The 54,045-nt window shown below is 64.1% G+C and carries 62 protein-coding genes (2 of these 62 running past the window's edge); 34 read left to right on the top strand and 28 right to left on the bottom strand.

All coding sequences use genetic code 11. The features are described 5' to 3' along the window. The 6 genes from ACOZ4H_RS08520 to ACOZ4H_RS08495 form a co-directional block, all read right to left on the bottom strand. A protein-coding gene (locus ACOZ4H_RS08520; RefSeq protein WP_424328868.1) for an HTTM domain-containing protein crosses the window boundary here: on the bottom strand, positions 1–229 show its beginning. It extends 1,178 nt beyond the left edge of the window; the window shows 229 of its 1,407 coding nt (coding positions 1–229); it begins with the start codon at positions 227–229; its stop codon lies off the left edge, out of view. Between the two features lie 149 nt (positions 230–378). Further along, positions 379–648 carry a DUF7520 family protein gene (locus ACOZ4H_RS08515; RefSeq protein WP_424328867.1) on the bottom strand — a complete coding sequence of 90 codons (270 nt, stop codon included), beginning with the start codon at positions 646–648 and terminating at the stop codon, positions 379–381. Positions 649–864: 216 nt separating this feature from the next. After that, a complete protein-coding gene (locus ACOZ4H_RS08510) occupies positions 865–2,649 on the bottom strand; it encodes a cytochrome c oxidase subunit I (protein ID WP_424328866.1) in 1,785 nt (594 codons plus the stop codon). Positions 2,650–2,818: 169 nt separating this feature from the next. Next, positions 2,819–3,070 (bottom strand): DUF6684 family protein, encoded by a 252-nt coding sequence (locus tag ACOZ4H_RS08505; protein WP_424328865.1) that lies wholly within the window; start codon positions 3,068–3,070, stop codon positions 2,819–2,821. Positions 3,071–3,133: 63 nt separating this feature from the next. Further along, the gene (locus ACOZ4H_RS08500; RefSeq protein ID WP_424328864.1) at positions 3,134–3,529 is read right to left on the bottom strand and encodes a DUF7541 family protein; all 396 of its coding nucleotides are present in this window, start codon (positions 3,527–3,529) and stop codon (positions 3,134–3,136) included. Between the two features lie 47 nt (positions 3,530–3,576). Next, positions 3,577–4,017 (bottom strand): hypothetical protein, encoded by a 441-nt coding sequence (locus ACOZ4H_RS08495; RefSeq protein WP_424328863.1) that lies wholly within the window; start codon positions 4,015–4,017, stop codon positions 3,577–3,579. A 126-nt stretch (positions 4,018–4,143) separates the two neighbouring features. Between ACOZ4H_RS08495 and ACOZ4H_RS08490 the strand changes: the two genes are divergently transcribed. After that, complete coding sequence (locus ACOZ4H_RS08490) at positions 4,144–6,660, top strand: DUF7527 domain-containing protein (RefSeq protein WP_424328862.1); 2,517 nt, start codon at positions 4,144–4,146, stop codon at positions 6,658–6,660. A gap of 9 nt (positions 6,661–6,669) precedes the next feature. On the opposite strand, the gene ACOZ4H_RS08485 is transcribed toward ACOZ4H_RS08490, so the two are convergent. Continuing rightward, on the bottom strand, positions 6,670–6,975 hold the full coding sequence (locus ACOZ4H_RS08485) for a hypothetical protein (protein ID WP_004516266.1): 306 nt from the start codon (positions 6,973–6,975) through the stop codon (positions 6,670–6,672). Between the two features lie 178 nt (positions 6,976–7,153). Between ACOZ4H_RS08485 and ACOZ4H_RS08480 the strand changes: the two genes are divergently transcribed. From ACOZ4H_RS08480 to ACOZ4H_RS08470, 3 genes are all read left to right on the top strand, one after another. Then, positions 7,154–8,530: an adenylosuccinate synthase gene (locus ACOZ4H_RS08480; protein ID WP_424328861.1), complete on the top strand. Its 1,377-nt coding sequence runs from the start codon at positions 7,154–7,156 to the stop codon at positions 8,528–8,530. 111 nt (positions 8,531–8,641) lie between these two features. Then, positions 8,642–8,836: a methytransferase partner Trm112 gene (locus ACOZ4H_RS08475; protein WP_424328860.1), complete on the top strand. Its 195-nt coding sequence runs from the start codon at positions 8,642–8,644 to the stop codon at positions 8,834–8,836. 33 nt (positions 8,837–8,869) lie between these two features. Continuing rightward, complete coding sequence (locus ACOZ4H_RS08470; protein ID WP_424328859.1) at positions 8,870–9,433, top strand: DUF7524 family protein; 564 nt, start codon at positions 8,870–8,872, stop codon at positions 9,431–9,433. 11 nt (positions 9,434–9,444) lie between these two features. Here the strand turns inward: ACOZ4H_RS08470 and ACOZ4H_RS08465 are convergent, their stop codons facing one another. The 3 genes from ACOZ4H_RS08465 to ACOZ4H_RS08455 all read right to left on the bottom strand — a co-directional run bounded on the left by ACOZ4H_RS08465 (position 9,445) and on the right by ACOZ4H_RS08455 (position 11,774). Further along, the gene (locus ACOZ4H_RS08465) at positions 9,445–10,521 is read right to left on the bottom strand and encodes a DR2241 family protein (protein ID WP_424328858.1); all 1,077 of its coding nucleotides are present in this window, start codon (positions 10,519–10,521) and stop codon (positions 9,445–9,447) included. A 98-nt stretch (positions 10,522–10,619) separates the two neighbouring features. Next, entirely contained in the window at positions 10,620–11,501 is an 882-nt protein-coding gene (locus ACOZ4H_RS08460) for a CbiX/SirB N-terminal domain-containing protein (RefSeq protein WP_424328857.1), read from the bottom strand. Between the two features lie 114 nt (positions 11,502–11,615). Continuing rightward, positions 11,616–11,774: a hypothetical protein gene (locus ACOZ4H_RS08455; RefSeq protein WP_424328856.1), complete on the bottom strand. Its 159-nt coding sequence runs from the start codon at positions 11,772–11,774 to the stop codon at positions 11,616–11,618. 200 nt (positions 11,775–11,974) lie between these two features. Here ACOZ4H_RS08455 and ACOZ4H_RS08450 point away from each other — a divergent pair, with 200 nt between their 5' ends. From ACOZ4H_RS08450 to corA, 5 genes are all read left to right on the top strand, one after another. After that, entirely contained in the window at positions 11,975–12,448 is a 474-nt protein-coding gene (locus ACOZ4H_RS08450; RefSeq protein WP_424328855.1) for a DUF7523 family protein, read from the top strand. 47 nt (positions 12,449–12,495) lie between these two features. After that, positions 12,496–13,974: a cysteine--tRNA ligase gene (gene cysS, locus ACOZ4H_RS08445; RefSeq protein WP_424328854.1), complete on the top strand. Its 1,479-nt coding sequence runs from the start codon at positions 12,496–12,498 to the stop codon at positions 13,972–13,974. Positions 13,975–14,083: 109 nt separating this feature from the next. Beyond that, positions 14,084–14,725 (top strand): DUF6517 family protein, encoded by a 642-nt coding sequence (locus ACOZ4H_RS08440; protein WP_424328853.1) that lies wholly within the window; start codon positions 14,084–14,086, stop codon positions 14,723–14,725. A gap of 43 nt (positions 14,726–14,768) precedes the next feature. Then, positions 14,769–14,939 carry a hypothetical protein gene (locus ACOZ4H_RS08435; protein ID WP_424328852.1) on the top strand — a complete coding sequence of 57 codons (171 nt, stop codon included), beginning with the start codon at positions 14,769–14,771 and terminating at the stop codon, positions 14,937–14,939. Continuing rightward, positions 14,936–15,913 (top strand): magnesium/cobalt transporter CorA, encoded by a 978-nt coding sequence (gene corA / locus ACOZ4H_RS08430; protein WP_424328851.1) that lies wholly within the window; start codon positions 14,936–14,938, stop codon positions 15,911–15,913. The genes ACOZ4H_RS08435 and corA overlap by 4 nt, the downstream gene beginning before the upstream one ends. On the opposite strand, the gene ACOZ4H_RS08425 is transcribed toward corA, so the two are convergent. Beyond that, the gene (locus tag ACOZ4H_RS08425; RefSeq protein WP_424328850.1) at positions 15,908–17,134 is read right to left on the bottom strand and encodes a tripartite tricarboxylate transporter permease; all 1,227 of its coding nucleotides are present in this window, start codon (positions 17,132–17,134) and stop codon (positions 15,908–15,910) included. The two genes, corA and ACOZ4H_RS08425, sit on opposite strands and share 6 nt — an antisense overlap. Before the next feature lie 122 nt (positions 17,135–17,256). Continuing rightward, positions 17,257–17,427, bottom strand: coding sequence for a hypothetical protein (locus tag ACOZ4H_RS08420; RefSeq protein WP_424328849.1), 171 nt, complete (start codon positions 17,425–17,427; stop codon positions 17,257–17,259). Between the two features lie 68 nt (positions 17,428–17,495). Between ACOZ4H_RS08420 and glp the strand changes: the two genes are divergently transcribed. Further along, on the top strand, positions 17,496–18,716 hold the full coding sequence (glp, locus tag ACOZ4H_RS08415; protein ID WP_424328848.1) for a gephyrin-like molybdotransferase Glp: 1,221 nt from the start codon (positions 17,496–17,498) through the stop codon (positions 18,714–18,716). Then, complete coding sequence (locus tag ACOZ4H_RS08410) at positions 18,713–20,605, top strand: molybdopterin biosynthesis protein (RefSeq protein ID WP_424328847.1); 1,893 nt, start codon at positions 18,713–18,715, stop codon at positions 20,603–20,605. The genes glp and ACOZ4H_RS08410 overlap by 4 nt, the downstream gene beginning before the upstream one ends. A gap of 372 nt (positions 20,606–20,977) precedes the next feature. On the opposite strand, the gene ACOZ4H_RS08405 is transcribed toward ACOZ4H_RS08410, so the two are convergent. Both ACOZ4H_RS08405 and ACOZ4H_RS08400 read right to left on the bottom strand, forming a co-directional pair. Beyond that, the gene (locus ACOZ4H_RS08405; RefSeq protein WP_424330354.1) at positions 20,978–21,829 is read right to left on the bottom strand and encodes a 3-keto-5-aminohexanoate cleavage protein; all 852 of its coding nucleotides are present in this window, start codon (positions 21,827–21,829) and stop codon (positions 20,978–20,980) included. A 2-nt stretch (positions 21,830–21,831) separates the two neighbouring features. Continuing rightward, positions 21,832–22,017, bottom strand: a complete 186-nt coding sequence (locus ACOZ4H_RS08400; RefSeq protein ID WP_424328846.1) for a hypothetical protein — start codon at positions 22,015–22,017, stop codon at positions 21,832–21,834. Positions 22,018–22,247: 230 nt separating this feature from the next. Here ACOZ4H_RS08400 and ACOZ4H_RS08395 point away from each other — a divergent pair, with 230 nt between their 5' ends. Then, positions 22,248–23,471 (top strand): iron-containing alcohol dehydrogenase family protein, encoded by a 1,224-nt coding sequence (locus tag ACOZ4H_RS08395; protein WP_424328845.1) that lies wholly within the window; start codon positions 22,248–22,250, stop codon positions 23,469–23,471. A gap of 187 nt (positions 23,472–23,658) precedes the next feature. Here the strand turns inward: ACOZ4H_RS08395 and ACOZ4H_RS08390 are convergent, their stop codons facing one another. Beyond that, a complete protein-coding gene (locus ACOZ4H_RS08390; protein WP_424328844.1) occupies positions 23,659–24,828 on the bottom strand; it encodes an NAD(P)/FAD-dependent oxidoreductase in 1,170 nt (389 codons plus the stop codon). Positions 24,829–25,101: 273 nt separating this feature from the next. Next, a complete protein-coding gene (locus ACOZ4H_RS08385) occupies positions 25,102–25,797 on the bottom strand; it encodes a ThuA domain-containing protein (RefSeq protein WP_424328843.1) in 696 nt (231 codons plus the stop codon). Positions 25,798–26,022: 225 nt separating this feature from the next. On the opposite strand from ACOZ4H_RS08385, the gene ACOZ4H_RS08380 reads away from it, so the two are divergent. After that, a complete protein-coding gene (locus ACOZ4H_RS08380) occupies positions 26,023–26,397 on the top strand; it encodes a winged helix-turn-helix transcriptional regulator (protein ID WP_424328842.1) in 375 nt (124 codons plus the stop codon). A gap of 46 nt (positions 26,398–26,443) precedes the next feature. Next, on the top strand, positions 26,444–26,854 hold the full coding sequence (locus ACOZ4H_RS08375; protein ID WP_424328841.1) for a CoA-binding protein: 411 nt from the start codon (positions 26,444–26,446) through the stop codon (positions 26,852–26,854). Positions 26,855–27,110: 256 nt separating this feature from the next. Here the strand turns inward: ACOZ4H_RS08375 and ACOZ4H_RS08370 are convergent, their stop codons facing one another. After that, positions 27,111–27,494 carry a thiol-disulfide oxidoreductase DCC family protein gene (locus tag ACOZ4H_RS08370; RefSeq protein WP_424328840.1) on the bottom strand — a complete coding sequence of 128 codons (384 nt, stop codon included), beginning with the start codon at positions 27,492–27,494 and terminating at the stop codon, positions 27,111–27,113. Between the two features lie 311 nt (positions 27,495–27,805). Here ACOZ4H_RS08370 and ACOZ4H_RS08365 point away from each other — a divergent pair, with 311 nt between their 5' ends. Next, a complete protein-coding gene (locus tag ACOZ4H_RS08365) occupies positions 27,806–28,048 on the top strand; it encodes a BolA/IbaG family iron-sulfur metabolism protein (RefSeq protein ID WP_424328839.1) in 243 nt (80 codons plus the stop codon). 72 nt (positions 28,049–28,120) lie between these two features. Then, a complete protein-coding gene (locus ACOZ4H_RS08360; RefSeq protein WP_424328838.1) occupies positions 28,121–28,471 on the top strand; it encodes a glutaredoxin family protein in 351 nt (116 codons plus the stop codon). 17 nt (positions 28,472–28,488) lie between these two features. On the opposite strand, the gene ACOZ4H_RS08355 is transcribed toward ACOZ4H_RS08360, so the two are convergent. After that, entirely contained in the window at positions 28,489–28,671 is a 183-nt protein-coding gene (locus tag ACOZ4H_RS08355) for a DUF5786 family protein (protein ID WP_137684282.1), read from the bottom strand. A 173-nt stretch (positions 28,672–28,844) separates the two neighbouring features. Between ACOZ4H_RS08355 and ACOZ4H_RS08350 the strand changes: the two genes are divergently transcribed. After that, positions 28,845–30,767, top strand: a complete 1,923-nt coding sequence (locus ACOZ4H_RS08350; protein ID WP_424328837.1) for a beta-CASP ribonuclease aCPSF1 — start codon at positions 28,845–28,847, stop codon at positions 30,765–30,767. An 88-nt stretch (positions 30,768–30,855) separates the two neighbouring features. Here the strand turns inward: ACOZ4H_RS08350 and ACOZ4H_RS08345 are convergent, their stop codons facing one another. From ACOZ4H_RS08345 to moaA, 3 genes are read right to left on the bottom strand one after another with little or no spacing between them, the layout of a single operon-like run. Then, positions 30,856–31,869: a DHH family phosphoesterase gene (locus ACOZ4H_RS08345; RefSeq protein WP_424328836.1), complete on the bottom strand. Its 1,014-nt coding sequence runs from the start codon at positions 31,867–31,869 to the stop codon at positions 30,856–30,858. Between the two features lie 55 nt (positions 31,870–31,924). Continuing rightward, positions 31,925–33,010 carry a putative sulfate/molybdate transporter gene (locus tag ACOZ4H_RS08340; RefSeq protein ID WP_424328835.1) on the bottom strand — a complete coding sequence of 362 codons (1,086 nt, stop codon included), beginning with the start codon at positions 33,008–33,010 and terminating at the stop codon, positions 31,925–31,927. Positions 33,011–33,061: 51 nt separating this feature from the next. Then, positions 33,062–34,144 carry a GTP 3',8-cyclase MoaA gene (gene moaA / locus ACOZ4H_RS08335; protein ID WP_424328834.1) on the bottom strand — a complete coding sequence of 361 codons (1,083 nt, stop codon included), beginning with the start codon at positions 34,142–34,144 and terminating at the stop codon, positions 33,062–33,064. Between the two features lie 109 nt (positions 34,145–34,253). Here moaA and yqeC point away from each other — a divergent pair, with 109 nt between their 5' ends. Continuing rightward, positions 34,254–34,973 (top strand): selenium cofactor biosynthesis protein YqeC, encoded by a 720-nt coding sequence (gene yqeC, locus ACOZ4H_RS08330; protein WP_424328833.1) that lies wholly within the window; start codon positions 34,254–34,256, stop codon positions 34,971–34,973. Between the two features lie 25 nt (positions 34,974–34,998). Here the strand turns inward: yqeC and ACOZ4H_RS08325 are convergent, their stop codons facing one another. Continuing rightward, complete coding sequence (locus tag ACOZ4H_RS08325; RefSeq protein WP_424328832.1) at positions 34,999–35,604, bottom strand: molybdenum cofactor guanylyltransferase; 606 nt, start codon at positions 35,602–35,604, stop codon at positions 34,999–35,001. Positions 35,605–35,690: 86 nt separating this feature from the next. Between ACOZ4H_RS08325 and ACOZ4H_RS08320 the strand changes: the two genes are divergently transcribed. From ACOZ4H_RS08320 to ACOZ4H_RS08290, 7 genes are all read left to right on the top strand, one after another. After that, positions 35,691–37,463 (top strand): aldehyde ferredoxin oxidoreductase family protein, encoded by a 1,773-nt coding sequence (locus ACOZ4H_RS08320; RefSeq protein WP_424328831.1) that lies wholly within the window; start codon positions 35,691–35,693, stop codon positions 37,461–37,463. Further along, positions 37,460–38,239, top strand: coding sequence for a DUF7124 domain-containing protein (locus tag ACOZ4H_RS08315; protein WP_424328830.1), 780 nt, complete (start codon positions 37,460–37,462; stop codon positions 38,237–38,239). Before ACOZ4H_RS08320 ends, ACOZ4H_RS08315 begins: the two co-directional genes overlap by 4 nt. A gap of 65 nt (positions 38,240–38,304) precedes the next feature. Next, positions 38,305–38,478 carry a hypothetical protein gene (locus ACOZ4H_RS08310; protein ID WP_424328829.1) on the top strand — a complete coding sequence of 58 codons (174 nt, stop codon included), beginning with the start codon at positions 38,305–38,307 and terminating at the stop codon, positions 38,476–38,478. Between the two features lie 59 nt (positions 38,479–38,537). Beyond that, on the top strand, positions 38,538–38,804 hold the full coding sequence (locus ACOZ4H_RS08305) for a hypothetical protein (protein ID WP_424328828.1): 267 nt from the start codon (positions 38,538–38,540) through the stop codon (positions 38,802–38,804). Further along, positions 38,801–38,944 carry a hypothetical protein gene (locus ACOZ4H_RS08300; RefSeq protein WP_424328827.1) on the top strand — a complete coding sequence of 48 codons (144 nt, stop codon included), beginning with the start codon at positions 38,801–38,803 and terminating at the stop codon, positions 38,942–38,944. The genes ACOZ4H_RS08305 and ACOZ4H_RS08300 overlap by 4 nt, the downstream gene beginning before the upstream one ends. Next, entirely contained in the window at positions 38,941–39,285 is a 345-nt protein-coding gene (locus tag ACOZ4H_RS08295; RefSeq protein ID WP_424328826.1) for a hypothetical protein, read from the top strand. The genes ACOZ4H_RS08300 and ACOZ4H_RS08295 overlap by 4 nt, the downstream gene beginning before the upstream one ends. Before the next feature lie 44 nt (positions 39,286–39,329). Next, positions 39,330–39,461 (top strand): hypothetical protein, encoded by a 132-nt coding sequence (locus ACOZ4H_RS08290; RefSeq protein WP_424328825.1) that lies wholly within the window; start codon positions 39,330–39,332, stop codon positions 39,459–39,461. A 61-nt stretch (positions 39,462–39,522) separates the two neighbouring features. On the opposite strand, the gene ACOZ4H_RS08285 is transcribed toward ACOZ4H_RS08290, so the two are convergent. Beyond that, the gene (locus ACOZ4H_RS08285) at positions 39,523–40,740 is read right to left on the bottom strand and encodes a DUF7405 family protein (RefSeq protein WP_424328824.1); all 1,218 of its coding nucleotides are present in this window, start codon (positions 40,738–40,740) and stop codon (positions 39,523–39,525) included. A gap of 97 nt (positions 40,741–40,837) precedes the next feature. Here ACOZ4H_RS08285 and ACOZ4H_RS08280 point away from each other — a divergent pair, with 97 nt between their 5' ends. Genes ACOZ4H_RS08280 through ACOZ4H_RS08270 form a run of 3 tightly spaced genes read left to right on the top strand, consistent with a single transcriptional unit; the run spans position 40,838 to position 41,488 of the window. Next, positions 40,838–40,987, top strand: a complete 150-nt coding sequence (locus tag ACOZ4H_RS08280) for a hypothetical protein (RefSeq protein ID WP_424328823.1) — start codon at positions 40,838–40,840, stop codon at positions 40,985–40,987. After that, entirely contained in the window at positions 40,987–41,262 is a 276-nt protein-coding gene (locus ACOZ4H_RS08275) for a hypothetical protein (RefSeq protein WP_424328822.1), read from the top strand. Before ACOZ4H_RS08280 ends, ACOZ4H_RS08275 begins: the two co-directional genes overlap by 1 nt. Further along, a complete protein-coding gene (locus ACOZ4H_RS08270; RefSeq protein WP_424328821.1) occupies positions 41,255–41,488 on the top strand; it encodes a hypothetical protein in 234 nt (77 codons plus the stop codon). Before ACOZ4H_RS08275 ends, ACOZ4H_RS08270 begins: the two co-directional genes overlap by 8 nt. Positions 41,489–41,496: 8 nt before the next feature. Here the strand turns inward: ACOZ4H_RS08270 and ACOZ4H_RS08265 are convergent, their stop codons facing one another. Further along, on the bottom strand, positions 41,497–42,123 hold the full coding sequence (locus ACOZ4H_RS08265; protein ID WP_424328820.1) for a TorD/DmsD family molecular chaperone: 627 nt from the start codon (positions 42,121–42,123) through the stop codon (positions 41,497–41,499). Further along, positions 42,120–44,255, bottom strand: coding sequence for a 4Fe-4S dicluster domain-containing protein (locus tag ACOZ4H_RS08260; RefSeq protein WP_424328819.1), 2,136 nt, complete (start codon positions 44,253–44,255; stop codon positions 42,120–42,122). Before ACOZ4H_RS08260 ends, ACOZ4H_RS08265 begins: the two co-directional genes overlap by 4 nt. A gap of 233 nt (positions 44,256–44,488) precedes the next feature. Between ACOZ4H_RS08260 and ACOZ4H_RS08255 the strand changes: the two genes are divergently transcribed. The 4 genes from ACOZ4H_RS08255 to ACOZ4H_RS08240 are packed head-to-tail and all read left to right on the top strand — an operon-like array spanning position 44,489 to position 50,089. Next, a complete protein-coding gene (locus tag ACOZ4H_RS08255; RefSeq protein ID WP_424328818.1) occupies positions 44,489–47,962 on the top strand; it encodes a formate dehydrogenase subunit alpha in 3,474 nt (1,157 codons plus the stop codon). A gap of 11 nt (positions 47,963–47,973) precedes the next feature. Then, positions 47,974–48,636 carry a 4Fe-4S dicluster domain-containing protein gene (locus ACOZ4H_RS08250; protein WP_424328817.1) on the top strand — a complete coding sequence of 221 codons (663 nt, stop codon included), beginning with the start codon at positions 47,974–47,976 and terminating at the stop codon, positions 48,634–48,636. After that, on the top strand, positions 48,633–49,043 hold the full coding sequence (locus ACOZ4H_RS08245; protein ID WP_424328816.1) for a hypothetical protein: 411 nt from the start codon (positions 48,633–48,635) through the stop codon (positions 49,041–49,043). The genes ACOZ4H_RS08250 and ACOZ4H_RS08245 overlap by 4 nt, the downstream gene beginning before the upstream one ends. Continuing rightward, positions 49,040–50,089, top strand: a complete 1,050-nt coding sequence (locus tag ACOZ4H_RS08240; RefSeq protein ID WP_424328815.1) for a cytochrome b/b6 domain-containing protein — start codon at positions 49,040–49,042, stop codon at positions 50,087–50,089. Before ACOZ4H_RS08245 ends, ACOZ4H_RS08240 begins: the two co-directional genes overlap by 4 nt. A gap of 30 nt (positions 50,090–50,119) precedes the next feature. Here ACOZ4H_RS08240 and ACOZ4H_RS08235 read toward each other — a convergent pair whose 3' ends face one another. Next, entirely contained in the window at positions 50,120–50,518 is a 399-nt protein-coding gene (locus ACOZ4H_RS08235; protein WP_424328814.1) for a hypothetical protein, read from the bottom strand. Between the two features lie 92 nt (positions 50,519–50,610). On the opposite strand from ACOZ4H_RS08235, the gene ACOZ4H_RS08230 reads away from it, so the two are divergent. Then, positions 50,611–50,787 (top strand): hypothetical protein, encoded by a 177-nt coding sequence (locus ACOZ4H_RS08230; protein ID WP_424328813.1) that lies wholly within the window; start codon positions 50,611–50,613, stop codon positions 50,785–50,787. Positions 50,788–51,458: 671 nt separating this feature from the next. On the opposite strand, the gene ACOZ4H_RS08225 is transcribed toward ACOZ4H_RS08230, so the two are convergent. Together ACOZ4H_RS08225 and ACOZ4H_RS08220 are read right to left on the bottom strand one after the other, a co-directional pair. Further along, on the bottom strand, positions 51,459–52,223 hold the full coding sequence (locus tag ACOZ4H_RS08225) for an IclR family transcriptional regulator (RefSeq protein ID WP_424328812.1): 765 nt from the start codon (positions 52,221–52,223) through the stop codon (positions 51,459–51,461). Between the two features lie 435 nt (positions 52,224–52,658). Further along, a complete protein-coding gene (locus tag ACOZ4H_RS08220; protein WP_424328811.1) occupies positions 52,659–53,702 on the bottom strand; it encodes a zinc-dependent alcohol dehydrogenase in 1,044 nt (347 codons plus the stop codon). Between the two features lie 92 nt (positions 53,703–53,794). Between ACOZ4H_RS08220 and ACOZ4H_RS08215 the strand changes: the two genes are divergently transcribed. Beyond that, positions 53,795–54,045, top strand: partial view of an SDR family NAD(P)-dependent oxidoreductase gene (locus ACOZ4H_RS08215; RefSeq protein ID WP_424328810.1) — the start only. The gene runs 523 nt beyond the window's last position; 251 of the gene's 774 nt are visible here — the first part of the coding sequence; it begins with the start codon at positions 53,795–53,797; the stop codon falls past the right edge of the window.

Below are 54,045 nucleotides of genomic sequence, written 5' to 3'. Positions count from 1 at the left end.
CCCCCGAGACAGCGAGCGGCGACATGTCTCCCAGGACCGGATACAGTTCAGTCAGTGTCGAGCGCGGGAGCGCGCCACTGTCGGTGTAAAACGCGGTGATGTCCGAACACCGCAGAGCGATGTCGACGAGGAGACACAGCCCGAGCGACACTCGGAACGCTGCGAGCGCACGTCGGTCGATAGCGATTCGGGGGACCAGCCACTGACGGAGGGCAAACTCGGGGCGCATCTGTGGGGAGGGCGACGAGACACCGACTTGGTGTCACGTAGGTGACTGTCAGCCGGGTTAAATTAAACTAACGGAATGCAGGAAACAGGGGGCAAAAGACGGTACGGGTGAGTGGGTCATACGGCAGGGATGATCCGGAACCAAACCCCTCAGGAACTTGCCGCGTCGTCGATCCGCTCGGAGACGTACACGACGAGACCGAGCAACACGCCAAGTACGATACCGATGGTGACGAATCCGTAGATGGCGACGCCGAACGGCGTCGGCGGCAGTGCAATCACACCGAACAGTTCCGGTTCGAGGTCCTCCGGTCGGATGCTGCCAAGCACGAACCCCATCACGCCAGCGAGAATGACAATAGAGACATACAGGCGAAGGACGATTTTCTGTCCGGACCTGGCCTCGGCTTGGTCGCTCATGCGGAAACAACGGCTCGGAGACGATTAGCCTTTTTCACTTCCGCGCCGTAGCTATCCTATGTCACAGAAGGAGCTACTGTTTCTCGTCCTGACCGGAATCGCGCTCATGATGTTCGTGACGGCTATGGTGCTTGTCTCCGGCGCAAGCTAACAGCCACTACCAGTTCGGCCGTGGCTACGAACGAAAAGACGTAGACTAAAGAGAATTCGGGACGGTTACGAGTCGTCTTGTTCTTCCTGTCCGCCGTCAGCCAGCAGGGACGGGTCCTTCTCCGGCTCCTCGGCTTCGAGCTGCTCGTCGAACCACTGGAACTCACGGTCCAGCATGCCGTCGCGTTCGAGGTTCCACGGGTCGCCGTCCTCGACTTTCGGGCCTTCGAGCCAGGACTGGACGATGTTCCAGACGAAGAACAGCTGCCCGATGAACAGGATGAACGCGCCGACCGTCGCTAGCTGGTGGAACGTCGCCACCTGCGTCAGCGGCGCGATAGCGCCGTCGAATTCATAGGTGGCGTAGCGGCGCGGCATCCCCAGGTAGCCAAGCGCGAGCATCGCGAAGAACGTGAGGTTGGTTCCGACCATCGAGAACCAGAAGTGCGCCTTCCCGAGGGTGCGCTGGTACATCCGGCCGGTGAATATCGGGAACCAGTAGTAGATGCCGGCGAAGGCCGCGAAGCCGATGGCACCCATCACGATGTAGTGGAAGTGCCCGACGACGTAGTAGGTGTCGTGCAGGATCAGGTCGACGGGGATGGAAGCGAGGAACACGCCGGTGACGCCGCCGATGATGAAGTTCGAGACGAAGCCGATACAGAACAGCATCGGCGTCGTCAGGCGCAGGCGGCCGTTCCACATCGTCGTGATCCAGTTGAACGTCTTGACTGCGCTCGGTATCGCGATAGCTAGCGAGACAGCCATGAACGAGGCCCGGAGCCGCGGGTCCATGCCCGTCGAGAACATGTGGTGGGCCCAGACGCCGAAGGAGAGGACGCCGATGGCAAGCGTCGAGTAGACGACGAACTTGAAGCCGAACAGCTTCCGCCCGGAGAACTTCGGCAGGATCAGACTCACGAGACCCATCGGCGGCAGAACGAGGATGTACACCTCGGGGTGGCCGAAGAACCAGAACAGGTGCTGCCACAGTAGCGGGCCACCGCCCTCGACGGCGAAGAACGTCGTCTGGAGGTTCCGATCCAGCAGCAGCATCACGATGGCGCTCCCCAGCAGCGGGAAGGCGAACAGGATCAGCGCGGACTGGGTGAGGATCGTCCACGAGAAGATGTCGAGGTTCGCCCAGTTGACCTCCCCGTCACGCTCGGTGAAGATGGTCGCGATGAAGTTGATCGCACCCATCGTCGCCCCGATACCGGAGAGGTGCAGCCCCAGCAGCATCAGGTCGACGCCGGGGTTTGCCTGCTCGACCGACAGCGGCGTGTACATCGTCCAGGCCGTGCGAGCCGGTTCGATCATGTTCTCGGTGACCGGTGCGAGGAAGAACCCGGCCCAGATGAGCAGCGCCGCGGGCGGGAGTATCCAGAACGCGATGGCGTTGATACGCGGGAACGCCATGTCGTCAGCCCCGATGAGCAGGGGAATGAAGTAGTTCGCGAACGCCGCGATGATCGGCGTCCCGAACAGGAATAGCATCGTGATGCCGTGACTCGTCAGAATGGAGTTGTAGGCGTTGTTGCCGAGGATTGCACCGCCCGGAACGACGAGCTGGACGCGGATGAGCATCGCCATGATCCCACCGACTGCCAGGGCGATGACCGCGTACACCCCGTACAACAGACCGATGTCCTTGTGGTCGACAGTTGTTAGCCAGCGAATGATACCTGCGGGTTTCTCACGGTTGATGACCGCTGTCTCGTCACCCGTGACGGCCCCGCCACCCGCGAGCGGCGTATACGAACGCCAGTTCTCGACACGGGTGAGAAGCGCGGCGACGCCGACGAGGAGGACGGCCATCAGCCCCGTCAGCACAATATCTCCTGCTACCATAGTCGTCCTTCAGGACTGGGACATTATCAAAGGGTCGATTCCTACAGCAACGACGATAAAATACGGCTCCCATCCGGCATTGAAACCGCAGAATGAAGGGGCCACCTCACACTGTCACCCGGTGGCGAGCGCGGTCGGTCTTCGAAACGGTTTACCTGAAACTGTCCGCTCAGTCTTCGTGGCCCAGTTCGCCGCTCTCTTTCTCGGCGTTCTCGACGGCCTTCCCCGCGTAGTAGGTCAGGACGGCGAGCAGCAGGAACATCGAGATAATCAGTGCGAACTGCAACCCTGAGAAGACGGGATCCGTCCCGAACGCCGGGAACGCGGCGAACGCGACGATGAAGAAGAGGAGAATCCCGAGTGGGATGACGTTCACGGTGAGGTCGAGCAGGGTGTCTTTTTCGAACCCGAACAGTGCCATGCCTGCCCGTTAGCACAGGCCAGTAAATAGAGTGTTGGTTTCCGTATCGGGCGGGTGTCCGTCTTACGCCGCGGTCTGTTCCATTATCGAGGCGACGCCGCCCATCGCGATCATCACAGCGCCCGCCACGCCGACGGCCACCAGTCGAGTGAGCAGCGGCCCGGTGCCGACGTTCGAGATCGCGATATCGGCGAACGGGACCTGCCAGAGCGCAAACGCGGCAGCGATGACGATGAGGGCCACGCCGACGCCAAGCAGGGTCGGCCACGGCCGCTCGACGTAGCCGGACTCGGTCAGGATGCCGGCGATACTGCCGCCGAACAGTATCAGTCCGAAGACAGCCACTGGAAAGAGCCCGACGAACACGCCGATCTCTGACAGTGCCAATCCCAGTGCGACGAACAGCGGCCACGGACTCGCGGTCGGATACTGGTCGCTTAGTCCCGGCTCCTCTACCATACCCGTATTTGCGGCCGCGGGGTGATATGTCCATCGGACCGGTGGTGTTACGGCCAGACGACGACGCCGAACACGAGGTGGAACACCCCGATGGCGGTAAAGCCGACCGCGACGAGCCAATCGCCGGGCCGGGAACCCATGTGTCGCTGGGTCGCTGCCCTGAGAAACCACCATATTGCGAGCCACACGAGCAGATACGGGGCGAACCACTCTCCGAGCCACTCGCCTGCGAGGAGGTCGAGCACGCCGATGGTCACCAGCACGTAGCTCACGGCGTGATTCATTATCTGGGCGATTCCGCGCACGTCCGATTGTTTCGTCTGGTAGGTGACAACCAGGAGCGAGAGCGGTCGCAGTGGTTCCCCGTCAGTCGGTATCGCGCCGTCGAAATCCAGCAGGCGGGGCATCGCGAAGTGGACGAGGCCCAGTACGACGGTAAACACGCCACAGACACCGAACCCGACGACGCGAACGATATCGACCATCATTGGAGGGAGCCGACTGACCTTCACCGGGGGTGATAAAAAGCGCTCCGTCGGCCCCTGTCCCTATCGTAAACACCACTGATGCTGTGGGCACAAACTATTTGTCCACCATCCGGCTTGGTGAGGGTAATGAGTACACGCACGGTCGAACGGGTCGACGGCTGGGAGTCGGTTCCGTTCGACGGCGGGTTCGCGGGCCTGCAGGACCTCGCCGGACAGGAGTTCTCCGGCGCGGTCATCGCGGGTCCGACGCGCCTGTTCATGTTGAACGGGACCGTCGTCGGCGTCCTCGACGGCACCATCGAGGATTTCGAGGACGCGTCGGGAACAGCCAAGCGGTCACCGCACGAGGCCTTGCCCCTGCTTGCAGTGATGCAGGAGCGCGCCGACGAGGTGAAAGCACAGTACTACACCGAAGACACGGCGCTTGCGGAAGTCGACCAGACACTGTCGAGCGGCAACTTTACCGGCTTTATCGAACTCTCCGAGAACGTCCTCTCGGGCGACTACTACACCGTCTATCACCAGGGCCGCTCGATGAGCGTCGCGTGGGTCGGCAACTCCGACAACCTCCTCACCGACGACGAGGCGTTCGAGACGGCCAACGACGAGGTCGGCATCTACGAGGTCATGCCGGTCGACATCGAGCCGATAGAGATTCCGGACCCGCCGGAGGACGACGCGGACGAGCAGTCAGCGGACCCGGCGGCCGCCGGCGTCGATCCGCTCGACGCTGGCGACGAAACGGCTGTCGACGACCAACCGGCCGACGCTGGTGCGGTGGACAGCACGCCAGCAGAGGCGACGGAGCCTGCCGAACCGACGCCGCGAGACGAGGCCAGCGACGAACCGGCGGAGACGCCGCCGGACGCAGTCGGAGATACCGAAGCCGATGGAACCGACGATGCTGGACAGACCCAGCCAACAGCGGAATCACCGCCGGACCGCGGCCCGGCGAGCGGCGGCCCGCCGGGGTCGAAAGCCGCCGGTGCGGCTCCGGGCCGGTCCCGCCGTAGCTCCGAACCGGACGACCAGTCGAGTGCGGACAGCCAGCCAGACGGCGACGCGGCCGACCGGGCGGCGACAGGCACCGACACCGAGACACAGCCGGACCCCGACCACAGTACCACCGACCGGAGAGCCACGGAGCGTGACGCCGCTACGGAGACCGAATCGAAGCGCTCGGCAACGGAATCGTCACAAACACAGGAAGCCCGGCACGCCAGTGCCCGAAGCTCTCAGACACAGAGCGACCAGGCTGCTTCGACCGACCGTCGCACCGAACCGACCGACTCGCAGCCGGGCCAGAGCCCAGAGTCACGGCCGTCCCAGGCACAGTCCGGATCGGCGGCGCCCCCGACGCCGGAATCCGGATCTGGCGGGTCCAGTACGGACCTGGAGACGCGCTCGGTCCCGTCGCTGGACCCGAACAAGTCCGGGGGTGCTCAGGAGAGCACGACCACTAGCGTGTCACCGACCCAAACCCCGCCAACCGGGGGACAGCAGGCATCCACGCCGCGACGTGACCAGCCGGCACAGGACGACCCACCACCGGCGACCGAATCCAGTGTGCAGGGGCCAGCGCCGGCCCAGGAGAGCCGGGGCACAACCGGACAGGACGTACAGTCGGCCGACACACCGCAGGACCAACCGTCGACAGCAGACCAGCAACGGTCGCCTGCCGACGAAGAGCCCTCGCCGCGCGAGGGGGAGCGCGTCGCGGAACTGGAATCCGAACTGGAACAGCGAGCCGAGACCGTGTCGGAACTCGAATCCGAACTCACCGATCTGGAGGCCACAAACCAGGAACTTCGGGACGAGCGCGACCGCCTGGAGTCGGAGCTAGCTGACGCACGCGCCGAAATCGATCGGCTGGAGGAGCAACTCGACGAGCAGAGCGACACCGCTGCGGGCGGAACCCGACTCAGTACCGGCGAGGCGATAAACGGGACGAACCTCTTCGTCAGATACGACTCGAAGGGCAAGGCGACGCTGGAGGAGGCCAAGGACGGCGAGGCGAGCCGCGAGGAAGTCGAATCGAACCTCAGACTGGAGTACCACACACAGTTCGAAGCCGAGGGGGCCACGGTCAATGGGACGCCGTTCGAGGAGTTCCTCGAAGACAGCATCCAGTACCGCTTCGTCAACTGGCTCATCCGGAACCTCCTCTATGAGATTCGGGACACCGGTCACGCTGGAGCGATGAAGAACCTCTACGAGGGCCTTCCAGCTATCGACCGCGCCGAACTGAACGGCAACGTCACGGTGACCTACACGGAGGACGGCCAGGAGAACCGCTCGCAGGAGCGGTTCGACGTCGTCGTCCGTGACCGGATGGGGAACCCGCTCGTCGTCGCAAACATCAACGACTCGCGAGAACCGGCCTCCGAGGGCCAGATGTCGGACCTCATCCGGAACGCTGAACGGGTCGGTAACGCCTCCGGATCGCTTGCGTCAGCGTTTCTCGTCACGAGCAGTTTCTTCGAGCCAGGGGCGCTCGAAACGGCCGAAGACGCCACTTCAAGCGGGCTGTTCAGTCGCGATAAGCGGAAGAGCTTCGTGAACCTCTCGCGCAAAGAGGGCTTTCACCTCTGTCTGTTAGAAGCGAGAAACCAGGAGTTCCACCTGGCGGTCCCGGAACTCTGAGAGAGAAGCTTAGCCTTCGATTTCGGCCGCGTCTTCGATCTTCATACCTTCGAGCTTGTCGATGATTTCGTCGACCTTCTCGTCGAGGTCGTCGACGAACTCACCGGTCTGTTCGGTCGTGATCGCACCCTGGCTGGAGGGCTCGATGAGGTTCTCCTCTTCGAGAACGCGCAGCGAGTAGCGCACCTTGTGGTGCGGGTAGCCGGTTTCGTTGGACATCTTCACGATACCGATAGGCTCGTTCTCTATAACCATGCGAAGCACCTGCAAATGGCGCTCCAGCATGTCAACTTCCTTTTCAAGCCTGTCTATCATGGCAATTGTTAACTTGTGTTTGTGGTATTTAAAGGTTCTCCCTCGGACAACCGCTATAACGTTGATATGTTCGAACAGGGGTGTCTTAAAACCGTCGTAACGATTCACATGGGTACTGCTCACGAGCGTAATATCGGGACCGTAATCTGTTTATCACGGTGGATGGAAGGTGCGTGCGATGACCGTAACCATCGTCGGCTCACAGCTCGGCGACGAAGGGAAGGGCGGCATCGTCGACCTGTACGGCGACGACGTGGACGTCGTCGCGCGCTATCAGGGCGGCGACAACGCCGGCCACACCGTCGTCCACGAGGGCGAGGAGTACAAGCTCTCGCTGGTTCCGAGCGGAGCCATCCGCGGCAAGGTCGGCGTACTCGGCAACGGGTGCGTCGTCAATCCGCGAACGCTGTTCGACGAGATAGACACGCTCCAGGAACGCGGCCTCGACCCGGACGTCCGCATCGCCGAACGAGCACACGTCATTCTCCCGTTCCACCGCGTGCTCGACGGTATCGAGGAGAAAGTAAAAAGCGAAACGGATCAGGAAGTCGGCACGACGGGCCGGGGTATCGGCCCGACCTACGAGGACAAAGCCGGCCGGCGCGGCGTCCGCGTCGGCGACCTGCTCGACCCGGACGTGCTCCGGGAGCGCCTCGAATACGTCGTCCCGCAGAAGCGGGCCGTCGTCGAGGACGTGTACGGCCTCGACATCGGCGAACTTGAAGATCCCAACGCCTTCGACGTGGACGCCATCTTCGAGGAGTTCCGCGAGTTCGGCCGCCGCTTCGAGGCCGAGGACATGACCGTCAACGCCGGGGCCTTCCTCAGCGCGACCATCGACGAAGGCCAGAACGTCATGCTGGAGGGCGCACAGGGGACGATAATCGACATCGACCACGGGAACTACCCCTACGTCACCTCCTCGAACCCGACGGCCGGCGGCGCGGCGACGGGGACCGGACTCAGCCCCGGCGTCGTCGGCGACGGCGAAGTCATCGGGATCGTGAAGGCGTACCTCACTCGCGTCGGAAGTGGCCCGCTGCCGACCGAACTTGGCGGCGTCGTCGGCGACACGCCCGGCTACGACGAGCAGGGCGAAGGCGAGGACGAGGAGCTGGCGAACTACATCCGCGAGGAAGGCGGCGAGTACGGCACGGTTACCGGCCGTCCGCGACGGGTCGGCTGGCTCGACCTGCCAATGTTGCGCCACTCCACACGCGTGTCCGGGTTTACCGGCATCGCCATCAACCACCTCGACGTGCTCGCCGGCCTCGACAAAGTGAAGGTCGGCCACACGTACACGCTCGACGGCGAGGAGCTGGCGTCGATGCCCGCGACCACCGAGCAGTGGGCGAAATGTGAGGCGAACTTCCGGTCGTTCGACGGCTGGCCCGAAATCGACTGGCAGAACGCTGCCGACAAGGGGTACGACGCACTCCCCGAGAACGCGAAGGCCTACGTCGAATACATCGAAGCCGAACTCGACACGCCGGCCTACGCCATCGGCGTCGGTCCCGGCCGCGGCGAAACCATCGTCCGCGAACAGCCGTTCTAACGGGTTTCTGTTGAGTTCGCCGTTCGAGTCCCATCAACCACTTCCCGGCGACGGGGACACGGCCACTGGGAGAGCGGCAGACTTTTGCGACCGCCGGTCTTGGCTGAACGTATGAAAGAGGACCTGATGGAAATTATTTGCTGCCCTCTGGACAAGCACGACCTCGACCTCGAAGTGACGGAGCGCGACGACGGCGAGATCATGTCGGGCGAACTCGTCTGCACCGAGTGTGGCGAGACGTTCCCCATTGAGGACGGCATTCCGAACCTGCTCCCGCCGGACATGCGCGACGAGGCACCGGCCTGAACCTTTTTTTCCTCGCCCCGCGGAGTCACGCCCGTGCCTGACTCCCTGCCCGTGCACCTCAACCGGACGGACATCCACAGCCTGGAAGTTCCAAAGGAGTTCGACGCGACAGGGAGTTTCGACGTGCAGTTACACAACCACGGCGAGGCGCTGCACGTCCATCTCCATCTCGACGACTCGCTCTCTTCCGTCGCGTCGCTTGACGCCACGAACCATCACGTACGGGCCGAAACCGACCGGTTGGTCAGGGTGACTGTCGACGGTGACGGGCCAGTCCGTGGCAAGCTAAAGGTCGTGACGGGGTACGGGGCGGAAACCCGATACATCGATATTTTCATCCCGGAAGGCGGGACCGAGAACGAACCGGTCATCGTCGACGACGACCTGTCGAAACCACAGCCGAAACCGGCGACGGAGTCTGAACCCGGCCTCCAAGATCTCCCTTTAGGGCCGGTGCTGGCGGCTGGCGGCTTCACGGTCCTGATTGCGGGACTCATCACGCTGGTACTCACCGGGAACGTGCTGTTGACCGTCGGCGCAGTCCTCGCGGTCACAATCCTGGTGGGCCTCCTGTCCGTCGCAGTTCGCTTGCCCTGAATTGTCAGGGTTTACTGCTCCGTCTCGACGCCGCCGAGGTTCCCCTCGTCGTCGAACAGCTTCGATCGCAGGAACCGCGTGCGGTACCGGTTGGCTCCCTCGTAGATGTCGGCCTCGCGGATGTCCTCGGCCTCGCCGTCGGCGACAGCGTCGATGATGTCCTCGATCTGTTCTTTCTCGCTGGGCGTCAGTTCGAACTCGTAGGTCTGGGTCTCCTCGCCCTCGAGTTTCGTCCACTTGCGTGCGCCAGCGATGACGAGCGAGCAGGGTTCGCGGCAGGGGAACGTCCCCGATCCGCCGTCGACGTCGAGGTCCGTTTCGTCGTCGTACTGCCACTCCCGGCGTTTGAGACACTGGGAGTCGTCACAGCAGGCCTCGGCGACCCAGTTGACGTGTTCGTAGCCGTCGCCGCGGTCCCAGGTCTTGACGACGCCGTAAATCCCGGTCTGCCGGTCGACGGTGTCCCGCCAGTGGCTCACGTCGAGTTCGCCCTCTCGCTCGCGGTGCCAGTTCGCGATGGTCGCCGGGTAGAACGCGTCGACCGTCGTGACGAACTCGCCCGCCGATAGCTCGGGGAACGCCCAGCCGGTCTGGAGCGACGGCGCGGTCTTGAGCGGACGGTAGCCACCGTCGTCGTCGTGCTTCGCGATCTCGCGCGCGTCGAGCGGGTCGTCGTGGGTTTCGAGCGCGCTGGTTCCGACATCCGCGTCGGCGCGGTGCCGGACGCTGTAGGTGCGCGCTCCGTCAGAGAGCGTGACGGTCAGGTGGAGTTCCCCCCAGGTCGCGGACACCCCGTCAGCAAGCGCGTCGTAGCGCTCGGCCACGTCCCGCTGCTCCGCCCCTTCGAGCCAGCGGAGGAACGCCCAGCGGTCCGCCTTCTGAGGCGCGGTGGCGTGCCAGAAGTACCAGTTTCGGACGTGCGGTGACTCTGCCGCCACCGTCCGGAGCGTCTCCTCGTCGATGCCACTGTGGTCCACGTCCGGCGTCTGGAACGTGTACCCGTCTGTCTCGTGGGCCACGTGGAGGTCGTCGAAGGCGATGCCATCGGGGGCGGTTGCCACCAGCGCGTCCACGTACTCGCCGTCCATACCGGAAAACGGGACTCAGTCGGCAAAAGTCGGCTGGTTCCGGCCAGCCAGTGGCGGAATCCCGTTATTGTGACCCAACGGCAGCAGTCGGTGAGCCGTCAGTCGCCGGTCGCGGGCTTTGCGCCGCCGGTCTCCTCGCGCACCTGTTCGATTGCGCTGCTCACGTCGGCCCCCGCGTCAGCGGCCCGTTCGAGCACCACGTCAGCCATCAGCGGCTCCGTTCCGACCGCTCCGGCGTACCAGATATCGTGGCCCTCGACAGTGGTCGGCACGTCGTAGCCCGTCCGATAGTCGTCGGTCAGGCCCATGTCCTCGGGGATATCCTCCTGGGTGTGGAAGCCGTCGGCGATGAACAGCGGCACGACGACGATGTCGTCGCTCTCGAAGTAGTCCGCGACATCGTCGACCTCGGGGTCCTCGTCCATGAACAGCGACTGTACCTCGTCGAAGCGGTCCCGCTCGCGGATACGGTCGGCGTGGTACTGGATGGCCTTCGCGGAGTTCTCGTTGCGCTCCGTGCCGTGGCCGACGACTGCGAGTCCGAACCCTTCGCCGACATCGGGGTCGCCGGTGACGGACTCGGCCCGTTGGACGATGACGTCGCTCATCGAGTCGTGTGTCCCGACCGGGCCGCAGTAGTGGACCGTCTGGTCCGTGTCCTCGGCGGCCAGCGTCGCGTTGGTCGCGCTCGTCCCGTCGGAGTCCCACAGCTCGGGGTCCCAGTCCTCCAGGCGGAACTCCCGGGGGATGACCTGCTCGGTGAAGTAGCCCTCAGAGATGAATAGCGGAACCAGATACACCTCATCAGCGTCGACGGTCCGCAGCGCCTCCCGGAACGACGGTTCCTCCTTCCAGAACGACTCACGGACTTCGGCGAACGCGCCGGTCGCCCGAATCGTGTCCGCGTGATCGTAGGTGGGCGTACTCGACTCGGCGTTCAGGTGGGAGCCGTGGGCCGCGATAACGAGTGCTTCGTCCATACCCACCGGTTGGTGCGAGCCGTCCTTAGGGCCTTCGTTGGCCTGTCCGGGTAGCCGGCAGGCTGCTCGGTGTCGAACTCGGAAAGTGAGTGGTTACCGATCGATTCCGTCCGGTCACAGCCCGAACAGGAGGACGTAGAACAACAGTCCGGCGGCCGCAAGCAGTGCGGCGTGTCCCAGCGCGCCGGCAGCGACGACGATGCCGCCGATGACTCGTTCCGCTGCTCCTAGGGGCTGTCCGAACGCCTTCCGCTCTCGTTGTGCAATCGCCATTGGTCTTCCCTCGTGTAGAGAGTGGACGCCGAGGGGGACAAACCCCTACCCCTGTTCTCACTCGCTGGGAGTGGGCCCGCAGTTCTGAGGGAGTGGCGCGCCGGTGTGGCGATTATGGCCCGACGCCGCCGGCTCCGCCACCCGCGGTCGCTCGCTCCCGATGGAACGACTTTTGCCCGCGCCGGGCGTGGCCGACGCCAATGTCACTCGCCGCCGCGACCAGGGACGCCGTCCGCGAACGCCCGTTCCTCTACGACGCGCTCCGGGCCGGCGTCGTCAACTACACCGCCGCTGCGCGCACACTCGGCATCGACGGCGAGGAGGAGGCCATCGCGACTGCGCTCCGTCGGTTCGCCGAGGAACTGGACGACGTCCCGGCCCACGACAGCGACGCCCGCGTCTCGATGCAGAGTGGCCTGGGGCGGGCCGAGTCGCCCGACGCCGTCCTCCAGGTGGGGGACGCCGCCTTCGCCGAGGGCGCTGGCTCGCTGACGGGCATCGTCGCCACCGGCGACCTCTCGCCGCCGGCGCTGGCCGAGGTGCTGGGACGCCTGCGAGCGGCGGACGTCTCCGTCGACGCCGCCGGCGTCACCGAGGACGCGCTCGTCGTGGTCGTGAGTCGCCGCGCGGGACCGGACGCGCTCCGGGTGGTCGAAGCGACTGTACAGGGGTGAGTCGCCTTCCGACGGCTTAAAGCGGGCGGCCCCAGTTCTCCCCGGTAATGACGCTTCGCGTGACGAACACGTTGACCGGTGAGAAAGAGCCCTTCGAGCCGCGCGACCCCGACTCCGTGTTGCTGTACTACTGTGGGCTGACGACCTCCGACCCGCCCCACCTCGGGCACGCGCGAGGGTGGGTCCACGTCGACGTGATGGCCCGCTGGCTCGACTATCTGGGCTACGACGTCCACCACGTCGAAAACTTCACCGACGTCAACGAGAAGATCGTCGCCCGCGTCGGCGAGGACGGCGACAGCGAGGAGAGCGTGGCTCGCCACTACGTCCAGCAGGTCATCGACGACATGCGCTCGCTCAACCTCGGCCGCGCGGAGGTGTATCCCCGCGTCTCCGAGCACGTCCCGGAGATCATCGACCTCGTCGAGCGACTCGTCGAGCAGGGCCACGCCTACGAGCAAAACGGCTCCGTCTACTTCGACGTGACAAGCTTCGAGGACTACGGCAAGCTCTCGAACCAGTCCGTCGACGATATCGAGTCCCAGGGCGAGGACACCGAAGGGGAGAAGCGCCACCCGGCCGACTTCGCGCTCTGGAAAGCCGGCGGCGTCGACCCCGAGGACATCGCCGAACATCAGCACTCCGAGGCCGCACCTGCCGAGGAGGCTTGCCAGACTGCCCAGACCTGGGACTCCCCGTGGGGCGAAGGTCGGCCCGGCTGGCACATCGAGTGCTCGGCGATGTCGATGACTCACCTCGACGAGTCCATCGACATCCACGTCGGCGGCCAGGACCTCGTCTTCCCGCACCACGAGAACGAGGTGGCCCAGAGCGAGGCTGCGACCGGTCAGCAGTTCGCGAAGTACTGGCTCCACGTCCGCCTGCTGGAGACCGAGGAGGAGAAGATGTCCTCCTCGCTTGGCAACTACTTCACCGTCGCCGACGCCGTCGAGGAGTTCGGTCCCGACGTGCTCCGAACCTTCCTGCTGTCGACGGCCTACACTTCGCGGGCGACCTACAGCGACGAGACCATCGCGGAGGCCGAGGAGCGCTGGGACCGCCTCTCCCGGGGCTACGAACGGGCGGTCGAGGCCTGCGACGACGTGGATGCCTACGCGAAGGTGACCGATGAGACGCTTCGCGACGCCGTCGACGACGCCCGCTCGGCGTTCGAAGAGGCAATGAACGACGACTTCAACACGCGGGAAGCGATGACCGCGCTGCTCGACCTGACGGCCGCAGTGAACTCCCACCTCGACGCCCACGAGCAGCGTGACTACCAGGGACTCCGCCGTGCCGTCGAAACGTTCGAGGAACTCGGCGGCGGCATCCTCGGGCTGGCGTTCGGCGACGACGACAGCGGTGACGTGTCGCTTGCCGGCGACGTGGTCGATCTGGTTCTGGACATCCGCGAGCAGGAGCGAGACGCGGGCAACTACGAACGCGCCGACGAACTCCGGGACGAACTCGAAGCGCTCGGCGTCGAGGTACAGGACACCGACGACGGGCCGACCTACCGGCTCTGAAAAGAGACGACAGACCGGCTCTGGGACGTTTATCGGCGGCCTTTTGTACCTCAGGTAACAGCTTGAACGGCCAAGTACTTTATATACTGGACACAGTGTAGGAACAACAATGCGAAAGGGGATACTCACACTTCTTGTCGGACTACTCGTCGTCTCGTCGGGCTGTGTCGGCCTGATAACCGGGGAGACAGTCGAGTTCGACTCCGCACCGGCGACAGTCAGCGACAGTGCGCTCGAAGAAACCGGCTACGAACAGTCGATGGCTGACGAACAGACTCTCGAGCGGACGGTCACCGTCGCGGGCCAGGAACGGACGATCCGCGTCACGAACCACATCCGACAGTACGAGCGCGGTATCGACCTCGGGCCGGTCGGTGAGGTCAACGCCGGCCGGTTCATCGTCTTCTCGACGCCCAGCGCCAGCGTCGCGGGGCAGTCGCTGAACCCCGCGGCAAGCTGGTCCAACGAACGCCTTGTCGAGGAAGTCGCCAGTCGAAACGACCAGATCAACGATGTCCAGTTCGAACGCAACCGCTCGGTGGAGGCGCTGGGCGAGTCCCGCGAGGTGGCCGTGTTCTCCGGCACGACGACTATCCAGGGTCAGGAAGTCGATGTCCTGATTCATCTCACGAGCTTTGAGCACGAGGGCGACGTGGTCGTCGCCGTCGCCGTTTACCCGGAACAGATCGACGATCAAGAGAGCCCGCGCATCGATACGCTGCTCGGCGGCCTCTCGCACTCGGGCAACTGACTGCGGGGACACTGTTTTCTTTCGGGCCAGTGATGACGGAGGCATGAATCGGCTGTTCGTCGCAGGTGTGGTGCTCACGCTCGTCGGCATCGCCGGCTACGTCATCGGGACGAGCGTCGTCTACCCCGGCCGCTCCGCGTCAGTGACGGCGGTTATGGTCGGGCTGACGGTGGCGGCCGTCGGCCACGCCACGCCGACGGAGGACACACCGTGATCTCCGCAGTGGTGTACGCCGACGGACAGGCGATGGAGTACGAGGACCTGACGGCCGCCCGAACCGCTGTCGGGACGACGTGGGTTCACGTCACCGACGCAACACCCGATGAGGTCGAGGCCGTCAGCTCCGCCTTCGACCTCCACTCACTGACTATCGAGGACATCAAGAACGACGTCCGGGCCAACGTCCAGGAGTTCAACGCCTACACTTTCGTGCTCGTCAAATCCGCGTCTCTCACGCCCGGCGATACGACGTTCGACAAAGAGGTGAAAACGACGCCGCTTGGCCTGTTCATCGGCCCCGACTGGGTCGTCACGCTGTCGACGGGAGCCGTCCCGTCCGTCCAGCGCGTGATGGACGCTGTCGGCCGCGGGGACGAGCGACTTCTCCACCGGGGCCCGGATTTCACGGCCTACCGGGTCATCGATGTCATCGTCGACGCGTATTTCGACCTGCTGGACGAGATCGAGACCGATATCGAACAGATCGAGGAGGAAGTGACCACCTCCACCGATATCGAAACGCTCGAACGGATCAACGACGTTCGGCGCGACCTGCTGTCCTTCCGCAAACAGGTCTGGCCGGCGCGGGAAGCGATCGGCGTGCTCGCCCGCGGCGACCCCAAGCAGATCCAGCCACAGACGGAGAAGTACTTCCGGGACGTGTACGACCACCTGGTCCAGATCGTCGACCTGACCGAGACCTACCGCGATCTGGTGGCAGGCGCGCGGGACATCTACCTGAACACGGTGTCACAGTCCACCAACGAAGTGATGAAGGTGCTCACCGTCGTCGCGACCATCTTCATCCCGCTGACGTTCGTCGTCGGCGTGTACGGGATGAACTTTGCCGACAGCCCGTACAACATGCCGGAACTGGGCTGGGCGTTCAGCTACCCCGCGGTGATGATCGGGATGGTGATCGTCGTCGCCGTCTTGCTCGCCCATTTCCGCCAGCGGGGCTACCTATAGCGCCAGCGGGACGAGCAACACCCCCATCAGAGTCGCCCGCCGAGCCCCGAAATTCGGTGGAAGGTGGCCGACGGCGGTAGCGGCCCCGAATGCACCGACGCCGACAAGACCGGCGAAGAGCGCGGAGAGGCAGATCAGGACCGCTATCACCGACAGCGAGAGGTACGTCGGGTCCAGTCGGCCGACGACCTTGAGGTAGCGGTCGCCGACGGTCGGGACGAGTATCGCGCCGGCGACGGCAGCCATGGCGACCGCGGCCAGCAGCGCCGGGAGCACGAGCGGCACCTCGGCCCGGTCGAGCGCAACGAGGACGCCGGTTCGGGGCGTTCCCAACGAGATGAGCGCGAACAGCGCAAACACCGCCGTCGCCGTGTTGACGCCGCTCGTCGTCACGATGAACGCCCGCGGCCCCTGATCGGAGATCAGACCCAGCGCCAGCGTTGCTGCGATAGCGCTGGAGATGCCAGGGATGTAGCCGACAGCGCCACCACAGAGCGTCCCGATGCCGGCGAGAACGCCGACCGTTCGTCGCGGCGTCGTCACCGTCGCGTCGGCCTGTGGCGGGACGCCGTCCCCCTCGATAGCGGCCAGGAGCACCGGCGCGCCGAACAGCCCCGAAAACAGCGGGACCAGCACGTCCGACACAGGCAATGCTCCGGTTACCGGCGCGTCGAGCAGGGCGATTCCGAGCAGTCCACTGGCGGCCAGGGAACACGCCGCACCAACCTGCTGGCGGCGGCCCTGCTCCGTGACCACGAGCAGGACGGCGACCCCCGCGAGGAGCACCGGGAGCCGCGGCCGGAGCAGCGGATACGCATGCGCCATTACCAGAGTGAGCGGAACCGCGAGCGGGACGGCAAACACCACCGCCAGCCCGCTCCCCAGCGCTGACAGGCGAAGCGCCTCCCGACCACGTCCTTCAATGACCAGCTGGTGGCTCGGCAGCGCGCTGGCCGCCATCGCCGGGTCCGGGACACCGAGTGCCAGCGCCGGAATCACGTCGAGAAAAGTGTGTGTTACCCCGGCAGAAAGCATCGCGACGCCGACGTAGAGCCGCGGCCCCGGCAGACTGCTCGCCGCGGCGGCGAGCAAGAGCGCGAACGTGTTGGCGTGCAACCCCGGGACGAGGCCGCTGAGCGTTCCGAGGCCGATTCCCGCCCCGACCGCAGCGAGTAACGCGAGCGTCGCTGTCGGGTCGACGGCGGGAGTCCCCGGGAGCATACCGGGGCATGGCCCCGTTCCCGTACTTGAACCTCCGCGACGGTCGGCCTGGCTATAGTAACAATTGAAACGATTTACACACCGACCGCACTGCAGTCGTGCGGTCGGGTGTGCATTGATTTTCAATGGCTACTATATTCTTCGACAGCGTGGTGCGGGCCGACCGGACCGTGTTCGGGGCAGGTCCCGGCGATAGGTGTGGCGTTGAGACAGCAGTGCCGGCTGTTGGTCGCGACTAGCCCCATCGAGAGTTCGCTCCCGCAGAGGCGACAGTGGAGGGTCGGTTCACTCATACATGTCCTCCCGTCCGTACCCTCCTGAACCTGGCGAGCTTTTTGGTGTGCCGGCCATTCGTACCCACATGAGCAATGAGTCCCGAAAGTCGGCCGGGTTCAAGGACCGAACGCCGGTGACGGCAGCCAGGGAGACGCTACTGGACGCAGTGTCCCCACACGAGCGGACGGAGGACGTCCCGCTGCGCGACGCCGACGAGCGCGTCGTCGCGGGCGAAATCACTGCCGAGCGAGCGGTGCCCCACTACCGGCGCGCGGCGATGGACGGCTTCGCCGTCAGGGCCGAGGACACGTTCGGCGCGAGCCAGCGGTCGCCCGCATCGCTCCGGGTCGACGAAACAGTGACCACAGAAACAGCGGCCCGCGTGCACACGGGGAGCGAACTCCCCGAGGGTGCCGACGCCGTCGTGATGGTCGAGGAGACCGAGGTGACTGGCGACAGGGTCACCGTGTTCGATGCGGTCGCCGGCGGGGAGAACGTCGCACCCGTCGGCGAGGACGTGGCGGAAGGGCAGACGCTGTACGGGGACGGCCACAGACTCCGCCCGTCGGACCTGGGGCTGTTGAAATCCGTCGGTAACGATACCGTCGAGGTGTACGAACGGCCCTCCGTCAGCGTGATTCCGACCGGCGAGGAGCTGGTGCAGGACGACCCCGAACCCGGGGAAGTCATCGAGACGAACGGCCAGACCGTCGCTCAGTACGTCGAGCGCTGGGGCGGCGACGCGACCTACCGCGACATCGTCACCGACGACGTGGACGCGCTACGGGCGGCCATCAGCGACGACCTGGACCACGACGTCGTAGTGACGACCGGTGGCTCCTCCGTCGGCGAGCGTGACCTACTGCCGGAGGTAGTTGACGGAATCGGCGAAGTGCTGGTCCACGGCGTCGCGCTGAAACCGGGCCACCCGGTCGCGCTGGGCGTGGTCGAAGAGACACCGATTCTCATGCTCCCGGGGTATCCGGTCGCCTGCATCGTCAACGCCGTCCAGTTCCTCCGACCGGCGCTTCGGCGGGCCGGCCATCTCCCGCCGACCGACCCGCCGACGACCGAGGCCGAACTCACGCGAAAAATCGCCAGCGAGCCGGGAACCAGAACCTACGCCCGGGTGGAACTCCACGACGGGGACGGCGATGGAACGACCGCGACGCCGACACGGGCCAGCGGCTCTGGCGTCCTCTCAAGCGTCGCGCTCGCCGACGGCTGGGTCGTTGTGCCGGAGTCCGTCGAGGGGTACGACGCCGGCGACACCGTGACCGTCGAGGACTGGGAGTGGTCGCAGTGAGCGACCGCCGCGAATTCCGCGACCTGGCCTCGCCCGAGGAGGCCCACGAGGTCGTCGCGGGCCTCGACATCGACCCCGCCCCGGAGACGGTCCCGCTGGCAGATGCACGGGACCGCGTCCTCGCCGAGCGGGTCGACGCCGACATCGACGTGCCGGGGTTCGACCGCGCGAGCATGGACGGCTACGCGGTCCGGGCCAGGGACACCTTCGGCGCTGACGAGGCCGACCCGGTCACGCTGTCGGTCGCCGGGGAGGTCCACGCCGGCGAGAAGCCCGACGTGACCGTCGAGTCGGGCGTTGTCGCCGAAATATCCACTGGCGCGGTGATGCCGCCCGGCGCGGATGCCGTCGTGATGGTCGAGCGAACGACCGAGACTGATGACGACGGCGTCGAGATACGCACGTCCGTCGCGCCCGGTGACAACGTGATGCTCGCCGGCGCGGACATCGCGGCCGGGGCGCGCGCGCTCGGCCCCGGAACGCGCATCACGCCGCGCGAAATCGGACTCCTGTCCGCACTGGGCGTCGACGAGGTCCCGGTGCGCGGCCGGCCGCAGGTCGGCATTCTCTCGACCGGCGACGAACTCGTCCGGCCCGGAGATCCCCTCGATAGCGCCGCCGGCCAGATTTACGACGTGAACAGCTACACGCTCGCCGGCGCGGTCGCGGAGGCCGGCGGGAACCCGGTGATGTACCCCCACGCCGGCGACGACTACGAGGAGATGGAGCGGTTGCTCCACGAGGCGGCCGACGAGTGCGACCTCGTTCTCTCGTCGGGGTCGACCAGCGCCAGCGCGGTCGACGTCATCTACCGCGTGATCGAGGAACGCGGCGAACTCAGGCTCCACGGCGTCGCCGTCAAGCCCGGCAAGCCGATGCTCGTCGGCACTATCGGCGACTCGGCGTACGTCGGCTTGCCCGGGTACCCGGTGTCGGCGCTGACCATCTTCCAGACGTTCGTCGCGCCGGCGGTCCGGGACGCCGCCGGGCGGGACCCGCCACAGACGGCGACGGTCTCCGGCACGATGGCGGTCCAGGAACGCTACGGCGAGGGGCGCAGACGCCTCATGCCGGCCGGCCTGGTCGAGGACGAGACGGGGTCGCTGCTGGTCTATCCCGTCGACAAGGGCAGCGGCGCGACGACGAGCCTCGTCGACGCCGACGGCTTCGTGGACGTGCCGCCGGGGACAGACTACCTTGCGGAGGGGGAGGCAGTCGACGTGACGCTGTTCTCCCCGGCGGTCAGACCGCCGACGCTTCTCGGCATGGGCGAGGACGACCCCCTCCTCTCGTGCTTGCTTGACACCGTTTCCCGCCCACGGTATCTCCCGCTCGGGTCTACTGAAGGGCTCCGCCGCCTCGGCAACGGCGTGCCCGATATTGCCGTCGTCGCGGGTCCGACCAGCAGCGACCACGAAGCGACCGATATCGGGGGGTGGCAGCGCGAGTGGGGACTGGTCGTCAGTCCTGATACCGATGTGTCCGACCTGGGCGACCTCGTCGACGGTGACTACCGCTTCGTCAACCGCGACACCGCATCCGGACTGCGACGGAGTTTCGACGACGCACTCGACACCTTCGGCGAGAAGCGGGGCGTCGGCCGCGCAGAACTCATCGATGCCATCGACGGCTACGAACTCACGACGAAGGCACACGAAAGCCCCGCCCGGAAGGTTCTGGCGGGCGACGCAGATGCGGGCCTGGGACTCCGGGCTACGGCGGCGAAACTCGGACTCGGGTTCGTCTCGCTGGGAACACAACCGGTTCGCGTCCTCGCGAACCCGGACCGACGTGAGAAAGACAGCGTTACCGAGTTCGCTGAGACGATTGACGACATCGACTCGCTAATCGATGGGATGGCCGGGATGGCCGGGATGGAGCCCCAGTAGGGGACGACTATACCGAGCATAGAATATATAGATTAATCGGGAGCATCTCTAAAGTATAATAGAGATTATAATACAGCGTGAGACCAGATATTGTCATAGAATAGCGTCGGATACCGCCGCTATCGGCGCTATTCGAGTCCTCAGCTGTTCCGATAACCCCGCAGAGGCCGTTCTCGCTCACCTGCGGTACTACTCCTATCGGTTCGAACGTAATTAGCTTCTCACTCTGGTTCTATCCAGATATGGTGGCACTCAGATACCATTGTTTGTCCTCTAACGGCACGGCCGCTCCAACTTAATATAAAATTCTAGTGTATAATTCTGATCTTATACTTTTCTCTCACTCTCCCGAAACAGTTGCCCATCGCGGCGTCACAGTTCTTCCAGACCCAGTATCTCCCTGGCCTCCGCGGTGGATGCGACGGGCCGGCCCAACTCGTCAGCCAGTCGTACCACGCGCTCAACGAGGCGGGCGTTGCTCTCGGCGAGTCCGTCCCGTTCGTAGTAGACGTTGTCTTCGAGACCGACGCGGACGTGGCCGCCGAACAGCAGTCCCATGGTCGCAAAGGGCAACTGGTGTCGGCCGAACCCGAGCGTGTTGAACAGTGTGCCGTCGGGGAGATTGTCGATTGCGTTCAGGAAGTTCCCCGGCGTCGGCGGTGTCAGCGTTCCCGGGCCGAAGATGAGCGTCGCGTACACCGGATCGGCGAGGTCACGGCGGTCGAGCAGTCCCTCGACTTCGTTCATGTGGCCGTCGTTGAACACCTCCAGTTCCGGCTTGATACCGCGGTCGATCATTTCGGCGTGCAGCGAGTCGACCAGAGCACGCGTGTTCTCGCTGGTCAGGTGGTCGTAGCGGTTCAGCGGCCCCATATCCAGCGAGGCCATCTCCGGCGGCGGGTCCGTTCGGAGCGGCTGGTGGCGTACATCGTCCGGCGCGCCCGTCCCACCCGTTGAATGCTGGATGATGATGTCGTCGGTGTGGCGGCGAACGGCGTCGTCGATCTCCTGAAAGCGCTCCGTTTGGAAGGAGCGCTCACCGTTCGGTTTCCGAGCGTGAAGATGGACGACAGACGCGCCGGCGGCCTCGACCTCTCCCGCCGCTCGGCCGATCTCTTCCGGCGTCTCCGGCAGATTCGGGTTCGCTTCCTTGCCGTGGACGCCGCCAGTCAGCGCCGCGGTGATGATGACCGGGTCCGCATCGAGGTACGCCTCGTAACCCACTGTCACTCGCCCTCCGAGTGGGCCTGAAATATCTCGCAGTGCTGCCCGTGGTCCAGGTCGTATCGGTCGTTGCAGATGTCAGCCCGCATCGGCTGAACGAACGTCTCCGCAGCAGCGCAGTAGGCTCGCTCGTGGTCGAACGAACGTGCCCCATCCGCCTTTCGATACTCCAGATATGGACAGGCCATGCTGACACTACAGAAAGGTTGTTGTTAACGATTCACTTGTGTCTGGCAACGTAGTTACACTGATGTCTCCCGGTATCATCTGTATGAGAAACCTTCACAATCGTGATGCCCGATATGTCGGTAATGACACCCGGTAGAGGCAGTCGCCGTCATGTGACCACGGTTGCGGGCGACCACAAAGAGAACGCCGTCGATGGCCCGAAACTGCGAGAACCGAATGAGTCACAGCCATGACCGACACACCGGTCGCCGCCGACCTCGCAGCCCCCTTCCGATTCGAGTACGACCCCGCAACGCTCCGCTACGGGCCCGGTGCCACCCGTGCACTGGACACGGAGTTGGACGGACAGGGCGACGACCGCGCGCTGGTCGTCTGTGGCGCTACCGTCGGTGAGACGCCGGCTGTGATGGACCCCGTTCGAGAGGGGCTCGGTGACCGACTGGCCGGCGTCTTCGCGGAAACGACGCCAGCCAAGCGGCTCGGCACCGCCTACGACGGCCTCGAACGCTTCCGCGAGGTCGATGCTGACTGTCTCGTGGCCGTCGGCGGCGGGAGCAGCCTCGACGTGGCGAAAGTCATCAGTATCCTCGCGGCGACTGACCGCGACCCGGCCGCTGTCGGCCAGGCGTTTGTCGACGCCGGAACGATAGCTGTCCCGGAAGCGGAGCTGCCGCCGATTGTGGCCGTCCCGACGACACTGGCCGGCGCTGACCTCTCTATCGTGGCGGGGGTCACAGCCGCGCCAGACACGTGCCCCGTGAACGAGCCTGCCAGTGGCGGTGTCGGCGATCCGAAACTGATGCCCGCAGCCGTCTGTTACGACCCAAAGCTGATTGCGACGACGCCCCGGTCGGTCCTCACGGCTTCGGCGATGAACGGCTTCGACAAAGGTATCGAGACGCTGTACGCAGCCAACGTAACGCCGATAACCGACGCCATGGCGTCGCACGGCCTCGGCCTTCTCACGGAAGGACTGCTCGCATTCGGCAACGGTGACGACGACCCCTGGGTGTATCAGTCGCTCACTCAGGGTATCATGCTCGTCCAGTACGGCATCTCGCGGGCCGACGGGACGACGCTCTCGCTGGTCCACGCCCTCGGTCACGGGCTGACCCGGACCTACGAGGTCCAACAGGGCGCGGCCCACGCGGTCATTGCCCCGCACGCGCTCTCATATCTCTTCGAGCAGGTCGACGGTCGGCGGTCGCTCTTGGCCGACGCGCTCGGCGTCGGTGATGCTGCCGACCCCGCTGCCGCGGTCGTCGATCGAGTCAGTGAGGTGGTGACGACGCTGGGACTGCCAACGCGACTCCGTGACGTAGCCGGCCCCGACCGCGAGGAGTTTCCCGAAGTTGCCGACGCCGTCCTCGAAGACGCTTTCATGGCGAATGCCCCGTCGGGGCTGGAGCCAACCCGAGCGGATATCGTCGACGTATTAGAGTCGGCTTGGTAGTTCACTGAACGGTGGCTGTGCAGAGGGAAACCGACACAGCGTACCGCGCGAGCGGAGCGAGCGCGGTTTCACTCCGAGCGCGCTCGTAGAGCGCGACTCGGAGGTCGTTTTTAGCGTAGATTTTTGCGAGGAGCCCTCCTACAGCGGCGCGAAGCGCCGCGAGGAAGGGCGACGAAGTAAAAAGGTACTACATGTCGGGCCAGGCCTTGGCGGCCCGACCGACACCGGTGACGTCGTTGATCCAGCGGGCGGCAATCGCTTTCTTCAGCAGTTTCGCGGGCGTGCCGCCAAACGTCTCGATAGGGACGTTCACCACGTCGTGGGCGACGGCTTTCTCACCGACCGAAACAACCGTCCCCTTGTCCTTGTGGGTCCAGGTCTTCAGCGGCTGGCCGCGAACGGCGCGAGCGAGGTTCTCCCCGGCGACTTCGGCGGCTTGCCAGGCGGCCTGGGCCGTCGGCGGTGCGGGCTGGTCGCCGGGCTGGTCGATCAGTGCTGAATCACCGATGGCGAAGACGTGCTCGTCGTCGGTCTGGAAGTTCCCCTCAGCGTGCACCCGATGGTTGCGCTCGTCTTTGTCGAGGTCGACATCTTGCATACAATCGCGGCCGGTGATGCCGCCGGTCCAGACTAACACGTCGTAGTCCAGTTCGTCCTCGTCGCCGATGTAGACGGTTTCCTCGTCGACCTCGCCGATGAACTCACCGCATTTGATGTTCACGTCGGCGGCTTCCAGGCGCTTGCGCAGGGCACCCTGGAGCTCGGGGTCGCTGTTGGGCAGAACGTTATCCAGTCCTTCGACGAGATGGATGTCGATGGGCGCGTTGTGTTCGTCGCGGAACTCGGCGACTTCGCCGGCGGTCTGGATACCCGAGAGGCCAGCGCCGCCGATGACGACCTGCGCGGGGTCGTTGGTGGAGGCTTCGCGGGCCGCTTGCTGAATGTTGTCGTGGATTTCGAGCGCGTCGTCGAGGCTCTTGAGAGTCAGGGCGTGCTCTTCGAGCCCCTCGATCCCGAAGAAGGCCGTCTGCGAGCCCAGTCCCACGAGCAGGTAGTCGTACTCGACAGTGTCGGAGTCAGCGAGGTCCACTTCCTGGGCGTCGGTGTCGATACCGACGACCTCGTCCTGAATGAACGAGGTCGAGGGCTGCTTGATCTCGTGGATCGGAATCGCGATGTTCTCCTGCACGCTCGGGTCCCGAATACACCGGTGGGACTCGTGCAAGACCAGGTGGTAGTCCGTCTCAGAAATCCAGGTGACATCAACGTCCGTCTCACCGTCTAGCTCGTCCTCTAAACTCTTGATTGCCCCCGCGCCGGCATACCCCGCACCGAGCACGACCACGTTCTCTGTCATAGGCCACTCTCCGGAGTCATCCGATACAAACCCTTTGGAATCGGTCCACGGCCCCGCTGTTGTCCTCGCATGCTGACTCACGGTCGTGGCGCAGTCCTCTAAGTTTGCAGTCGCCTTCGGTCGCGCCACTGGGGGAAAACAGCGCCTACCGTTGCCACAGACGTCTCCTAATTACCTGTTTATACACACGGTCTGTCCATCCTCGCCGGTCAATTGAACAGGGTGGTCCGACACATCTGGGACCGACGAGCAGCACAACGGTTGCCCTGACCGTTAGAGCTGCTCGACGCTGGGACGGTCGGCCTCACTCGGGGCGGCCCACGCAACGGCGTTGTGTAAGAGCCTCTGAACGACCGGTCGGTGGTACACTGGAAACGTCTCGTGGCCGGGTTGGAAGTAGAAGATCCTCCCAGCACCCCGGTGGTAACAACACCCGCTGGGAAACACCGTCCCGTCGTCACACCAACTCACTGTTACCAGGGAGTCCGGTATCGGCAGATCGAACCCCTTTCCGTAGATCTCGGCACGTTCGAGTTCGAACTCATCGGGAAGCCCGTCGGTAATGGGATGGCTCGCTTCGACGATCCAGACGTGCTCGCGTTCACCCTCTTCGCGCCAGCGCAGGGCGCCAGTCGTTCCCATGAGCAACTCGAACGGCTTCGACTCGTGACTGGAGTGGAGCGGGATGAACCCCATCCCGTCGCGGACCGCCTGCTCGACGCGGTTCGCGACCGCGTCGCTGACAGCATCGTGTGCGATGTCGCCCCACCACAGCAACACGTCAGTTTCGGCGAGCACTTCCTCGGTGAGTCCGTGGTCCGGGTCCTCCAGCGTCGCTGTTCGGACGGTGTGGCCATAGGAGACGAGCATCTCAGCCAGCGTCGTGTGGATCCCGTCGGGGTACATCGCGTTCGCCGGGCCTGTCGCCCGTTCGTGCTGATTTTCGTTCCACACGGTGACCGTCGCCATACAAGAATGCACTTCATAACCGGATAAAAATATGCTTACTCTCTACTGGCTGAAAGACGGACGTTTTGAACGGTAGCCCGCCATGATGTGTTCATGTGGATAACCTAGGAAGTGGCGGTGATCTCGGTACTCGTGCAGTTATCCGGCGTGGGTCCCGCCCACTGGGTTCCAGTCACCTGTACAGGGGTAGTTATTAGCCGTCCGCGGCCGAAATATCGACAAGATATGAGCGAATCACCGGAGAAGCTCTCCGTCTGGTGTGCTGGCGAAGAGTGGTGTCCGATAACCACGACGGCGTCCCTCATCGGGAAGAAGTGGCACCCAGTTATCATCCATCGATTACTTGAGAACGGGCCGTCAGGCTTTAACGAACTCAAAGAGAACGTCGACGGGATTTCTTCCAAAGTGCTCTCTGACAGCCTCGAAGACCTGCAGGAGAAAGGGCTCGTCGACCGGGAAGTAATCAACGAACAGCCGTTTCGCGTCAATTATTCGCTAACCGAACACGGGGAGTCACTGGAGTCTGTAATCACCGAAATGGCGGCGTGGGGCCAGACCTACCTGCAGGAACCGTCCGAGTCCGACGAGCCCGCGGAGTAGCTCCCGCAGGCAATACCTTTTGTCGCTGCCCGGCGAACTTCCGCGTATGCCTGTTAGCTCAGATGACGAACTCCGAGAGATTCTCGAACTGGACCGCGTCGCCGTTGTCGGATGTTCGACCAGTCCCGGCAAGGACGCTCACGAGATTCCGAAGTACCTCAACGAACAGGGGTACGAGGTGATTCCGGTCAATCCCTACGCCGACGAGATATTCGGACAGAAGGCCTACAACTCGCTGTCAGAGATTCCCGGCGAAATAGACATCATCGACGTGTTCAGGCCCAGCGACGAGGTCAGCGACATCGTCGACGCAGCGCTGGAACGCGACGACGACGCCGTCATCTGGCTCCAACTCGGCATCCACGACGACGAGGCCGTTGAACGCGCCGAGGCGGCCGGCCGCCGCGTCGTTCAAGACCGCTGTATGAAGCCGACCCATCAGCAACTGATGGCCTGAACTGGCAGGTGACTGTTGGCTGCGGCTGACAACCGCCGCCCGATACGGATTAGTCTGTGGCTGGGCCCTATCCAGAGTATGCTGCCATGGGAAGTAGAGGCGTACTGGCTCGTCCGGCTTCTGTTCCACCGGGCGCTGGCGGTTATTTATTTGCTGGCGTTCCTCGTCGCGGCCACGCGGTTCCGGTGTCGGTGCTGCTCTACGTCAGCCCGGTCAGCGAGGGTGACCTGCAACATGCTAGGATCAGATAGGGCTCTCAGTTCGAGTCGTCCCTGCGTGCCGGCGGCGTCTTCGACATGAGTTTTCCCCACTTCGACCGATTATCGGCGACCTGCCGATAGGCCCGCTCGCGGAGCCGCTCGTAGTCCTCAAACTGCCTGAAAAAGGAGACCAGCGGCCGCGCCGGCTTGCCCATGTCGGTGTAGGTGAGCGCAGTTTCGATGGACTCCCCGCAAGAATACACCTCCTCCTCGGTCACCAGATGCGAACAGGATTCGTAGTCATCCGGCAGGCGCTCCAGCAGATCATCGCCGAGCTCGGAGAATCCGACGATTTCGAGGTCGGACCGCTCGTCGATGAAGTCCGCCCACCACGTACAGAAGCCGCAGTCGTCGTCGTAGACGAGCGTTGCGTCGCTCATATACGGTTTACGTACCCGACGCACAAACACCTGTGGTTCAGCCGGCAGGCATTTCCAGCCAATCACCGCAGGGTAGGACGTGGAGCGGTTCGTCAAACTGGTTGCGGCCGGCGGGCTTACCTTGGTGGTCGGGCGCTGGACAGTCCGTTTCACGGCGGCGCTCGGGGATCTGGTTCGGCGAACGCGCGCTCGCACTCCTGGGACTGGCTGCCCCCGGGGGGTCGGTGTCGGTCGGGAGCTGTCACTCGGTTGGTGGCCACGACGTGACTGTGACGCCAACTGTTTTGCCCGCCGCTCTCTTCAGAGCGCGTATGGACGAAGATGCGGTCGCCGAACTCATCGAGGAAGCGCTTCCGGAGGCACAGGCGACGGTCACCACACCACGGGACCCCGACGACGACAAACACTACGCCGTACGCGTGGTTTCCCCAGCGTTCGAAGGAGAATCGCTGGTCGACCAGCACCAGCTCGTCCACGACGCGCTCGGCGAGCATCTCACCCGCGACATTCACGCCATCGAGCTGACGACGCTGACGCCAGAGGAAGCCGAGTAGTCGAGTGCCCCGACGCTGTGGCCTCGCTCGCCTCGTCGGTACGCCTTTATTGCCGACGCCGTTAGTGACGGTATGGCATTCGAGCCCGAAGAACTCTCGCCGGAAGAGGTCACGGATCAGGTAGACACTGTCATCGAGGACAACGAGGTCGTGCTGTTCATGAAAGGCAACGAGTTGATGCCGCAGTGTGGCTACTCGAAGAAGGCGCTGGGACTCCTGAAACAGTACCGCGAGGACATCGAGACGGTGGACGTACTCAAGGCGACTGACGCCTACCGCGAGGCGCTTGAACGGCACAGCGGGCGCGAGACGATTCCCCAAACATTTGTCGACGGGGAATTCATCGGCGGGAGCGACATTCTCGAACAGTTGGACGAACGCGGCGAACTCGCGGAAAAAGTCGGGCAGGAATCGCCGTTCTGAGGGGGGATTCGAGGCCGTTACTCCTCGTCGTCTTCGTCTTTCATGTCGCCGAGCTTGTCGACGAGGTCGCTCGTGGTCGCCTCCGTCTCGAAGGAGACCGACCCGTCGTGGTCGTTCTCGTGGACCGCAACGCCTTCGCTGTCGTCTGCGTCTACGTCGTTGTCCTTCTGTTCGGATTCATCGTAGCTACCAAAGCCCATACAAATACATCTCGCAGTCCCACACTAAAATTCGCCGGTTCCTGGCGGGACACGACGATACGATGACATAACGAGACAAGCAAAGGTTCTTTACCGTGCTCGCACTCCCGCTAGATAACGGCAGTCGAGAGCCGTGGTTTTCCGACGGCTATCGGGCCTCCATCTCCAAACTTATGAGTTCCGCAGACGAGACACTTGATCGAATCAAAGCACAGGTCGAAGAAGAGACACCGGACGACATCGAAATCGATTCCGTCGCTTTCGAGGGGCCGGAGCTGGTTATTTACACGCCGGACGCGCAGACGGTCGCCAACCGCGACGGGATCGTCAGAAACCTCGCACAGACGCTACGTAAACGAATCAACGTTCGCCCCACGCAGGAAGCCCTCGTGCCGCCGAACGAAGCGCGGGCTCGAATCACGCAGACGATTCCCGAAGACGCCGGCGTCCAGAACCTGGATTTCGACCGCCAGACCGGCGAAGTGTTCATCGAGGCCGAAAAGCCCGGCCGCGTCATCGGCCGCCATGGGGCGACCCTCGACGAAATATCCGCTTCCGTCGGTTGGACCCCCGAGGTCGTCCGGACGCCGCCGATGGAGTCCTCGACGGTCTCGAATGTCCGGAACTACCTCAAGCAGGAACGTGAGGAACGACGGGACATCCTCCAGCGCGTCGGTCGACAGATCAACCGTCCGACCACGAGTGACGAGGACTGGGTCCGACTCACGACGCTGGGCTGCTGTCGTGAGGTCGGGCGCGCCGCGTTCATCCTCTCGACGCCCGAGTCCCGAATCCTCATCGACTGCGGCGACAAGCCCGGCGCTGAGGGCGAGGTCCCGTATCTCCAGGCTCCAGAAGCGCTCGCCGCAGGGCCGAACTCCATCGATGCCGTCGTCCTGACACACGCCCACCTGGACCACTCCGCGCTCATTCCGATCCTGTTCAAATACGGCTACGACGGCCCGATTTACACGACCGCACCGACGCGGGACCTGATGGGCCTGCTCCAGCTGGACTACCTCGACGTGGCTTCGAAGGAAGGCCGCACCCCGCCCTACGAGAGCCAGCAGGTCCGTGACGCGCTGAAACACACGATTCCTCTAGAGTTCGGCAACGTCACCGACATCGCGCCCGATATCAAACTCACGATGCACAACGCCGGTCACATCCTGGGCTCGGCGGTGTGTCACTTCCATATCGGTGAGGGACGGTACAACGTCGCCTTCTCCGGTGACATTCACTACAAGGACACTCGGCTGCTCGACGGCGCTGTCAACGACTTCCCGCGGGTGGAGACGCTCGTGCTGGAGTCGACCTACGGCGGCAAGAACGACTACCAGACCGATCAGTCCGACTCCGAACGGGTCCTCAGAGATGTCATCAACGAGGCCTACGAGAACGACGGCAAAATCCTGATTCCGGCTTTCGCCGTGGGTCGGTCCCAGGAGCTCATGCTCGTCCTCGAAGAAGCGATGCGAAAGGGCGATATCCCGACGATGCCGGTGTATCTCGACGGGATGATTCGAGAGGCAACGGCCATCCACACCGCGTATCCGGAGTACCTCCGGGACGACCTCCGCCAGCGTATCCTGTACGAGGACGAGAACCCGTTCCTCGCCGAGCAGTTCGAGCAAGTCGACGGCGGCGACGAGATGCGACAGGACATCGCCGACGACGAGCCGGCCATCATTCTGACTACCTCCGGGATGGTCACCGGCGGCCCCGTGATGTCCTGGCTCCGACTGCTGGGCAGCGACCCGGACAGCACGATGGCCTTTGTCGGCTATCAGGCCGAGGGGACGCTCGGTCGCCAGATCCAGCGCGGCCAGGACGAGATTACCTTAGGCGATACGAGCGGGCCACGCGCCGAGCGGGTGAGCCTCAGGCTCAACGTGGAGACGGTCGATGGCTTCTCCGGCCACGCCGACCGACAGGGGCTGGAGTCGTTCGTCGAGACGATGCACCCGCGACCGGAGAAAATCCTCTGTGTCCACGGCGACGCGTCCACGACGAACCAGCTCTCCTCGGCGCTGTACCAGAAGTTCAACATGCGGACGCACAACCCGAAGAACCTGGAAACGTTCCGGCTGTCCTGAACGGCGGCTCATACCGTTAGCTGTACCTTCGTGAAGATAGTCGGCACCCGGGGTAGCAATATTCTCCACGGGATTACAGCCGACAGTATCAGTTCTCTTCGGAGAGATTCAACCCGGCGAACAGCCGCGCTGAAATCACCTGCTCGACGATATCGACGAGCACAGTGTCGTCGCTCGTGTAATCGGCGAAGATGCCGAGCGGCACCTCGCCGCCGGCCATCTCCCGATGCCCGCCCGCGCTCCCCACGTCATCCAGTGACTCACTCAGAACGTCACCGATGTTGACCCGGGAGTCCGTCGAGCGGGCGCTGAGCTGGATGGTGTCCTCGACGATGCCGAAGACGACGGCGGTCTCGACGCCCTCCAGGGTCGCCAGGTAGTCAGCCGCCTGCGGCAGGGCGTCCCGCTCCGGGGTCCGGCCGACGTGTGAGATCAACACCGACCCGCGGACAGTCCGGTTCTCGATTGCGTCCGCGATAGCGTCGACAGTTGCGCCGCTGATCGACGGCGAAGAGAGCTGTCGCAACAGGTCAGAATCGGCCGTTTCCGTCAGAAAGCCGGCAGCCTCGTACTCGTCCGGTGTCACGCCGCGCAGAAAGCCCAGCGTCTCTCGACGGATCGCGAACAGCAGCGCGGTCGCCAGCCGGTCGTCGAGTTCGATTTCGAGGTCCCGCAAGTACTCGGTCAGTATCGTCGCCGTCGCCCCGATCTCCACCCGGTGGTCGACGAACCGAGCGCTGATATCCTCGGCGGGATGATGGTCGATGACGATGTCGACCGAGACGTCTTCGGGGACCCGGTTGTTCGACCCCGGAATCGAGTGGTCGACGAAGGCGAGCAGTTCCGAGGATTCTCGGTCAGTCACGTCGGCCGCGTCAAACTCCTGGATGTCCATCTCGAGCAGATTGACGAACGAACGGTTCTGCTGATGTGAGATCTCGCCGCTGTAGAGGATTCGTCGCTCGTCGATGCCGACGGCGGCCGCGATGCGACCGAGCGCGAGCGCGCTGGCCAGACAGTCGGGGTCGGGGTTGTTGTGACAGACGATGGTGAGTGACTCCGCCTCTCCGAGCAGGTTTTCGAGTTCCGTTGCGGGGCGCATCTATCAGTCGACGCTTCGGGCTCCTGATACAAGCGTGTGGGGGCCAGCCGCTGAGTCACAACCGGGCGCGAAGTTGCTGGACGAGGACGCCGAGGACGAACGCGAGGCCGAGGTTGACGAGCACGCCGAGGACACCGATTGCCGCGACGACCGCCAGGTCGTCCGTTTTGGAAACGCCGGTCCAGCCCAGTTGGAGCGCGATCAGTACCAGAATGACCCCGAGCAGCGCCGTCGGATAGGCCGCGATGACGCCGACGGCGAGGAACGCAGTCAGCACGTAGCCCGCGCCGAGTATCAGGTTCGCGCCGGGCGTTCTGGCCCCGAAGGCGTACTTCCCGGCGACGCCGCCGCTCCCGTGACACATCGGGAACGCGCCGAACGGGACCGCGGCGAGGTTCATCAGCCCCATGCTGTTCGAGAGCTGGTCCGCGGACACGTCCCGGTCGAAGTAGTCCGCGAGCAGGACCGACGTGGCGAGGGCGGCGTTACCGACCGTGACCGCGACTTGGGCGAGAACCGCCTCCGCGGTCTGCACCGATAGCGTCATCGTCGGGAGCATGAACATGGCATCGACAGCAGGGACGGTCGGTGTCGGAACTCCGGTCTCTGCGAGGGCAATACCAGCACCCAGGACGAAGACGGCGAAGGCGCTCTGGCCGCTGTGGCCCAGAAATGCGAGGACGGCCACCACGCCGACGGCGACGGCCACGAGTCTCGGATCGCTGAGCCCGAGGTCAACGCCCGTCTCCAGCAGGACCAGCGCGACGCCGAGTTGTACCCCACGAACGACGGTGTCGTCGACGTACTGATTGACCGTTTCGAGTGACCGCGTGGTTCCGAGCGCGAGCAGGATGCCGGCCAACAGGAGCCCTGCGACGACGAGCTCGCCGGTGGAGATGGTCCCGGCGATGACCAGCGCGGCGAAAGCCTTCATCGGCTCGATGGAGATGGGAACGCCGTAGTACAGCCCCCAGACGACCTGAAAAACCCCGAACCAGACGAGCATGACCGGGAGCGAGAGCTCCGTCAGCACGGCGACAGCCACGACGACCGGGAGCACCGTCGCCGAGTCCCCGACCGCACCGGTCAGTTCGTTCCACGACAGCGAAACCGTCGTCTGATCGCGGAACGGGAAACTCATCCTGGGCGGTTTTCACGATGGAACAGTAAGAGCGTTTGCCCGGGGCGGCCGCTACTCGGAGTACTCGTAGGGCGCACGGTCCCCGTCGGTGTCGATGTACTCCTCGTTGATCTCCCACTCGCCGTCCTCGGTTTCGACCATGTACTCGCCGTAGTAGGGGACGCGGGTGTCGACCGTCTCGCGGAACGCGGCGCGCATCGACTCCTTCGTGGTGCCGATGTCCCGCAGGTCGTCGTTGCGGTTCAGACAGCCCTTGAGATAGCCGTCGTGGGTGAGGCGCACGCGGTGGCAGTTCGCACAGAAGTTCTCGTTGCCGACGGGGTCGACGATCTCGACCATGCCGCTGTTGCGGTTGTTGACCGGCTCCGTCCGCATGCCGCCGTCAGACGCGGCCAGCGAGGTGGTGGTGCCGCTCCCTTCGACCGCCGCCTCGTTGCTGTGTATCCAGTAGCGCTTGCGGTCGTGCATCTCGCGGTGTTCGACCTTGTCGGCGCGGTCCTCGAGCCAGTCGTGAACCCGGTCGATGTCGATGGCCCACTCCGGGTGACCGGCCAGTTCCGGCATGTACTCGATGAGCTGGAGCTGGAGGCCGGGGTTGTCGGCGACGTGGTCGACCATCTTCGGGACGTAGCCCGCGGTCGGCTCGAACACGACCATGTTGAGCTTCACCGGCGCGAGGCCGGCGTCCAGCGCCGCTTCGACGCCTTCGAGGACGCGGTCGTAGGCCCCGCTCTGTGTCAGTTCGGCGAAGGCCTCGCTGTCGAGAGCGTCCTGTGAGACGTTGACCCGCTCAAGGCCAGCGTCGACGAGGTCCGGGGCGCGGCCGGGGAGGAAGGTGCCGTTCGTCGTCATCGACACCTCCATCTCGTCGGGAGCCCGCCGAACGATCTCCTCGAGGTCCTCTCGGAGCATCGGCTCCCCGCCCGTGAACTTCACCGAGTCGACGCCGAACTCGGCGGCGACTTCGAGGAAGGCCACGATGGTATCGGCGGTGAGTTCGTCGTCCTGTGCCTCCATCGGGCCCCGTGTGTCTCCCAGCCCCTCGTTGTGACAGTAGACGCAGTCGAAGTTACACCGGTCGGTCAGGGAGACGCGGACACCGGACACCTCGCGACCGAAGTCGTCTTCGAGCATTTCCTTGCTAACTATTCACAGCACAACCCCTTAAATGACGTGACTGGTCCGGTTCTGTCATCGTACACACCAGGGTAACGGTTAATCCGATCACCGCCGTGCAGTGGGTATGGACATCGTCGACGCGTTAGACGCGAAGCACGGGACCATCTGTTTCGTCGGCGCTGGGGGGAAGAAGACGACGATGGCAACGCTCGCAGCGCGACTGGACCACGCAGTCGTCACGGCGACGGTCCGGATTCCGATTTTCGACGGGTGGGTCGCGGAGGTTGTCGTGACGGAGAGTCCGCGGACAGCTATCGACGGTGCGACCACATGGCCGCTGGGCGTCGTGCCGGCACAGGAGCGGCCGGACCGCTACCGCGGCTACGACCCGGCAACCGTCGCCGACCTGGCCGATATCGATCACCCGATTCTGGTGAAAGCCGACGGCGCGCGGATGCGGGAGTTCAAAGCACCGAGCGACCGCGAACCACAGCTACCCCCGACGGCATCGACGGTCGTTCCCATCGCCAGCGCGCACGTCATCGGCGAACCCCTGACCGACGACATCGTTCACCGAGTCGACGAAGTGGCCGCGATTACCGGGCTCGACCCCGGCGACGTGATTCACCCGCAAGATGTCGCCGCGGTTCTCGCCAGCGACCGGGGCGGGCTGAAAGACGTGCCAGCCGACGCGACCGCGATTCCGCTGCTCAACATGGTCGACGACGCGGGGCTCGAAACGAGCGCGCGGGCCGTCGCCGAGGCGATTCACGACCGGGCCGATGTCCCCCGCGTCGTCCTCGCCGAGATGCGAGCTGACGACCCGCTGGTGGCAGTCGTCTGAGAACGGCCGGCCGCAACGCGCGCCCTCAGAGCCGCTCGACAGCGGCCTCGAACTCCTCCCGAGTGTTGAGGTTCTCGAAAGTCGCAGGCGTGGTGTGTTCGAGGATCTCCTCGCGCTCGACGACGACGTAATCGAGGTCGAACAGCGGCTCGACGATTTTGTGCTCGCCGCGCTCCAGCGCTCGCCGACAGGCGTCGCGCATCGCGTCCGCGTGATACACCGCCTGTGTCGTCTGGAACCACTCGTCCGGGCGCGGGACCGCGGCCTCGTGGGACTCGGCCCGCTCGAACAGGTAGCCGACGAACGTCGGGTCGACGAAGGGCATGTCGCACGCGACCACGGCGGCGTACTCGCTCTCGACGGCTCCCAACCCGGTCGCGATCCCCGCCATCGGCCCCTGGTCGGGGTCTTCATCGAGCGCGAACCTCGGATCGAGCGTGTGGTCCGACAGCGCCGCGCTGATGGCCTCGACCTGGTCTTCCCGGCAGTTCACGACGAGTTCGTCGACGACCTGTCCCAGTCGGTCGGCGACGCGGCGAATCATCGGCGTCCCCGCGAGGTCGGCGACGGCCTTGTCGCTGTCCCCGAACCGCGTCGACCGGCCGCCCGCGACGATGGCTCCTGCGCGCATACCCCGACTTCTCACGTCTGGGGGAAAGGTGCTTCGTGCATGATTGATGTGGGTAATCCTTTAGTCGACAGACGGCAGAGTGAGAGGTGATGACAGTAGCCAACCGGGACCGGATACTACGCGTCGACCTGTCGTCGGCGTCAGTCGAGAGTCATCCAGTTCCGGAGCGGTGGCGTCGGCAGTTCGTGGGCGGCAAGGGGCTCGGCGCTCGGTACCTGTACGACGAACTCGACGCCGGCACCGACCCGTTAGGCCCCGAGAACGTCCTGCTGTTCATGCTCGGCCCGGTCTCCGGGCTGCTCCCCGGCGAGACGCGCTACGCGGCGGTCACGAAGTCGCCGCTGACCGGCGGCTTCCTCGACTCCTACGCGGGCGGGACGTTCCCGGACACGCTGGCCGGCGCGCTGCAGGACCACGTCGGGATTCTGGTCACCGGGCGCGCCTCGGAGCCAGTCAAACTCGTCGTCGAGGACGACGGTGCGGCGGTCGAGTCCGCCGAAACGTGGGGCGAGGATACGGCCGAAACTGACGCGGCATTCCCCGACGCTGCGGTGGCGTGTATCGGGCCGGCGGGCGAGCAAGGCGTCGCGTTCGCGACCATCGCTTCCGACGGCGGCGAACACCACGCCGGCCGGGGCGGTGCCGGGGCCGTGATGGGTGCAAAACGATTGAAAGCAGTCGTCGTCCGCGGCGACCCGCCGACGGATCTCGCGGAGCTACGGGAACAGTACGCAAAGCGGTACCGCGAGGGCGACACCGGACAGTGGCTCCACGCCAGCGGCACCGTTGAAACGGTCGACTTCGCCAACGAGGTCGGTGCGCTCTCGACGCGCGGCTGGGAAGACGGCCAGTTCGAGGGGGCCGACGGCGTCGGCATCGAGGCCGTGCAGGAACTCGCCGCGGGTCGGGAGTACGACGATGAGGGCAGTCCCGGCGGCTTCCGCGTCGAGACTGAGGACGGCGAGACCGTGCCCCGCGGGGCGACGGCGATGAGCCTCGGGGCCGGGCTCGGCATCGACGACTTCGACGCCGTGGCGGCACTGGGCGAGACGTGCAACCGGCTGGGGCTTGACCTCATCAGCGCCGGGAGCGCCGTCGCGTGGGCGATCAAAGCCGGCGATTCCGACCTGCTCGACGAATCGCTCGATTACGGGAGTCCCGACGACGCGCGGGCGCTCCTACAAGAAATCGTTGAACGGGAGACGACGCTCGGGGACGCCCTGGCTGACGGGGTCGACGCGGCCTCGGCCCGCCTGGGCGGGGACGACCTCCTGCCGACGGTCAAGGCCATGGAACTGCCCGCGTACGACCCCCGCGGCGCACGGAGCATGGCGCTGGCGTACGCGACCAGCGACCGCGGGGCCTGTCACCGGCGGGCGCTCCCCATCGAGCGGGAAGCCTTCGACGGCGACTGGAGCCCCGAGCGGGCGGCCGCGGCCGTCATCCGCGAACAGGACCAGCGGTCGGTGCTGTGGTGTCTCGTCGTCGATGACTTCGTCGGCGACGCCTTCGAAGACCTCGGCGCGGAGTGGCTCGACGCCGTCGGTCTGGACACGGACGGCGACCTCGCGACGGTCGGCGAGCGGGTCTGGACGCTCACGCGCCTGTTCAACGTCCGCGAGGGCGTCTCGCGGGCCGACGACGAACTCCCGGCGAAGCTGCAGGAACCGCTCGATTCGGGCCCGAACGCGGGCGCGGCAATCGATACCGAGTCGTTCGACGCGATGCTCGACGAGTACTACAGCCAGCGCGGCTGGGACGCTGACGGCCGGCCCACCCCCGAGACAATCGAGCGACTCGGCCTCGCTGATGCTGTCGACAGATCGACGCTACCAGCGGACACGACACTCGGAGAATGACAGACGAAATCGACCTCGACGAACTCGACGTACAGGACGACGAAGAAATGCCGAACCGAGGCGACTGGTTCTGGAGCGGCGAGGGCGACCCCGAAGACGAACCGGACCCCGGGACCGTGTCGGTGCGGCCCGACAGCGACGCCGAGGCTGAGAGCCCCGACGCGGCCACGAGTACGAGTACTGATGCGGACGCTGGTGTCGAGGGGAGCGGAGGGGATACCGCCAGCGCGGGCCCCGGGAGCCAGGCGGTCCCCCACGTCCCGCGTGAGAACAAGGACAAGCCGGTCGGTATCCCGACGGACAGCGGCGGCGCGGGCGGCGCAGCCGCGACCGACACTGACCCGGCTTCGAACGTCGCCGAGGACCCAGCCGCTGGCGCGGAGTCCGTCGAAGCGAGCGGTCCCCACGGCGGGGGCATCGACGACATGACTATGGCCGTGACTTACGACGCGGCCCGGCAGTTCGCCGACCCGCAACTGGTGTTCCGAGAGGCGCGGGCGTGGGCCGACTGGGTCGGTATCGTCGGCGACGTCGACGCCTTCGTCATCAACAAGTTCCAGCGCGACCACGGCATCGACGCCGACTTCTTCAGCGGCGCGGGCCAGGAACCGGCCGAGAGACTCGCCGACATCGACGAACATTCGATGTTCTACGCCGAGCGGATGGTCCTCGTGGGCCGTCCAGACGATGAGCCGATTGCCGACCGGACAGGCTGGGAGTTCATCCCGCTCGCCGACGCCGCCGAGAAGGCGGAGTGGGACCTCGCGACGGAGTGAGTGCGACAGGCCGCTGAGTGCCCTCGCCCTCAATGGTTATGTGCCCCGTCAGAGCAACAGGAGGCATGAACGAATCCGCCCGGGCGCGACTGATCGGCGGTGCGATGGTTCTCGTCGGCCTCGTTCAGGTGATACTCGGGACCAGACAGGGCGATACGATCTTTGCTGGTCTCGGCGGAGCGTACGCCCTCATCGGGATCGCATACCTCTATGCCCACGGTCGCGAGACTTCACAGTGACCGATGCACAACGCCGTATGTTTATAACACTTGATGGCCAATGTCATACACGAACGACAATGACACTCCGAACCGCGGTCCAACAGTCGAAGATACTCACGTTCGTGGTACTGGGTGCCTTCGTCTGGCTGTTACTGACACTGTTCGAAGTACTGTCGACTATCGACTTCACGACCGGAACGGCCACGTTCGTCGGTCAGAACGCGCTGGGTGGCATTGCCGGAGTGCTCGTGTTGACCATCGTTCTCGGGGCGCTCGTGGTCCTGTACTCCGAGATTACCGAGGCTGACCCGGCCCCACGCTCGTGGCCCCCGTCTGAAGAATGACGTACTACAGTTGCGAGGAGTGCGGCCAGATGATAGACCTCTCGGCATTCGAGGGGCAGCCGCGCCGACAGGACTGTCCGGTGTGTGAGGAGACGACGCTGTGGACGCCCGAGTTCGATGGGGAGGGGGTGTCGTTTTGACACTTGCCTTCGAGGTGAGCGACCGCCTGTACGAGGCCGCCCAGGAGTGGGCTGACCGGCGGTTAGAGGACATCGACGAGGCGATGGAGACCAAGGTCGAGCAGGCGCTGCTGGAGATCGAACACCTCGTCTCACAGTCCCACGACGTGGAGTTCGAGGTCGACGGCCGCGAAATCCGCTACGAACCGACCGAGGAACTGGCTGCGTTGCTCAGTCGGCAGGCCGAGGGGAGCGGAATCGACGAGAGCGCGGTCCTGAAGATGCACGTCGACCTCTACGCCAACGCGTTCCTCGACGAAGTCACGGACGAGCAGAAACCGCCGGGGACGCCGTCGGAGTGACGGCACCAAAACTTAAGCCCGGCCACTACGACAGGTGACATACAATGGCACACGAAGAAAGTGAGTGGAAGCCGAAGGGTGCGACAGAGACGTTCAACGGCTTCGAGGTCTGGGACCACGGCGTCTGGCCGGGTGACGTGAACCAGAACGACACGACAATAGACGACGAGGAGTGAACCGCTGCCGGCGTCCGGTCTCACGCCGCTTTTACCATCGCAGTCAACCGACGAGTGACTGCTACGGGGCCGGGAAGGCTCGCTTGTCACGCGGCGGGACGTAGAAGTTCGAGCGCGACGCGACCTCGATGAACTCCAGCAGGCCGTTGTTCTGCCGGTCCCGGAGGTCATCGTGTTCCTCCCGGAGCCACCAGCCGTTCATCGCGTCCCGGACTTCTTCGAAGTCCCGCGGGCGTTCCTGTAGCGAGAGGAAGTGGATCCCGGCCTGGCCGCCGTCGACCGTGTTGAAATCCCGTCGGAGGATAATCGGCTCCCCGTCCTTGCGGGCACGGGCGACCTTCTCGAAGTGGCCGACCTCCCCGTCGGTGCTCGCGTGTTCGCGAACCATGTCGGCGAAGGGGAGGTCACCCCTATCGATGTCTTCCGGTGAGAACTCCGCCGAGAACAGTCGCTTGACGCGGTCGGACTGGGCGAGTTCCCACCACGTGTCGAAGGCCTCGTTGATTCGCGAGAGGTGTATCGTCGTCCCGCCGGCGTACGGGCCGTCTTCGATGGTGACGCGGTCCTCGCTGGCCTGCGTGCCGGACCGACCGGCGAAAAAGCCCGAGAACATATAGGACTCCTCGGGGATGTCGGCGGGGACGCCCTCCGCGTCAGCGTGGGCCGCCGGGAGCCCCTCGCCGATGAAGCCGCCGCGGCGGTCTGCGACGGAGAATACGTCGCCGAGTCGACCCTGAATCTCCGCGTCCGCGAGCGTGGGCCGCGTGTCGAACATCGCCGACTCGGCGGCCGCGAGGTTCGAGGGAACGTCGCTTGCGAGGACGAGCATCGCGTCGAAGGCCTGCAGGTCGGGATCGTCCGTCCGGGAGAGGACCCGCGGGCTGCGTATCGGGGACGAATCGAGCGACCCGTAGGTTTCGAAGTAGCTCGTCCCCCAGCCGAGCATGTGCAGGAGTCCCTCGCTGTTGAACTCGTAGGCGTCTTCCAGCGTTCGCATCGCTAGCTCGACAGTCTCCGCGGCCGCATCCGACGGAGAGGTGTCGAGGTCGAGCATAAACAGACGGAAATGACGCGGCAACAGGTCGTTGCCGGCGGCGTCGTTCCGGAGGCGCTCGTTCCATGCGTGTTGTCGTATCGGGAGTTCGTCGGCCCGCGGGTTCGGGTCGAGGTCACCCGTCGGTGACTCCGCTTGCCTGGCCAGCAGGGATGAACAGCCGCTGAGACCGGCCGTTCCGGTCAACGCGGAGAGTCGAAGCAGCAGCCCACGGCGCGAAGTCATGTTACGTTATCACAAGGGTAGGGCTACGCGGAGAAAAACTTTGTCTCAGGAAAACAGGTCATAACGGTTTTTTACTCGTCAGTCCGTATCCCTGCCCATGCTAAATATCCTCATGCATACAGACTCGGGGCTGGACCTCCCGTTTCCACCCGACATGGGCGCAGCAGTCCTCGGTGTCGGGCTGGTCGTCCTCGTCGTCATCACGTACGACATCTACCAGCAGCACTGGGCCGGGGAGGAAAGCTGATGGCGACCGAACAGTCAACATCGCGAATCGAGGCCGCGACGGTGCTCGGGTACCTCCGGATGCTGGTCTACACCCTCGCCACGCTCCTGGCGCTGTCCCTGCTTGTCGTCGGGACAATCGGCCTCATCGCCGAACTCAAAGGGAGTTGGCACTGGGCGATTCACCTCGAATCGACTATCAGCTACATCGGCCTGTTCGTCAGCCGGCTGCTGGTCGTTCTCATCCCGCTGTTCCTGGTCCTCGTCGTCGGTCGGCGGGTGGTTCCCGATGCGTGAGCGACTGCGTGCGAACCCCTTCGGCGTCGTCGCGGCGGCGTCGGTCACGCTCCTCTGCGTGCTGGTCGCGGGTGCGGGAGCGGTCGCGGTCATCGCACAGTCGGTCAACACCTGGCGGTCGCTCTTTCTCATGGAACAGGCGATGGCGTTCCTCCTGCCCGCGGTGAAGGTCCTGATGGTCGTCGGGCTCGTCGCCAGCATGGGACTCGTGCTCCGAACTCGGTAGCCGCCCTGCTAGCCGATCTGGGCGACGATCTCGTCCTCGAAGCGGACTAGCCCCTCGCAGATAAGCGCCGCTGCGAGGAACAGCCCCTCGTCGGCCTCTTCGCGCATCTCGTCGGTGAAATCGACGACCCACTCGCTGAGGTGTTGCTCGATGAACACCCGCTCGTAGCCGACGGTCTCCTCGTCGCCCTCGCGCTGGCGCTCGATGAGATACCGGAGGAACGCCATTTCGACGGCGACGAAGTCGTCCTCTTCGGGGTAGTCCTCGGGGGGTGCCCACCCCGCCGCGGCGTAGCTAGCATCGACCTCGGCGAGCCCCTCGCCGATGAACTCCGTGTCCTCGCGGTAGTTCGTCTCGTGGGGCAACACCGGCGGCCGCGGGCCGACGAGCAGGTTCGTGTACTCCCGTTCGAGATCGTCCTGCACCGCCGAAACCGACCGGTCGGCGTTCTCGTCGATCCACGCCTCAAGCATCTCGAAGCCCTCGTCGAGCTGGTCGTTGATGGAGTCCTCCGGCAGTTGGATGTCGCCGCTCAACAGCCGCTCGACGAACGCTTCCTCGGGCACGTCCCAGAACACGTCGATGACGAAATCCACCAGTTCGAGGCGGGCCTCGTAGACGGCCGCGTCGTTCATCGTTTCTCCCCCTGGTCGAACAGCAGGCGACTCCGACAGTCGCTACAGTACTCGAAGACGCTGTGGTCGGTGTCGGGCGCCAGCCCCTCGACCTGGTCGCCGACCTCCGCTTCGATCTTGTCGGCGGAGGCGACGCTGGTGAAGGGTTTGCCACAGCGGATACATTCCAGCATGTCGCCCTCGTGAACTGTCGTCCAGGCCTCGCCGTCGCGGTTCTCGGGGAGCAAGGAGAGGTCGAGCCCGTCGTGCATCGTGATCGCCGTCTCCGGACAGCCCTCCTCGCAGAGGCCGCAGTTGACGCAGTCCGCGTGGTTGAACGCCAGTTCGCCCTCACCGGTCCGCTTGATGGCGTCGGTCGGACAGAGGTTCGTACAGGTCGGCGTCAGCGTACACGCGTCGTTGACGTCCATGACGCCGAAGTCCTTCAGCCCGCGGATCACCTCGCGTTCGGGCTCGACGTGCTCCAGAATGGTCCGGACACTCTCTAAGGTCCAGCCGTGGGAGTCGAAGTCGGGGTTGGGGCGGGGTTCTTCGCGGTCCGTGTCGCTACGGCCGGTCGCCTCGTAGCCGCCAGCCGGGATCGGCGTCTCGTCTAACCCGAACTCGACGAAGCCCGAGAGCGATTCGACGAAGGCTTCGGGGCTGCCGGCCTCGGGCGCGAAAAAGCCCACCCGGTCACCGAGCCCGAGGTCGGTCGTCGCCTGATTGAGCCGGTCGACGAGGTCCTGCTTGGGGTCCGGGCCGGAGTGGAGGCACGAGCCCCCACAGCCGACGATGGCGACGCCGTCCGCGCCGGCCGCGAGCGCGTGCATGACGTGCGCCTCGCCGACGGTGTCCGTGCAGTTGACCTGGACCGGGAGAATAGGCGGGTAGTCGAGGTCGCCCGACTGGACGGCCTTGCGTCCGTGCGCCCGGAGCCGTTCGGCGGCGTACTCCGAGCAGACGAACGCGATGACCTGCGTGTCGATACCTGCGCTGTCGCCCCGTGAGAGCAAACCTTCGTCCGCGTCGTCTTCCAGCAGCGCCTCGACCTCGCGAGCGAGCCGTCGGTTCGAGGGCTCGCGGAGCTGTGTCGCGCCCGTCGGACAGGAACTCGTACAGGCCCCGCAGTTCTCGCAGGCTGCCTCGTCGAACTCGACTGAATCGATAGTGGGCCGGTCGACCGCGCCGTGGGGACAGGCGTCTACGCAGGCCGTACACCCCTCTTGGCTAGATGCCCCGGCGGCACAGACGTCCATATCGAGATCGAGGAACTGCGGCTTCTCGATGCCGCCCAGTTGCGATTCCACGGCGGCGATGGTTCCGGCGTCGACCGGCCCGGTGTAGAAGCCCAGTCGACCGCCCCGAGCGTCGTCGCGGCCACCGGGATAGATGACCTGGTCGACTTCGACGGTGCGGGTGACGCCGTCCAAGTCAATAGCGTCGGTGGGGCAGGTGTTCGTCCACTCGCCGTCGGGCGCTTCTGGGTGGATGTCGACGGGGAACTCGGTCACCATACCGTCCGGCCCCTCTCGAACGCAGTCCATGCAGTCGATGCAGTCGTCGGTGACGCGGGCCTCCAGCGTGAGTTCGTACTCGCCGTAGGAGCCATCGATGTCGACGACGCGGCCGCGCTCCATCGTCACCTCGCCCAGTCCCTCGACGTCCGCGAAGTCCCGCCCGTCCGCGACGAACGTCACGTCGGCGTCGTCGGTCAGCGACCGGGCGGCCCCGGGATCACCGACGACAGCGACGCGGTTCCCGGCGTCTTTCGACACCGTCCGCGACGGTGCTTCCTCGCGCAGGCCGGCCTGTTTCGCGTTGATGAGGCGGGCCGTCTTGTCGGTGGCCGCTGCCTCGTCGTGGACCCAGGCGTTGGTTTCCCGGTGGTCGACGAACACCGACGCCTCGGGGTGAAGGCCGTGTTCGTCGGCAAGCCCGCGGATGCGATCCTGACACGACGGCTCCGGCGTCGTCGCGATGACCTGATCGAGATCGTACTCCTCGATGACCTGTGACATCCCTGCCAGGCCGTCCTGACAGAGCAGTTCGGAACTGGCGACGACATCGACGTCGTCGACGCCGTCCCGAACCGCTTCGAGGTCGATATCGCACGATCCCCCGCAGGAACACACAAAGGCACCCGTATTCATTAATCATGCAAAACCCTGTCCCAGTAATAGACCTTGCGGAGAGTTCACACATCTATTCGTGAATATAACCCCAAATTTTTGGCCGGACAAAAAATTCCAGTACTATTCAAGGTAAAATATGACACCTTTTATCATGGATGACATCGAATGTGTGGTACGTCTAGACAGACAATGATAGACCAAACTGCGTGGCAAGCGCGGACAGCACCGGTAATGGGTGGGCACCATTCACCATGAGTACACAACAGGAACCAGTCTCACTGGATCTCGACCGGCGCTCGTTCATGAAGGCGAGCGCCCTTGCGGGCGGGGTCGCCCTCGGCGTCAGCGGCGCTGGTCGGGCACTTCAGGAAAACGGCGAGGAAACGGACGGTACAGACACGGACACCGAACTGACAAAGACGATCTGTAATTACTGTTCAGTGGGCTGTGGCTTCCGTGGTGAGAGGGAGGGGAACTCCTTCGTAGGCATGGAACCATGGCATGAACACCCAATAAATGCCGGGTCGCTGTGTTCGAAAGGGGCCGGCATCTACGAGACCGAACACTCCGAGAAGCGCCTCAAGCACCCGATGATACAGGAGGACGGGGAGTGGCGCAAACTCGGCTGGAACGAGGCCTACGACCGCCTGTCGACCGACATCCGAGCGCTGTGGCCAAATGACGACACCTCGCCGAGCGAGGCTGTCGACGTCGAGGAGGAACACAGCCGCGAGAGTGTCATGCTTCTTGGTAGCGCTCACCACTCCAACGAGGAGTCCTACGCCATCCGGAAGCTGGCGGCGTTTATGGGCACGAACAACATCGACCACCAGGCTCGAATCTGCCACTCGACGACGGTGGCCGGCCTCGCGAACACGTGGGGCTACGGTGCGATGACCAACACGGTCAACGACTACCGGAACTTCGACCTGAACATCATCATCGGCCAGAACCCGGCTGAGGCACACCCGATCGCGATGCAGCACATCCTGGAAGGGCAGAAACGCGGCGGGACCATCCTCAACCTGGATCCACGGTTCACGAAAACGTCGGCCCACGCCGACGAGTTCATGCGGTTCCGCCCGGGAACGGACGTGGCGCTGATGATGGGGGTCATCAAGGACCTCCGGGACCGCCACGGCCTGGCGATGGACCCCGATGCCGACAACACCGGGCAGAACATGCTCACCGACCGCGTCCAGGGCTGGGAGGACATCGACGCCGAACTCGATCAGTACGACCTGGAGACGGTCTCTGAGATAACCTGGGTTGACGTCGAAGACATCAAACGCATTAGCGATTTGATCAACGAGAACCGCCCGAACGTCCAGATCGAGTGGGCGATGGGCGGGACCCAGCACAACAACGGGACCCAGAACATCCGGTCGTACGCGGCCGCGAGTCTCGCCTCGGGCAGCGCGGCCCGGAGCGGCGGCGGCCTCCAGGTGATGCGGGGCCACGCCAACGTCCAGGGGGCAACCGACCTCGCGGTCGCGAGCCACATCCTGCCGGGCTACTACGGGCTGACACCCGGCGGCTGGTCGTGGTGGGCCAACGTGTGGGACAAGAACCCCTACACGAGCGGGTCGACGTCGTTCCGCGACCTCTACAACAAGTTCGAGCAGATGCCGGAGGACCTCTACGTCCGGCAGAGCCCGGTCGCCGAGGGCAGCGAGGACATCGACACCTCGTTCCCGGCAGACAACTCGATGATGTTCCAGAACGGGCTGACGGTGGCCCGCTGGTTCGAGGCCGCGCTCCCGAAGGATCTCCGCTATCAAGAGACCCCGATCTACCAGCCGGACGAAGTGAAGATCGCGTTCTTCTGGGGGCACTCCGCGAACTCCATCAGCGAGATGGAGCAGATGAAAGAGGGGATGGAGAACCTCGACCTGCTGGTCGTAGTGGACGTGTTCCCTTCGGTGGCGAGCGTCCTGCCTGACTTCGAGGAGGGACCGCCGATCCTTCTGTTGCCGGCGTCCAGCCAGTACGAGCACTACCGCTCTCTGACCAACACGCACCGCGCGACCCAGTGGTCCGAACCGGTTCGGAGCCCGGCCCACAACTCCAAGCCGGATCTGCAGATCATGCAGGAACTCGCCGACGAACTGGGCTTCGGCGAGCACTTCGACTGGGGCGAAGGCGAGGAGCTGTACAACGGCAAGGCCACCTACGAGGCCGTTATCAGGGAGTTCAACCTCGGGACGATGACCATCGGTTACCGGCAGGACCCCGAGCGCCTCCAGCAACACCTGGAGTACGACTACGCGTTCTCAAGCGAGGACCTGCAGGGAGCAAAGGGGACGCCGGTCGAGGGCGAGTACTGGATGCTTCCGTGGCCCTGCTGGGGCGAGGGCCACCCCGGGACACCCATCATCTGGAACGACGACTTGAACCCCAACAACGGGGGCCAGGACTTCCGAACCAGATGGGGTGTCAAAGCGCCCACGCCCGGTGACTGGGAGTCGATGCCGACCAGTGACGACTATCCGATGTCGAATACCGTTGATGCCGTCGGGGAGCGGTACGACAGCCAGGAGGAGGCGCTGGACCTCACCCGTGCGCCGTACGACCCCGAGTGGGCCGACCCCGCGGACGCCGCCGCCGACGGACTCTTGCACGGCGTCCCGGAGTATCCGGGCTGGAAGACGACGTTCCCGGAGAGCCTCCTCGACCCGAACCAGCAGACCCAGGCCGACGAACTGACGATCCCACAACAGCACGCCCTGGCGAAGAACGGGTCGGTATACACCGCCGCACAGGAACTCAACAACCCGATGAGCTACGGGCGACCACAGGGCGGCGGCCCGCCTGACGAGAACGGGGGTGATCCGGACGCCCAGCCGGCACTGGAGATAGACAACCCCGAGTTCGACTGGACCGGTGTCCAGAGCGAGACGTTCGCGGAGTTCCTGCGGGATACCCAGGACATCGACGCCTCGTTCTACGAGGAGTACGACTACCGTCAAGTCGACGCCCCGACCGGTCGCGGCCGGGCGCGTGCGGTCGTCTGGAACTTCCTCGACAAGGTCCCGGTCCACCGGGAACCCATCGAGAGCCCGTTCCCGGAACTGGTCGAGGAATGGCCGGCCAACGGTCAGCAGCGGAACTTCTACCGCCTCGACCAGAACAACGCGGAGGAACAGCGGCGGGCGATGGACATAATCCACAACCAGGACGACGGGCCGGACCTGGACACCATCATGACGACCGGTCGTCAGGTCGAACACCAGGGTGGCGGCTCGGAGACGCGGTCCAACATCCACACTGCCGACCTGCAACCGCACATGTACGCCGAGATCACGCCGAGCATGGCGGAAGACATCGGCGTCGACGGCGGCGACTTGGTGGTCATCTCTTCGACGGACAAGGGGTCCATCCTGGTTAAAGCGCGGGTCACCAACCGACCCAACGACAGGGAGGTGTTCCTCCCGTTCCACTGGGGCGGCGTGTTCAAGGGTAAGAGCCAGGAGGACAAGTACCCCGATGGAACGGCCCCCTACGCCATCGGCGACTCGGTGAACGCCATCACCTCCCGAGGCTACGACGTCGAGACGCAGATGCAGGAGACGAAGGTATCGATGGTCGCGGTCAACCCGGCGACGCCGGATGTACTCGAAGAATACAACATCGACGTCGACCCGGACATCGAGTTCCCGCAGGACCGCAACAACGTCGGGACGCAGAAAGACTTCGACGTCCGTGACAACTCGACGGTGCAATGAGGTGAGCTAAAATGTCAACAGGAAATGAGGTAATGCACGACGGCGTAATGAGTACCGGCGAGGACGCGCGTATCTTCCCGGACGTCGAAGCGTGCATTGACTGTGGCGGCTGTGTCGTCTCCTGTAAACGAACGTGGGACGTTCCGCGTGACGAACAGCGAATCAGTATCGCAACGATGCTCGAGGGCCAGGAGGGCGCGGCAGGGCTCAACGCCAGCAGCGGCAAGGCGATGAACCAGGGCGAGTCGCCGGGCGAGACGGCGGTGCCGATGCAGTGCTATCACTGCGAGAACGCACCGTGTGTGTCGGTGTGTCCGACCGACTCGCTCATCTCGAAGGAGAACGGCTTCGTTCGGGTGCGTGACGACCTCTGTATCGGCTGTCAGTACTGCCTCTCGGCGTGTCCCTTCGGCGCACCGCAGTTCCCCAACGAGGACGAAGGAGTCGCCAACCTCGTCGGCAGCGGTGGCAACATGGACAAGTGTACCATGTGCGAGGAGCGCCAGGACGTCGGCAAGGGACCGGCTTGCGCCGAGGAGTGTGCCACCGACGCTATCCTGGTCGGGACGCCGGCACAGATCTCGGACGAACTGGACAACAGGGACAGCGGCACGTTCTTCAACGACGTGGCCATGGACATCATCTTTGGCGAGGACGCCAGTGAGTTCCAATGACGAACACAGAAGACCTTCCGGAGGTGAACGGCTACAGCCGTGTCTCGGTTCTCATCAGTGCGGTCGTCGGGCTCGCAGTCGCGGGGCTGGCGCTGTTCTGGGCACAGGGGTTCAGAATCGGCTACGAATCGCTGTACCGGGTCAACCCCAGCGTCGAAGGCGGCGGTATCGGCGCGGACTGGGTGTTCGGCAACACCATCCCCGCGCTCGATTTCCTCATCGCGCTCATCCACGCGGCTGACGTCATCCTTGGTGCGTTCATTCTCGTGATGGTGTTCATCCACTGGGCGGCGTTCCAGCGCCTCGCCGGCCAGATGCGCGAGCCTGGTGAGGACACCAGCGAGGCCGTCGCGGCCGACGGTGGCTCGCCGACCCGCGGCGACGGACAGGGAGGTGACGGGGCGTGAGCAATCTCGACCACGGGAAGTTCACGCGCGTGACGACCCTGTTCCACTCGCTTTTGGGGCTGGACGTGTTCCTGCTGTTTTTCACCGGCTACGCCATCATGTTCAACGACGAACTGTGGTGGATGCTGACGCTGATGGGCGGGGCGTCCGGTGTAACAGCGATTCATCGCATCACCGGTATCGGGCTGGTTGCGCTCGTCGTGTTCTGGATTACGCTCCAGATTATCTCCCCGACCGGGCGGAGCAACTTCTCGAAGATTCTCCCCAGCAAGGGTGACGTCGACGCGTTCATCCAGGACATCAAGTTCGTGCTGGGTCGAGCCGACGAGCGCCACCCCAGTGCGCGGCAGTTCGCCGGCTACAAGGCCGACGAGGTCCCGCTGCTGTCCTACATCGGCAAGGGCGTCGTGTTCATCTTCTCCATCGAGCTGACCCTGCTTGCGATTTCGGGGCTGCTCATCTGGAGCAAGACCGGACTCGCCGCGATGTTCCAGACCAAGGCGGCCGCGATGGCTTTCGTCACGTTCCACGGCCTGCTGGGCGTCATCATGCTGATGGGGGTCATGTTCCACATCTTCGAGCACGGGATGCACCCCGCCTTCTACCCCGTCGAGACGAAGGCGTTCATCCCGCGGAGTATGGTGCCTGAACACCACGGCGACGACGACGAGGAACCGGACACCACGGGGATCGAGCGGCTCTCGCTGTCCCCGTCCTGGCGCACCGTCTCGACCATCTTCGGCGCGATGACCGTCATCGGCATCGTCTCCGTGCTCATCGGGAGCATCTTCGACGAGGGCTATCCGGTGCCGCGCGAGATCGCAATCGGCGGCGGGCCGGCGAACATCCTGCTGACTGTCGGCATCAACCTCGGAATGGTCGTCCTCGGTGTCGGGCTCGTGCTGTCGATGTACGGGAACGTCCTGCGCATCCGCTGGGAACAGCAGCTAGAACAGGAGCGGGAACCACCGGCCGCGGCCGATGGGGGCGAACCCCAGACTGACGGCGGCCAGCCGAGCGCTGAGGACGCTGAGTCCGAGAACTAAATCGCCCGCGCGCCGTCTTTTATTGTACAACTACGCGATCAGTGCCTGTCCTTCCGGCGACAGCTCGACATCGACGTCCTGCCGGGTCTGCTCCTGGATCTGGTTCAGGTTCCGGGTCAGGACCTGGAGGATGTCTTTTGGCTCCGGGTAGACGAGCATGTTGCCGTCGCCGTCCTCCATGACGAGTTGTGTATCCGACAGCGCGACCTGATCGCCCTCGATGCTGGCGACGATGACATCCAGCGCCTCCGCGCCGCCGGGGTCGCCCTCGGTTACCTTCGTGATATAGAGCGCATCGAGTCCAATGAGGTCCTTGTACTCGCGGACCTGTTCGGCACAGGCGACCATGTCCTGTGTCACAGCCGTCTTTTGATCGTTGCCGTGATCGCCCTCGTAGCAGTGTTTACAGATTCGCAGTTCGAGACGCATGCCCCTGTCTATGTGATAGGGTCTCATTACCGTTGTGGAGGGGGACTCCCTCAACCACTAACGTTTACTGTACCGCTGTGTAATGATATCATATGGCATCAGCGCTCAACGCGGTGTATCTGGCACTGGTCGTAGTCGTCGGCGTCGTCGGAACACTGTTCGTCGCAAGTATCAGGACCGCCGACGTGCGGACCCGATGGCTCGAACTGTCATCAATCGGGGTCGTGGTACTGTTCTTGCTGGCTCTGGGCGTTCAGTTCCTCGCGTGACCATACTGCCCTAATTTGTCGGGAACTGATCGGATGATATCGGAGCGATAGCTACGCTGTATCTCTAACCAAGCGACATCCACAGACGGATAGCTCCGGCACCAGCTCAGCACTAGCCAAATATAATTTTCTATACCCAAACTTATGAATGGATTTTGCCTTAGCTATTTTTCACGCCCCAAAGTAGAACTATATTTTGGAAACAGAGATACAAACACGCTATTTAGATATACTACTGCGAAAGTCGGCGACTTTAGCTACTATTTAGAAGATATCCAGTGACAGGAAAACCATGATCGATGTGTCTCGTTTGGCGTAACAGTAGTACATTCGTTATTGGTAGATAGAATGCGTCGGTCTCATGCTACAGCAATCACCGAATGTGGCAACGGCATGTTGGAGACCGTTCCACAATCATGAACAATTTGTGTGGGAAAGAGACACAAGATCAGTTCTCAGGCTCGTGCCTGCTCGGCGGCGTCTCAGGTCGCTCGTACGTGGCTGGAAACGATATCGATATTTCAGTACAGGGACCTACGGACTTGCCTGTGCGCTCCTGCAATCACCGTTCGTATCGCTAGCCGATTCACGGACGTTACTGGCGGAAATCGGCTGTTGCGTTGTCTTTGCCACAAGGCCGTACTGCTGTTCACTCTATTCGAACGCCGTCGTCACGAATAGGTGACATTGAGCTCGATGACGTTTGCGACTTCTAGTACCTTCTGTGGCAGTTCCTCGCGGAATCGGTCGCCGCGGAACCGATTCGTTGGCCCCGACACGCTGATCGCGCCGATTACCTCGTTATCGTGGTTGAGCACCGGCGCAGCGACACACCGGAGCCCTTCGAGGCGCTCCTCGTCGTCGAAGGCGACACCACGTTCCCGAACGTCCGCTAGCTCTTGCTCTAGTTCCTCTCGGTTGCTGATCGATTTGCTGGCCTCACCGCCGAGTCCGTGTCGGTCGACGATTGTATCGATCTGTTCAGCCGACATATGCGCGAGAATCGTCTTTCCCAGCGCTGTCGTGTGAAGGGGAACACGCGTTCCGACGTGGGCTTTGACCTGTACAGCCTTGTCACCCCGGGCCCGGTACAGGTACGATCCGCGGCCGTGCTCTTCGACGAGGATATTCGCGAGTTCGCCGGTCTCCGAGGCCAGTCGGTCGACCTCTGGCTTCGCGATTTTGAACAGTTTCTCCCGATGGCGGGCGTATGCCCCCAGTTCAAGGAACCGGAGCCCGACTTCGTACACGCCGTCCCTGTTGACAATGTACTCTTCCTGTTCCAGCGTGCTCAGGTAGTTGTGAACCGTACTCTTGGGAATGTCGAGATGCTGTGCCAGTTCGGTGACACCGGCTCCGTCGAGTTCTTTCAGCGCGTCGAGGACCTTGAACGTCGTCTCAACGGATTTGACTGGATTTCGAGCGGTCTTTGCCATACACAGCCATGGCACGCCCTCCTATTAAACAGTTGTTCAAGCATCTGGGACAGAATGGGGAGCGGTGTCCCGAATTCCATAGATATCTATATAGCAGTACGCAATTATGCTGTCATGGTTTCAGCGAAACGCTGACCAGTCGGCCGATTGCTACGGACCAATATTACTCCGGTGTATGTAGTCAATCGGAGTTACGCCGGGACGCTGTATCTGTTCAGTAATAATGAACGCGTAGACGGGCGTCCAGCATAGAATTGTTCACAAACAGCAATCGATAGTGCAACAATCGAACTGAACCCCGTCCTTACGCTCCTGCTGTGCGATTATAGGGTGCTGAGTGCGGGAGTTGCTGTCAAAACACATGTTCAGTAATGTGGAATATCCAATCAGTGGACTATCGCGGCAGCGCAGCCGTGTGGTCCGACTTTCCGCAAGTTACTCCCACACCTCAGACACGTCGAACACCGGCTTGCACGTCTCGCCGTCGATGAACGACTCGAAGGCTTCGTCTGCGTCTTCGAGGGAGAACCGGTCGTCGATGAACGTCTCACAGTCAACGTCGCCGCTGTCGATTAGTCTGAGCGAGCGCTCGAAGTCCTCGTACATCGACGCGTAGGAACACTGGAGGTCGATTTCGGAGCGCACCAGCGGCGAGTACTCCATCGTCGTTTCACCGGTCTGGCCGACGAGGACGATCTGCCCGCCCTTCCGGACTGCATCGACGGCCGACGGCAGCCCTGACGGATGGCCGGTCGTGTCGAACACGACATCGTAGCCGATGCCGTCGGTCTGTTCGTCGCGGCGGGCCTCGAAGTCGTCTTCGGCGACGTTGATCGTCTCGAAGCCAAACTCCTCAGCCAGTGGCAGCCGATAGTTGGCGTCCGGTCCGACGCCGGAAATGGTCACTGTGCCGCCCTGTGCGGCGGCGATCTGTGCGGTTAGCTGACCGATCGGTCCGGGCCCCTCGACCAGCACGCGGTCGCCGGGAGAGACGCGGGAATTCTCGATGACCGCTCGTGCGCCGATGCTCGTCGGCTCCACGACGGCGGCGTGTTGCTGTGGAACGGAGTCCGGGACGGGGTGCAGCGCCCGTTCCGGAACGGTGATGAACTGCTTGTACGCGCCGTCGTGGTCGACGCCGGTGATGACCGCGTCCTGGCAGACGTTCGCCGAGCCGATCTCGCACTGGTAGCAGTCGCCACAGCCGCGGATCGGCCGCTCGACGACGCGGTCGCCGACGGCGAACTTCGTGACGCTGTCGCCGGTCTCGACGATACGGCCCGCGTACTCGTGGCCGATGACCGTCGGGAGCTCCATCCGCTCGAACGCGGACTCGAACTCGTAGATCCCCGCATCGCTGCCACACAGCCCGGCGTAGTCGATCTCGACGAGCGCTTCGTCGGCGGCCGGCTCCGGTCGGTTTCGGTCGACGAACTCCATTGCGCCGCTGGTACGACTAACTTTAGCTAATCCCCGCATGGACGTGAGGTGGTCGTCGGTGCGTATAATTCTATGGGATTTCGCCGCATAATCCCAAAAGCGTAATGTGTGCTAGCGTCCACTGAACGGGTATGGTTGCCTACGAACACACGCCAGTAACGGTCAGTGACAAGCGGGCCGTCGTCGTCGGCGGGACGAGCGGGATCGGACAGGCCATCGCACTTGGTTTCGCCACTGAGGGCGCGGACGTTATCGCCACGAGTCGGAGCGAGGACGCGGTCGCCGAGACCGCTGACGCCATCGAAGAACGGGGTGGAAACACCGCACGCGTCACCTGTGACGTGACGGACGCCGACTCACTGGAACGGCTCCGCGAAACAGC

This window comes from Haloarcula amylolytica (assembly GCF_049705545.1).
Lineage (GTDB): Archaea > Halobacteriota > Halobacteria > Halobacteriales > Haloarculaceae > Haloarcula > Haloarcula amylolytica_B.
The sequence above is the reverse complement of the archived record's forward strand: the minus strand, read 5'-3'. Positions and strand labels throughout refer to the sequence as shown.

Coding starts and splice junctions, on each gene's coding strand:
- ACOZ4H_RS08515 (WP_424328867.1), bottom strand. CDS start 648: ATGAGCGACCAAGCCGAGGCCAGGTCCGGACAGAAAATCGTCCTTCGC.
- ACOZ4H_RS08510 (WP_424328866.1), bottom strand. CDS start 2,649: ATGGTAGCAGGAGATATTGTGCTGACGGGGCTGATGGCCGTCCTCCTC.
- ACOZ4H_RS08505 (WP_424328865.1), bottom strand. CDS start 3,070: ATGGCACTGTTCGGGTTCGAAAAAGACACCCTGCTCGACCTCACCGTG.
- ACOZ4H_RS08500 (WP_424328864.1), bottom strand. CDS start 3,529: ATGGTAGAGGAGCCGGGACTAAGCGACCAGTATCCGACCGCGAGTCCG.
- ACOZ4H_RS08495 (WP_424328863.1), bottom strand. CDS start 4,017: ATGATGGTCGATATCGTTCGCGTCGTCGGGTTCGGTGTCTGTGGCGTG.
- ACOZ4H_RS08490 (WP_424328862.1), top strand. CDS start 4,144: ATGAGTACACGCACGGTCGAACGGGTCGACGGCTGGGAGTCGGTTCCG.
- ACOZ4H_RS08485 (WP_004516266.1), bottom strand. CDS start 6,975: ATGATAGACAGGCTTGAAAAGGAAGTTGACATGCTGGAGCGCCATTTG.
- ACOZ4H_RS08480 (WP_424328861.1), top strand. CDS start 7,154: ATGACCGTAACCATCGTCGGCTCACAGCTCGGCGACGAAGGGAAGGGC.
- ACOZ4H_RS08475 (WP_424328860.1), top strand. CDS start 8,642: ATGAAAGAGGACCTGATGGAAATTATTTGCTGCCCTCTGGACAAGCAC.
- ACOZ4H_RS08465 (WP_424328858.1), bottom strand. CDS start 10,521: ATGGACGGCGAGTACGTGGACGCGCTGGTGGCAACCGCCCCCGATGGC.
- ACOZ4H_RS08460 (WP_424328857.1), bottom strand. CDS start 11,501: ATGGACGAAGCACTCGTTATCGCGGCCCACGGCTCCCACCTGAACGCC.
- ACOZ4H_RS08455 (WP_424328856.1), bottom strand. CDS start 11,774: ATGGCGATTGCACAACGAGAGCGGAAGGCGTTCGGACAGCCCCTAGGA.
- ACOZ4H_RS08450 (WP_424328855.1), top strand. CDS start 11,975: ATGTCACTCGCCGCCGCGACCAGGGACGCCGTCCGCGAACGCCCGTTC.
- cysS (WP_424328854.1), top strand. CDS start 12,496: ATGACGCTTCGCGTGACGAACACGTTGACCGGTGAGAAAGAGCCCTTC.
- ACOZ4H_RS08440 (WP_424328853.1), top strand. CDS start 14,084: ATGCGAAAGGGGATACTCACACTTCTTGTCGGACTACTCGTCGTCTCG.
- ACOZ4H_RS08435 (WP_424328852.1), top strand. CDS start 14,769: ATGAATCGGCTGTTCGTCGCAGGTGTGGTGCTCACGCTCGTCGGCATC.
- ACOZ4H_RS08425 (WP_424328850.1), bottom strand. CDS start 17,134: ATGCTCCCGGGGACTCCCGCCGTCGACCCGACAGCGACGCTCGCGTTA.
- ACOZ4H_RS08420 (WP_424328849.1), bottom strand. CDS start 17,427: ATGAGTGAACCGACCCTCCACTGTCGCCTCTGCGGGAGCGAACTCTCG.
- glp (WP_424328848.1), top strand. CDS start 17,496: ATGAGCAATGAGTCCCGAAAGTCGGCCGGGTTCAAGGACCGAACGCCG.
- ACOZ4H_RS08400 (WP_424328846.1), bottom strand. CDS start 22,017: ATGGCCTGTCCATATCTGGAGTATCGAAAGGCGGATGGGGCACGTTCG.
- ACOZ4H_RS08395 (WP_424328845.1), top strand. CDS start 22,248: ATGACCGACACACCGGTCGCCGCCGACCTCGCAGCCCCCTTCCGATTC.
- ACOZ4H_RS08390 (WP_424328844.1), bottom strand. CDS start 24,828: ATGACAGAGAACGTGGTCGTGCTCGGTGCGGGGTATGCCGGCGCGGGG.
- ACOZ4H_RS08385 (WP_424328843.1), bottom strand. CDS start 25,797: ATGGCGACGGTCACCGTGTGGAACGAAAATCAGCACGAACGGGCGACA.
- ACOZ4H_RS08380 (WP_424328842.1), top strand. CDS start 26,023: ATGAGCGAATCACCGGAGAAGCTCTCCGTCTGGTGTGCTGGCGAAGAG.
- ACOZ4H_RS08375 (WP_424328841.1), top strand. CDS start 26,444: ATGCCTGTTAGCTCAGATGACGAACTCCGAGAGATTCTCGAACTGGAC.
- ACOZ4H_RS08370 (WP_424328840.1), bottom strand. CDS start 27,494: ATGAGCGACGCAACGCTCGTCTACGACGACGACTGCGGCTTCTGTACG.
- ACOZ4H_RS08365 (WP_424328839.1), top strand. CDS start 27,806: ATGGACGAAGATGCGGTCGCCGAACTCATCGAGGAAGCGCTTCCGGAG.
- ACOZ4H_RS08360 (WP_424328838.1), top strand. CDS start 28,121: ATGGCATTCGAGCCCGAAGAACTCTCGCCGGAAGAGGTCACGGATCAG.
- ACOZ4H_RS08355 (WP_137684282.1), bottom strand. CDS start 28,671: ATGGGCTTTGGTAGCTACGATGAATCCGAACAGAAGGACAACGACGTA.
- ACOZ4H_RS08350 (WP_424328837.1), top strand. CDS start 28,845: ATGAGTTCCGCAGACGAGACACTTGATCGAATCAAAGCACAGGTCGAA.
- ACOZ4H_RS08345 (WP_424328836.1), bottom strand. CDS start 31,869: ATGCGCCCCGCAACGGAACTCGAAAACCTGCTCGGAGAGGCGGAGTCA.
- ACOZ4H_RS08340 (WP_424328835.1), bottom strand. CDS start 33,010: ATGAGTTTCCCGTTCCGCGATCAGACGACGGTTTCGCTGTCGTGGAAC.
- moaA (WP_424328834.1), bottom strand. CDS start 34,144: ATGCTCGAAGACGACTTCGGTCGCGAGGTGTCCGGTGTCCGCGTCTCC.
- yqeC (WP_424328833.1), top strand. CDS start 34,254: ATGGACATCGTCGACGCGTTAGACGCGAAGCACGGGACCATCTGTTTC.
- ACOZ4H_RS08325 (WP_424328832.1), bottom strand. CDS start 35,604: ATGCGCGCAGGAGCCATCGTCGCGGGCGGCCGGTCGACGCGGTTCGGG.
- ACOZ4H_RS08315 (WP_424328830.1), top strand. CDS start 37,460: ATGACAGACGAAATCGACCTCGACGAACTCGACGTACAGGACGACGAA.
- ACOZ4H_RS08310 (WP_424328829.1), top strand. CDS start 38,305: ATGAACGAATCCGCCCGGGCGCGACTGATCGGCGGTGCGATGGTTCTC.
- ACOZ4H_RS08305 (WP_424328828.1), top strand. CDS start 38,538: ATGACACTCCGAACCGCGGTCCAACAGTCGAAGATACTCACGTTCGTG.
- ACOZ4H_RS08300 (WP_424328827.1), top strand. CDS start 38,801: ATGACGTACTACAGTTGCGAGGAGTGCGGCCAGATGATAGACCTCTCG.
- ACOZ4H_RS08290 (WP_424328825.1), top strand. CDS start 39,330: ATGGCACACGAAGAAAGTGAGTGGAAGCCGAAGGGTGCGACAGAGACG.
- ACOZ4H_RS08285 (WP_424328824.1), bottom strand. CDS start 40,740: ATGACTTCGCGCCGTGGGCTGCTGCTTCGACTCTCCGCGTTGACCGGA.
- ACOZ4H_RS08280 (WP_424328823.1), top strand. CDS start 40,838: ATGCTAAATATCCTCATGCATACAGACTCGGGGCTGGACCTCCCGTTT.
- ACOZ4H_RS08275 (WP_424328822.1), top strand. CDS start 40,987: ATGGCGACCGAACAGTCAACATCGCGAATCGAGGCCGCGACGGTGCTC.
- ACOZ4H_RS08270 (WP_424328821.1), top strand. CDS start 41,255: ATGCGTGAGCGACTGCGTGCGAACCCCTTCGGCGTCGTCGCGGCGGCG.
- ACOZ4H_RS08265 (WP_424328820.1), bottom strand. CDS start 42,123: ATGAACGACGCGGCCGTCTACGAGGCCCGCCTCGAACTGGTGGATTTC.
- ACOZ4H_RS08260 (WP_424328819.1), bottom strand. CDS start 44,255: ATGAATACGGGTGCCTTTGTGTGTTCCTGCGGGGGATCGTGCGATATC.
- ACOZ4H_RS08255 (WP_424328818.1), top strand. CDS start 44,489: ATGAGTACACAACAGGAACCAGTCTCACTGGATCTCGACCGGCGCTCG.
- ACOZ4H_RS08250 (WP_424328817.1), top strand. CDS start 47,974: ATGTCAACAGGAAATGAGGTAATGCACGACGGCGTAATGAGTACCGGC.
- ACOZ4H_RS08245 (WP_424328816.1), top strand. CDS start 48,633: ATGACGAACACAGAAGACCTTCCGGAGGTGAACGGCTACAGCCGTGTC.
- ACOZ4H_RS08235 (WP_424328814.1), bottom strand. CDS start 50,518: ATGCGTCTCGAACTGCGAATCTGTAAACACTGCTACGAGGGCGATCAC.
- ACOZ4H_RS08230 (WP_424328813.1), top strand. CDS start 50,611: ATGGCATCAGCGCTCAACGCGGTGTATCTGGCACTGGTCGTAGTCGTC.
- ACOZ4H_RS08225 (WP_424328812.1), bottom strand. CDS start 52,223: ATGGCAAAGACCGCTCGAAATCCAGTCAAATCCGTTGAGACGACGTTC.
- ACOZ4H_RS08220 (WP_424328811.1), bottom strand. CDS start 53,702: ATGCGGGGATTAGCTAAAGTTAGTCGTACCAGCGGCGCAATGGAGTTC.